Source organism: Hoylesella timonensis S9-PR14 (assembly GCF_000762405.1).
GTDB lineage: Bacteria > Bacteroidota > Bacteroidia > Bacteroidales > Bacteroidaceae > Prevotella > Prevotella timonensis_A.
The window spans coordinates 1-57,671 of the sequence record NZ_JRPQ01000072.1 but is presented as its reverse complement, the minus strand read 5'-3'; the positions used below and the strand labels follow the sequence as shown (position 1 = coordinate 57,671).

Here is a 57,671-nt window from a genome sequence, read left to right as displayed (position 1 = left end):
AGCCAACAGTGCCACCAGTTCGTGTGGCTTGCGTGGGCAATAGCATTACATACGGTACGGGTATTGCCAATCGTGATAATGACTCTTATCCCGCACAGCTTCAGGCGATGTTGGGTAATAAATATCTCGTTGGGAATTTTGGAAAACCCGGAGCTACCTTACTTCGACATGGTCATCGTCCTTATTTCAAGCAGCAAGAGTTCTGCGACGCCATGGCATTTCACGCCGATATTGCCGTTATTCATTTAGGCATCAATGACACCGACCCACGAAACTGGCCCAATTATCGTGACGAATTTGTGACCGATTATTTGGCTCTTATCGACTCACTTCGTCAAGTCAACCCAAAGGTGCGCATCATTTTGGCAAGATTGTCACCTATAGCGCACAGGCATCCGCGTTTTATCTCAGGAACGCAACAATGGCACGAGCAGATACAGGCAAGCATTGAAACAGTGGCAGAGATCAGTGGAAGTGAGCTTATTGATTTTCATGCGCCTTTATATCCTTATCCTTTTTTGTTGCCCGATGCCTTACATCCCAACGTAGAAGGTGCTGGTGTTATGGCAAAAGTGGTTTATGGCAGCATTACGGGTAATTACGGTGGCTTGCACCTGCCAGCCATTTATACCGACAATATGGTATTGCAGCGAGGTGTACCCATAACGATTCATGGTATAGCCAATGCAGGAGAGACAGTCAAAGTAAAATTGGGAAGTCTGTACCAAACAACTCGTGCCAACCAGTTGGGCAACTGGCAGGTTACCTTTGCGCCTCAGAAAGCCGAGCGAAGCACGACACTCACAGTAAGTGCGGGTAAGCAAAAGCGTATCTTCCGCCATGTGGCGATAGGCGAAGTGTGGCTTTGTTCTGGACAGTCGAACATGGCTTTCATGATGCGCCAAGCCGCTACAGCCCAGCGGGATATTCCCCTTTCTGGTGATGAGGATTTGCGTCTCTACGACATGAAACCCAACTGGGAGGCGGTTGATGTGGAGTGGAACAAGTCGGTACTTGATTCATTGAACCATTTGCAGTATTATCGTCCCTCGTCATGGACAGTTGCGTCACCCGATGCGGTGCGAAATTTTTCGGCTGTGGCTTATTATTTCGGTCGTATGTTGCGCGACAGTTTGCAAGTACCTGTGGGGATTATCTGCAATGCTGTGGGTGGTTCGCCTACAGAGTCTTGGATTGATCGGCATACATTGGAGTCACGTTTCCCTGCTATTCTCAACAACTGGCTGCACAACGACTTCATTCAGCCGTGGGTGCGACAACGGGCTGCCAAGAACATCGCACAAGCAAAGGGAGCAGGCGTAAGGCATCCGTACGAGCCTTGTTACTTGTTCGAGAGCGGTATCTTGCCCTTGGAGCGATATACTGTCAAGGGGGTGACTTGGTATCAAGGCGAGTCGAACGCCCATAACATCGAGGCACACGAAACGCTGTTCAAGCTGTTGGTCGATTCTTGGCGGCAGTATTGGAACAATGTCAGCATGCCGTTTTATTTTGTGCAGCTATCAAGTCTGAACCGACCGTCGTGGACTTGGTTCCGTGACAGTCAGCGAAGGTTGATGCAGCAAATTCCCAACACGGGCATGGCAGTATCTTCCGACCTTGGTGATTCGCTCAATGTGCATCCAATCCATAAACAGGCGATAGGCGAGCGACTGGCTCGGTGGGCATTGGCAGACACCTATCATCGTCCACTCATGCCGTGTGGTCCGCTGTTTAAGTGTGCTTGGCGTGAGGCGGGGAGCAAGGTCGCTGTGTCGTTTAATGATGCTAACAAGCTTTCTACTTCTGACGGTAAGCCTGTTGATGGTTTTGAGATAGCCCAATACGATGGTTTGTTTTATCCTGCCCATGCAGAGATCAAAGGTCAGTTAGTGATTCTTCAATCCGACAAGGTCAGGGAACCTCGCTTTGTGCGTTACGGTTGGCAACCGTACACTCGCGCCAATCTTGTCAATGGTGACGGACTTCCTGCCTCTACTTTCCGAGGTGAGGTAACTACACAGCCTTGCATATCTCGCAGGGAATAACGCCAACAGTTTCAGCAAGCGTGCCTATGAAAGTAAAAAGTTTTACCTTTCTTGGTAAGAAGATTCGTTGTTTTTGTCCTATCATTTTACCAAAAAACGACCATTGAAAATCTTCAAAATAGAAAATTTCAATAGGCAAGCAATAGACAAAATTACGCTGATTTTACCAAATCTGACACCTGTTTACGCTGGAACATTGAGTTGATGTCCTTGGAAACATGTATCAAGGGCATTATTCACATGCAATAGTAGCATTAAAGCATGCAAATAACAAACTTAGAACAATGCTTTAACCGCCAAGCAACGGTAAAAATACGAAAGAAAAGAGACGACATAAGTATAACACATTCAATAACAATAAGTTAAGAACGTTGCTCATAATTAGCGTATTTGCGACCAACTTTAGTGTTGGTTGTTTACACGCGAGTTTTGAGAGGCACTTTGTAAAGAAAATTCGGCATTTAATTTCCTTCCATGCAGCGTACCTGAAAGTTTACATGCGTTGTATGGTTGGTGTCTTTCGTTGTAAAAATATCATTCATTTTTTTGCTTGTTTCCTTCTAATTATCAAATAAATACAGCAGCTCAATATGTGCTTCAAGTAAAATTATTGCTGTCTTCTGTTGGCCATACATTGAATGATAAAACTTTATAATTTTAGATATATAACGTATATTTATGAAATTTTATGGGAATTTGAAAAAATATTTTCAAAATATATGAAATAAATCTTGGAAATTAAAAGAAATAACATATATTTGCAAATATAAGCATTTAAGTGACGAAAACCTACTAATCTGTTGTATTTTTCTGAACTGATGAAGCATAGCTTCTTTAGCCTTGTTTAGTTCCTTATTATGATACGCATTACTGCTCATATAAATTAAATAGATAAATTATAAACTAAATATTAAATTTTATAAATACTATAAATAAGATGATTCGAAGTGGATAAGGACGGTAAGCATAAGCAGCTTAGTCTATACATACACGATGTTGTTAGAGGTAAGTCTCTAATGTTGTTGATTTGCTATTTTTTAACCCAAACCCTTATAGGTTCATGAGAAATAAAATATTTTTAATTACGGCATTGATAGCCTTGACTTGTGTCAATGGTATGCAAGTGGCTAATGCGCATTCACGTAACGAAGCCAACAAATCTGTGCTTCAGAAAGGTGAGGACAACCGGATAATCTCCTCTGTAAAAGGTTTAATAATATCTGCAGAGGACGGATTGCCAGTCATAGGTGCAAGTGTACAAGTTGAGGGAACCAAGAACGGTACTGCTACCGATGAGCAGGGACGCTTCGAATTGAAAAACGTACGTTCTGATACCAAGTTGAAAATTAGTTATATTGGCATGGCAACGATTCTGATAACGCCGTCTGCTTCTGTAAAAGTTGTGATGCACACGGACAGTCGCCGATTAGACGATGTAGTGGTAACGGGTATGTTTAATCGCAAGAAAGAGGGCTTTACAGGATCGGCAGTGACTATCAAGGGTGAGGAACTTAAGAAGTTTAGTACCAATAATGTGGCCAAGTCTATCGCTGCAATGACCCCCGGTCTGAATATCATGGACAACATTATGGCTGGTTCCAATCCTAATAGTCTGCCCGATATGCGTATGCGTGGTGGAGCCAACATGGATCTTAGCTCAAAGACCAACGTGCTTACAGTGCAAGGTGAATATGAGACTTATGCCAACCAACCATTACTTATTATGGATGGTTTTGAAATTAGTGTTCAAACACTGAATGACCTTGATCCCGATCGCGTACGTTCTATTGTTATTCTGAAGGATGCCGCAGCCACCGCCATCTATGGTTCACGTGCTGCTAACGGTGTGATAGTGATTGAAAGCAAGACACCTAAACCAGGACGTATATGGGTGACCTATGGCGGAGAGTTACGTATGGAGGCTCCAGATTTAACAGGCTACGATTTGATGAATGCACAAGAGAAACTTGATATCGAGCTGAAAGCTGGCGTATATACTGAGGGTGGTCAGACACTGGAGAAGTGGCGTCTCTATCAGTCTAAGCTACGCAATGTACTTTCAGGTGTAGATACTTACTGGTTGAGCAAACCTCTGCGTACAGCTCTGCAGCAACGACATACAGTTACGCTTGAAGGGGGCGATGATGCGCTACGATATCGCATGTATGTGGGGTACAATAGTTCACATGGGGTGATGAAAAATAGTGGTCGTGACGTACTTACGGGTATGCTTGATTTTCAATATCAATTCAAAAAGGTGTTGCTGAAGAACAGTATCACGATTGATAATTCTAAGGCCGATGAGTCAAATTATGGCAGTTTCAGTCAATATACCAAACTCAATCCTTATCTCAGTCCATACGATGAAAATGGTAATATGAAGAAAAATATGGACGATTTCAATGGTACTAACATGGGGATAGCCACTTATGCTAACCCATTGTTTAACACCACTTTCAATAGCAAGAACCGTGCCACCAACTTCACCGTACGCGAACTCTTTAAGGTGGAGTACAGACCCACCAACGACTGGCGCATGGAAGGAGCTTTTTCACTGTCTAAGAGTGTAGGGCATCATGATATATTTCGCCCAGCCCAGCACACTGCATTTGATAATATCAGTGACCCCACGCTCAAGGGAGATTATCGGCGCATCCAGAATGAAGGAATCAATTGGGGACTTGATTTCACTGCAAGTTGGAACAAACAGTTCAGAGATCATTACATCACATCTAACGCACGCATGAGTTTTCAGGAACACAACATTAATTCATATGGTACCTATGTGACAGGGTTTCCTAATGATAATATGGACGATTTACTCTTTGGTAAGAAATATAATGAAAAGGTTACAGGTGGCGAGCGCACGAGTCGATCAGTGGGATGTGTACTCAGTGGAGGTTATTCATACAAGTACAAATATTCTGTAGACTTTAACGCACGTGTTGATGGGTCGTCAGAGTTTGGCAAGAACAATCGTTGGGCACCATTTTGGTCTACGGGATTGCGCTATGATATGAAGAAAGAAAATTTCATGCAGAACGTGTCATTCATCTCAGGCTTAGTGTGGCGTGCAACTTATGGTACTACTGGATCACAGGGCTTTTCACCTTATCAAGCGCATAGTTACTACAATTATTCCTTGTTGCTACCTTATCTGTCGTCTGATGGAACGGGAGCGTCTATCTTAGCTATGCATAACGAGAATCTGAAGTGGCAGACTACCCGCAACACAAACTTTGCGCTCGAATTAGGATTGTTTGATCATCGGTTCACCGCTCGTATAGAACACTACCGAAAGGTGACCGATAATCTCATCACTAACATTACATTGGCTCCTTCAATCGGTTTCACTTCTTATCCAGAAAATCTTGGCAAGATAGAGAATAAGGGATGGGAGATAAGCCTTTCCGCTATTCCCTATCGTAACACGGACAAACAAGCCTATTGGACTGTGACGTTAAATGGTTCACATAACAAAGACAAACTGGTGGAAATATCTGAGGCCATGCGACACATCAATGAGGTAAGCACAAACCAACTTAAAGACAGTCCGTTGCCCCGTTATGAAGAAGGCTATTCTATGTCGAGCATATGGGTGGTACCATCGTTGGGAATAGATCCAGCCACTGGTGACGAAATATTAGTGAAAAGAAATGGTGAGCTTACCAATCAGACAGGTTATACAGGAGCAGACGCTATTCCTTTTGGTAATACCGAGCCTACATGGCAAGGATATATCAATTCCTCGTTTACTTATATGGGTTGGGGTGTGGATGTGAGTTTTCGCTACAGGTTTGGCGGACAGGTATACAATCAAACTTTGGTTGACAAAGTTGAGAACGCCAATCTTGCCTACAACGCTGACCGACGAGTGATGCAGATGCGCTGGCAGAGTCCTGGCAATCATGCCATGTATCGCTCTCTCAATGCTCATGGGGCTGGTACTATGGCCACATCTCGCTTTGTAATGGATGAGAATGTATTTCAAGGCAGCACTCTATCTATGTTCTATCGCATGGATACAACAAATACTAAATTTATCAAGCATTGGGGAGTGAGTTCAGCCAAGCTCGGATTTACCATGGAAGACTTGTTCTACCTATCGTCCGTAAAGCGTGAGCGTGGTTTGGACTACCCTTTCTCTCGCCAATTCACATTCTCACTTAACGTAGCATTCTAAAAACAAGACAATATGAAAATCAAGATATCTTTATATATAGTGGTATGGGTCGTTCTTGCAGGAGGATTCACCTCGTGCAATGATTGGTTGGATGTATCTCCCAAAACCTATATACCCAATGACAAGATGTTCGATACAGAAGCAGGTTTCAAAGATGCCCTCACTGGTGTATATCTCATGATGGGTTCCACAAGTTTATATGCTGGTGATTTATCATACGCCTATCTGGATGAGCTGGCAGGTCTGTATTGCGATTATCCCATTCGCAACAACATGAACGTATTTGACCAATCCATGGTGTTCGATTATAATAATCAGTTTTTAGACAAACGTAATGGTATATATGAGAAGCAGTATAATCTTATCGCCAACTTGAACAATTTATTGTATGAAGTGGATCAACGAGGTAACGAGCTTACTTCGCCTGGCTATCGTGAGGTGATCAAAGGTGAGGCTTTGGGCTTGCGAGCATTCCTATACTTTGACTTGTTGCGTCTTTATGGACCAATATACAGTGAACGTCCCAAAGATTTGGCTATACCATATAAGACCACATTTGATAATGAGCCCACTCCAGTGCTACCCGCTAATGAGGTAGTGGCGAAAATTTTGGAAGACCTTAAGGTTGCAGAGAAGTTATTAGAAGAGAAAGACTCGCGCGACTTTTTTACCCCTGAAGATCAGCGTACAGCTTTTTTGAGCAACCGGGAGTTTAGGATGAATGTGTATGCGGTGAAGGCTATGATGGCTCGTGTGTATTGCTACGCAGGGCAAAAAGAAAACGCTGTAACAAAGGCTCGTGAGGTGATAGCGGCATCAGATGCATTTAAACTCTACAAAACACAAACCTTATCCAACTACAATTCCATACGCTACGGCGAGCAAATCTTTGGAATTAGTGTAGACAAGCTGTTCACGGTACTCGACAATAACCACATGATGATGGATCTCAATGGTAACAATGCTACAACCAAAGATAGATTTGGAACCACTGGTGATATGATGGTTAAGGTGTACGAGGGTATTACATCAGACTGGCGGCAAAATGCCGTAGCATTCGGATGGGATGAGAGTCACGTCTTCGCTTTTTGCAAAAAGTATAATCAAGAGCCGTTGCTCAATGTTTATGGTTACCAAGGAGCTAACGCCATACCACTTATCCGCTTACCCGAAATGTATTATATTTTGGCTGAATGTGCTTCTAATGCTCAGGAAAGTGTGGATGCACTCAATGCAGTGCGCATGGCCAGAGGCATACCTTACAGCGAAGAAATACATGTAACAGGATATGATGACATAGATGTAAGTTCTCTTGAGGATAACTCAAAAACACGCCGTATCAATGAGATAATGAAAGAATACCGCAAGGAATATTTTGCAGAGGGGCAGTTGTTCTTCTTCCTTAAAAGTCATGCCTATAGTACATATTATGGATGTGGTGTGAAAAAAATGACTACCAAGCAGTATCAAATTCCTTTGCCTGATAACGAAATAATATTCGGTAATAACACCAACAAGTAATATCCATTATGAAACACATATTTATATTTATAACTGTTATAGTTTCGTTATGCTTTTTTGTAAGCTGCGAGGAAGAGAAAATAGAGTTGTATAGACAGGAACCACGCATCAATTTTGACTACAAAGTAGTTTATGGTGAACTGGTAGATACTGATTACGTCATGTTAAAAAGCCAGCCTTATCGCACAGACAGTTTCCGTGTGCGAATACAAGGCGACTTGCTCACAGTGAACAGGAATTTCTGTGTTAAGCAGACGGTTAATAAAGAATACGAAAATACGATGGAAATACAGATTGAGCCCATGTACACTTTCAGCAAACTTGATGGAACTACGCAGAGTTTCTGCATTAAAGTGAAGCGACCACCATACAAGTCGGGCAATAAGGCTTATGGCTGTAATTTGGTGTTTGACAACCAAAATTCCAGTCATCAGTTTCTTAAGGGTATTGTCAATGACAGCCAGACTATAGTGAATTATGTGTGGCGCATCACCCAGCCCGACAATTGGTGGGACTTCTCATGGCAAGGTTGGGGCGATTTTAGCGTGCCAAAGTATTGTTACATCATGGATGTTTTGGGCTGTACTTTTGATAAAATAAGATCAGACGATGACAGTAATAGTGCCTTGCAAAAAGTTATTGCTGCCTATAAAGAATACAAGAAAACTCACGCCCCCATAGTTGATGACAAGGGTAATGATATTTTCCCAGAAGAGGCGCAAGATAAATAATAATTATAATTGAAATAAAACCAATGAAAAAAATATATAATGTTATCGTAGGGTTCGTGATAGTGGTATTTGCCAATGGTTGTTATGACGACAAGGGAAACTACGATTATCGTAGTGTTAATGACCTTGAAATAGAGATACCCGAAGCAAAGGTACGTATGCCTAAAACGGACACTTTGGTAGTCACACTTACGCCTAAGCTGACACAAACATTGGTACAAAGTGAGACCAATCTTGCATTTGAGTGGCTTAAGCTCAAAAGAGATGCGAAAATCGGTTCAGAGCGAATTATCGATTATGAACCGTATGCCACCAGTAAGGCGTGCGATGTGAAGGTGGAACCTAACAATCCCGAGAGTATTGGCATGATGCTTATAGTGACGGATGCTAAAACTGGTCAGAAATGGTATAAGCTTGGTAAAGTAGCTGTCATCAAACCACTTAATCCTGCGTGGCTCGTGTTGCAAGAATCTGCTACTCAACAAGCCATGGTGGGGGCTGTTGAAGGTGATGCAGATGGATTTTTCGCCTATACCGATGTATTCAAATCTGAGACTGGAAAACCGCTCACACTCACTGGTAAGCCCGTTGCAATAGCAGCGAGAGGACAGTATGGCTACAGACAGCCACCGTTTACGACCACTTTCGCAAATCTTACAATTGCCACTAATAGAGAAATAACTACTTTTGATCCGAGTACGTTGAAGATAAAGTACGGAACCAACAAGATATTGTTCGAGAACGCACTCAAAAGCATTCCTGTAAATTTGTCCTATTACAGAATGGAAAAGAAAGGTGAGATATTTGTGACCGACAAAAAAGCTTACTTTGCATACGATGATGGATATTGTGTTCCTTATTCGATTTTCGACACACGTGTTGAGGGCGAGAATACCAAACGTGAGGTATTTAGACCTTCTTGTTTGGTGACGTTTGGTAGCTATGCGCTGGTTTACAATCCCGAAACAAAAAGTTTCCGTATTGGAAATATTTTCTCGACCATGAACGATTATGTCATGACCTCATTTTATAAGTCTAAGTTTATTAGATCGGGTAGTCAGTGGAAAGACAATAAACCATTGGTCTTAAGAGCACTGAATGAGGATACCGAGGGTAACTATGCGTTCGATCCTCATCATATTGACGAAGCAAATAGGTTGCTTGATATCGTGAATGGGGGAAGCGGCAGCAAGTATGCATATGCTATGATGACTACCGATGGCTCCTCTATGTTGACGGTTTATATGTTTAGTGCCGATTATAACGAGCCTATGTGTAAAGGAAAATATTCAGTTTCCCTCCCTCCAACGATTGATTTGGGAACGGCTCGCTTTGCTGCTTCAAGCGCATTCTCTGCTCACTTTGTATTCATGGCTGCAGGTAACAGTGTGTATCGCATAGATATGGAACGACAAAAAGTGGAGGTTATCTATACTTACGAGATGAGTACCAGCGCCAAAATAGCCTGTTTGAAATTTCGTGAAGCTAATGATTCCGATAATGGATTGGGTATGATATTGGGCTTTGGCATTAATACAGATAATGGCAAGGGCTATATAGGTGAACTCAGGCTCAATGTAGCTGGTGATGTGGAACGTGCTGAAAAGAGTAGCTTTATATTTGACGATCCAGCCAATAGCTTTGGTAAAATTATTGATATCACTTATAATCACGAATAAAAGAAGGTAAAATTTTGTCTGTTCTGACACCTTACTTTTTATGTTAGAGTTGTGTTGTCAAAGCGAGCAAAGGAATTAGGGCGAATGGATAGATGCTTGTCCCTCTTTATAAATAATCATATGAAACGATTAGTGTTTTTGACCGTCATATTAGTGTTTGTTCGCTTGCTTCCAGTGAGTGGGCAACATCAATATACTGGTTTTTTCTCATCGCAATCGCATGTTATACATGGTATGTTTGATACCTATGAAGTAGGTGGCAAGATGTATTGGGCTATCCCTGACACGTTGTTCGATCGCGAATATAGTATCACTACTACTATTCTTCAAGCCCCTGAACGCCCTAATCGGTCTACTGAACTTAAATATGGTTATGCGGGTGACCTCATAGGACCACTGTTTATAAAGCTACATAAGCATAATAGCTATGTTTGTATGACAGACCCTCAGCACGCCATGATAATTACTAATCCTACTGATGACATTAGTAAGATAGCGTTGCAAACACCCCGCGAGCGATTGTATAAAAAACTACCCATTGTCGCCGAGCAAGATGGCATGACTCTTATTGAGATAGGAGAGACGCTGAAAAGTTTTACACTTTTTGCCCTTGAACCAGCCTACTATGACATGAAAGTGAGCCAGCGTGACACGGCTAAGGACAGTGTGGAGCAGGTACAAGGTAGAAACGACTGCCTATTGCTACGTATTGCTCGTACGTATACCAGCTTGAACATGGCTGGTCAAGGCAAAAATCCCATATACAAAGGCAACTGGAAGACAGGTGTGTGCATAAGATTAATGCCGAAAACTCCAATGATAGTTCGACGGGGTGACAATAAAACCTTTTTTGAAATAAACAAGCGCATGATGCTTGATAGTGGAAAGGTGGAACGAGTGCCCATTATTAAGAGATGGAGATTGGAAATAAAGCCAGAAGACCACGAGCGCTATTTTAGCGGCGAGTTGGTTGAACCAGTCAAGCCCATTGTTTTTTATGTGGATCGGCATTTCCCTCGAATGTATCAGCAGAGTATTATTGAGGCTGTGCGTGAGTGGCGCGTGGCATTTGAGCAGGCTGGATTCAAAAATGCCATTGATGCGCGCTTGGCTCCCACGGCAGAGGAAGATCCTAACTTTTGTATATACGATAGCCGATATCCTTTCATCTCGTGGAAAATAGCAGGTGTGAACAACGCTTACGGACCTACACCCTGCGAGGGACGAGCTGGCGAGATTATGGCTTGCCATGTGGGCGTGTTCAGCAGTGTTATAAATTTGGTGCAAAATTGGTATTTTGCCCAGTGCGGTGCAGTTGATGTTGAGGCTCGCAAGCCCATTCTTCCAGAGCGCTTGCAACGAGAGTTGGTCAAACTTGTTATCACCCATGAGATAGGACACTCGTTGGGATTGGAACACAACTACAGTGGCAGTAGTCACGCTTCTATAGACAGTTTACGTAGCAATAGTTATTTGTCTCAACACGGCATGGGCAGTTCTATTATGGATTATGCACGCTTTAACTATGCGCTCAGACCAGGTGACAAGGTGGATTTTAAGAACCGACGTATCCAAATTGGTTCCTATGACCGCTGGGCAATAGAATGGGGTTATCGTATTTTTAGAGGTGATACCCCTGAAGAACAAGAGCTAAATCGTCAACGCTGGTATGACAGGTGTAAGCAGCAATGTCCCGAATTGGCTTTTTATGACATGCGCGATGTGCGGTCACAGCAAGAAGATCTCGGTAATGACCATGTGGCTGTCAACTCACAAGGCATTGATAATCTCAGATATTTATGCTCTCTGCACCACATCTGGCAGCCTAAAACACTTCTTGAGCGGCAGATAATGCACGGTCGGTATATCTCTATGGTGGAACATTATTGCCAGTGGGTGGAACATGTCATAGCTCACTTCGGTGGCAATCGATATGTGAACGGTTTGTCTGTGCCAGAGACAAGAGATTATTGTCAGAAAGCACTGCGTTTTTTGCAACGCTACGTGTTTACTCCACCAACGTGGCTATTCAGTCATAGCCTCACCGAAAGTATACGAGCAGATCGCCAAGCAGCTATGGACAAACTATACGATGGTTGTATGCAGGCTCTTCAGCATGCCTTTGAGCGCATGCAAAAGCAATTAACGAACTCTAAGGATGTAATGACTCAAGATGAATTAATGCATGAAGTAGAACAGACACTCTCGTCATTGGACGACAATGCAAACCAAATTGAGTTAAATAACTACGTGCGCTCACGTTACAATAAACTTATTGAAAATATGAAAAATCACAAGCAATGAGATACTTTTATATATGTATCACTTTCTTATATTCGGTAACAGTGTTGGGACAAGAGACGATAAAATCTTTCTCTGATTTTTTTCCCGATAACACATCCAAGATAAATGGTGTATTACCTATCTATCAAAACCGAGGGCGTTTGTACATGGAGTTCAATCGGAAGTTTGACGGACGAGAAATGGTTCTGCAAGGTCAGATTGATCGAGGATTTAATATGATAGCTAGACCCATTAAATCGTTGGGCGTAGTCAAATTATCAATACCCGACAGTAGTACAGTTGTATTTCTTCAGCCATTCTATGCAGAGCGTATCATAGACCCAACGAGTGCATATGTCAATGCGTTCCAGCTGTCCAATGGTCCAATCGTGGGACAAACATACCATGCTGTGGCGGTTTCGGCCATGGGCAATCCTATTATCGATATTACTGATGTCGTAACTTATGGCATGGGGTGGTTCGATCTTTCGCTATATCAAAACATACGCTCGGTACTACCGTCCATGAGCCGTCTTACCTCAGTGAGTGAATCAGCGGAAGGTGTAGCACTAACAGTAGAGCGGCATTACGAGGTAGAATCAGAACAATATGTTTATAACAGCATGGCCATATTGTTACCATCGGGTAGTCAGCCCTTGTGGCTTAGCTATGCGTTCAGACTTTTACCATCTCATGATCAACCTATTCGTTTGGCTGTTCCTGATATAGAAGTGCAGACTATCAGTTTCTTAGACTATACCCAAAATCCTTATACCATGGTTTCTGACTCACTAGTAATGCGTTGGAACACGGACAGAATGTGTGTGTTCTACATCGACTCAATGATGCCTCGTCAATATCAACAGGCTGTTAGCAGTGGTATTATCGACTGGAATGCTTCGCTAAAAAAGATAGGAGTGAGTGTTCGTCTTATAGTCAAGCCAATTGTCACAGGTTTTGTAGCGGCAGAACTTCCTATTGTCGTTGCCTACGACTTGGGAGCTGTTGGAGTGTCGTCACAAAAGATAGTACATCCTCGCACGGGAGAAATACTATGGTGTCGGATCAATATAGGACACAATCCTAAACATCCCATTTCCTCTTCTCAATTGGCCAAGGATATCAAATGCGAGGTTGCGAGTATCTTGGGTGTTGATCCCAAAGCTACCGATCAACAGTGTATCCCTGCTTTGAAATATCTCTATTATCGACCCATGCACACCACTAATGTGTATAAAGACCGTGAAAGGCTGTATCGTTTGATAAACCAAAGAAAATAAAAAGGAGTTTATCTGTTAGTGTATAATATCCAATCCAAGCAGATAGAATTACTATACTCTCTATTTTGGTATCACGTTAGGTGTGTTTCGTAAGCATATATTATTTACCATGTTGATAGAAGAGGTTACCTCTGTGGGGTAGGAGGCTCAGGGCGTTGTCGTAGCTGTATTTTTGTGGAGGCTTCGCCTTGTCATTGGCAGGGCTTATTAGTAATCAATATCATTTTAGCCGTTAAGTTTTTTGAGTCTTTTCAGGGCTTGGGGATGAGTGGGATAAAGTTTAAGGGCTTTCTGATAATTTCGGATAGCAGCCTCGGTCATGCCCTCCTTTTCACAATCTTTTCCCATGATGACATATTCTGTAGACAACTCTTTTAGAAAAGCTTCTGCATCTTGCTTTTCCTTCTGCAATTGTTTGTTTTGTTCACGCAGAAGGTTGATGATGTTTAGCTTTCTACGGATGAGTCGTTTTACTTCAGGCTTTTCAATGTCGTATCGGCTGTGAATGGCTTTATAGAAGTAGTCGAGTGCCGTCTGCATGTCCCCTCGGTCAAAAGCCTTGGTGGCATCATGGTACTGTTTGTCTGCTTTGCTCTGTTGTATAGCCGTGTTGAGTGCACTTGGGTCGTTGTAGGTTTTTGAAAACCTCACTACTTCTTGGTTTACATAGATATCTTCTTTCTTGACAGGTTCTTGTAGTTCGATACCTTTTAGCGAGCGACAGCGAGATAAGGCGACATAGGTTTGTCCACCTGCGAAAACACCTCCAGAGAGGTCTATCTTCACTTGGTTGAACGTGAGCCCCTGACTCTTATGAATGGTGATCGCCCATGCCAGACGTAATGGGAATTGCTGGAAGGAACCTAAAATCTCTTCCTCTACCTTTTGCTCTTTCTGATTATAGGTGTATCGCACATTGTTCCATACTTCCTGTTCCACATCGACATCTTCGCCCTGCTCTGTGCGAACGTAAATCTTTCCATCCTCTTCATCACCAATGCCGATAATCGTTCCTAAGGTGCCATTGACCCATCTCTTTTCACGGTCGTTCTTGATGAATAGAATCTGTGCGCCAGTTTTTACTTCAAGCTCAATGGGAGTGGGCAAATTGTTTTCAGGGTATTCACCGTCAATACTTCCATGGAGGATTGTGGCATCGCCTGGCAACTTAGATAAATGCAAGCTATTGATATAATCAACCGTATCACGTCGAGTGGATAAGGTAATGGATAGCTGATGCGCATCCATCGGTTGGTGTTGCCCCACCTGTTGGTTCAATAAGGAGAGGTCGGTATTCGTGACGGTGGAGGTTCGGATATGGTCAAGGATGCTGATAAATTTGTCGTCACGCTGTCGATACACCTTTTGCAGTTCAATACAAACTAATTGGAAAGATCTAAACACGTGTGCATCAAAAAAGAACTTGGAGGGATAGTAAGGCTGCAGCAACTGCCAGTCTTCTTCTTTGAGGACAGGCTCTAACTGATAGACATCGCCCACCAACAGTAGTTGCTTCCCACCGAAAGGGATGCGCATATTGTGCGAGTAAACCCTTAATATCTTGTCAATGAAATCAATGATGTCGGCACGAACCATAGAAATCTCATCAATGATGATAAGTTCAAGTTCACGGATGAGTTTGATTTTCTCGCTGTTATATTTGAACGTATTTCTAAGTTGTTGCGTGCTGTACCGTCGGTCGTTAGGAAGTAGGGGATGAAAGGGAAGTTTGAAAAAGCTATGTAGTGTAACCCCACCGACATTGATTGCTGCAATGCCAGTAGGGGCGAGGATAACATATTTCTTTTTTGTAGTTTGGGCAATGTAATGCAGGAAAGTAGACTTACCTGTTCCTGCCTTTCCCGTGAGGAACAAGGAACGGTGGGTGAACTGAACCAGTTGCAGCGCATTTTGCAGCTCTTGGTTGTTCAGGTCTATCTTTTCAATATCAATGCCATGTGCCATTACAAGTTATCCAGCTTGATGACCTCTTCTGTGGGTTCCTTCTTCTTTTGTGGCACAGCAAGTCGTTCAGAAGGTTTGAGCTTTTCTTCAGATTTGTGAATGGGGTTGCCAAACTCGTCAAAGAGTACCTCTTCCATATCGTCGTTTAAGGTGTCTTGTGCCGTGGTGTCTACTTTCGCCTTTTCATAATAGCTGTCACAAGTGTACATGCTGCGTGTGATGTCATCATCTTTTGGCTTGCTAAATTTGGCATGGTAAGCTTTGAATGCAGGGTCGTTGAGTACCTCTTGTAAGAAGTATCCACAGATAGGCAAGGCAGTTCGCGAGCCTTGTCCGAGTGCTCCTGTCCGGAAGTGTATGCTTCGATATTCGCCTCCAACCCATGCGCCAACGACAAGTTTGGGACTTACCCCCATGAACCACGCATCAGAATGGTTGTTGGAAGTTCCTGTCTTACCTCCCCAATCGGTATCTCTGTATTTGCCCACATATCCTCCAAGACTCATGGACGTGCCACCGGGTTCACGTAAGCCACCCAAGAGCAGTTGTTGCATAAAGAAAGCACTCTTGTATGGAATGACTTGTTCGGACTTGGTGGGAGCGATGTACACTTGGCGTCCTTCGCTGTCCTCTATTCTTGTTACCAAAACTGGCTCATGGTGTTTGCCATCGTTGGCAACGGTGCAATAAGCATTTGCCATTTCCAAGAGGTTTACATCCGACGACCCCAATGCCAAGGCTGGTGCATCATCGAGTGGACTCTTGATGCCCATCTTGTGAGCAGTCTCAATGATGCGCTTGATACCCATTTCTTGTCCAAGTCGAACAGCAATGGAGTTGATGCTTCGAGCAAAAGCTCCTTTCAGTGGGATAGAGTCACCAGAGAAGCGTCCGTTGGCATTGCCTGGTGTCCAGGTAACCTCTTGTTGCTTCTTCTTGTCATATACTTGCATGGAGATATATTCATCGCGCCGTTTGTCACACGGTGTCAGTCCTTGATTCATAGCTTCGGTGTAGACAAACAGCTTGAACGTAGAACCAGGCTGTCGCATCGCTGTCACCTTGTCATACTTCCATGAGTTGAAATCGATGTCACCCACCCAAGCCCTTACAGCTCCTGTTTGCGGTTCCATGGCTACCATGGAGCAGTGCATGAAACGTACCATGTAGCGAATAGAGTCCATGGTAGACATTTGTTTTTCTATCGTGCCATGTTCATAGTCAAAGAGTTTTACCGTATGGGGCTGGTTCAAATAATAAGAGATAGAGTCAGGCTGATGGGGGAACTTGGCACTCAAATACTTATATACAGGCTGTCGCTGTGCAATCTGTTCGATGAAGCCTGGGATGACCTGTCCGTTTTCATCAATCCATGGATCGTTCTTCCCCCAGTGATTGTTGAAATTGCGCTGAATCTGTTTCATCTGTTTGCGAGCCGCTTCTTCAGCATAACGTTGCATTCGTGTGTCCAACGTGGTGTAAATCTTCAACCCGCTTGTATAGAGATCATATCCATTCTCTTCGCACCAATCCTTTAGATAGTTGGCTATGGCTTCCCTGAAGTAGAGTGCTTGTCCGTCATAATTGGTTTCGACATTATAATGTAGCTTGATAGGAATTGTACTCAAACTGTCGTATTGCGCTTTAGACAAGTCGCCTTTCGCTTCCATCAGCTTCATGACAACGTTCCTACGGCGCAGACTGTTCTCGGGATTAGAAATGGGGTTGTAATGAGTGGTGGCTTTCAGCATTCCTACTAATACCGCACTCTCTTCGACCGTCAACTGCGAAGGTGTCGTGTTGAAATATGTCTTGCTTGCTGTTTTTATGCCGTATGAGTTAGACCCAAAATCAACGGTGTTGGCATACATGGTGAGAATTTCGTTCTTGTCGTAAAGCATCTCCAGCTTAAGAGCGATAATCCATTCTTTGCTTTTCATGACCAGCATCTTGATACCAGGTATCTTTCCCAGTATTCCCGTGGAATATTGCGTACGCACGCGGAACATATTCTTTGCCAACTGCTGTGTAATAGTTGAAGCTCCTCGTGCGTCATTCCCTACAACTGCATCTTTTGCAGCTGCGAAAATACCTTGAAAATCGATGCCAATGTGGTGATAGAACCGTTCATCTTCTGTATCAATCAAGGCTTTCCAGAAGAGTGGGTTCACCTCGTTGAAGGTAACAGGGGTTCGGTTTTCGTTAAAAAACTTACCGATGAGTTTGCCATCACTGCTGTAAATCTCAGATGCCGAGGCTGTGGTGGGGTTCTTGATTTGGGCAAAGCCTGGTGACTTGCCAAACAACCAAAGGAAATTGATGTCTACTGCACCCAAATAAATAAAGAGTGCTATCACTCCAGAGAGTAGTGCTATTCCTGTTTTTGCGTACCATGGACGTCCAATGTATAGCTGTTTATACCATGGCCAAAATCCACGTATTTTATTCCAATACCAGTTGAGGAATGTTTTGATTCGGTTCGATTTCATGATGATTTATTTGTTTGCAAAAGTAGCAAATAAGTTGGTATCTATAGCTGATTGTCGATATAATTTAGTATTTCTTCAATGTTGTCGGGATTGAACCATTGAATATCTTGGTCTTTTTTGAACCATGTGTGTTGTTTTCGCATGTATTCGCGCGAATTAGATTGAATCCTCCGGACGGCTTCTTCGAGCGGTATGTGTCCATCGAAATAGGCGAACAGCTCTTTGTAACCCACTGTATTGAGGGCATTTAATCCTTTAAGTGGATAAACCGACTTTGCCTCCTCGAGCAATCCTTGTCGCATCATTTCGAGAACACGAAGGTTGATACGGTTGTACATCTCCTCACGAGTCCTGTTTACCCCAACCTTCACAATGTTGAAAGGTCTTTTCTTCTTGGTGTTAGTTCTGAAAGAGGAGTAGGGCTTACCCGTCATGTGACAGATTTCGAGTGCATGAACCACTCGTCTGGGATTGTTTTTATCTACTATATTATAATGTTCGGAATCCAACAATCTGAGCTCTTCCACGAGAGGGGCTAACCCCTCCTGCTCTAATCGCTCTTTCATCCATTGGCGGGTGGTGTCGTCAACAGTGGGAATGTCATCAATGCCCTGACATACGGCACTGATATACATCATACTTCCACCAGAAAGCAAAGCCACATGGTGTGGAGAAGTCGAAAAGAGTTTGGGTAGAAGTTGTAACACTTCTTCTTCGTATTTAGCTGCACTGTAATAATCTTGCAAATGCAACGAGCCAACGAAGTAATGTTTTACTCGTTGTAATTGTGAAGAAGTAGGTGCAGCCGTTCCAATAGGAATCTCTGTGAACAGTTGTCGCGAGTCGGCGTTAATGATAGGAGTGTTGAGGTGTTCGGCAATTTTCAGAGAGAGTTCTGTTTTGCCTACACCCGTAGGACCAAGAAGAACAATCAGTGTATTCATTTATCGAATGATGCCTCGCTGCGAAGATTCTACGAAATCGATAATATATTGTATTTCGGGAGTGATGTTGATGTTTTTCTTTATCTCTTCAATGCCTTCACTCAAAACGCCCTTACTGTACAGCAACCTGTAAGCTTCGTGTATCAAGTCTATCAGTTCGTTGCTAAAGCCTCTGCGTCGAAGTCCTACAATGTTAATTCCAGCATAACGAATCGGCTCTCGTCCTGCGATGATGTATGGTGGAATGTCTTTCGGAGAGCGGCTCCCTCCTTGTACCATCACATATCCTCCTATGTGACAGAACTGGTGACACAGGAATGTGGCACTGATAATGGCACGGTCGTCAACTGTTACCTCGCCTGCTAATTTGGTGGAGTTTCCTATGATAATCTCATTGCCGATGATGCAATCGTGGGCGATGTGCATGTTCTCCATCAGCAGGTTGTTGTCGCCTACAATTGTGGTACCCTTAGAAGCTGTGCCTCGTGAGATGGTGACGTTTTCTCGGATGCTGTTATGATTTCCTATTTGGCAGGTGGTCTCTTCGCCCTTAAATTTCAAATCTTGCGGTTTCGTGCTAATGCTCGCACCAGGGAAAAGTTCGTTGTTGTTTCCAATCCTTGCACCAACGTGAATCGTGACACTGTTCTGTAATACGTTGCCATCACCCAAAACAGTGTTTTTGTCGATGTAGCAAAATGGACCAATGATGTTGTTGTCTCCTAATTTCGCTTCAGGATGAACATAAGCTAATGGACTGATTTGATTCATATTCTATTTAGAAATCTTTATGAATAGGGCAGAGACGTGGGTTTGAAGACCTTGCTCCATACTATTTGGTTTTGACAATCTGTGCAGTGAAAGTGGCTTCGGAAACTACCGTATCGCCCACAAAGGCGTAGCCTCTCATGGTACTGATGCCATGCCTGACGGGTTGAATCATCTCTACACGGAATATCAAGGTGTCACCGGGAACTACCTTTTGGCGGAATTTCACATTATCTATTTTAAGAAAGTAAGTAGACCATCGTTCTGGTTCTTCCACTTGATTTAATACCAAAATACCACCACACTGCGCCATGGCTTCAATTTGCAGAACGCCTGGCATTACTGGCTCTTTGGGAAAATGTCCCACGAAGAACGGTTCGTTGCTCGTAATGTTTTTCACACCTACGATACTGTACGATCCCATGGCAATGATTTTGTCAACAAGCTGCATGGGGTAGCGATGAGGCAACAGTTGACGAATGCGAATATTGTCCAACAATGGCTCTTCGTTGGGATCGTAAATCGGAGCTTGTATCTCGTGTTTACGAATCTCCTTGCGCATGAGTCGGGCAAACTTGTTATTAATGGTATGTCCTGGGCGAGTGGCAACGATGCGTCCCTTGATAGGTTTCCCTATGAGTGCCATGTCTCCGATGATGTCCAGAAGTTTGTGACGAGTACATTCGTTCTCCCACATCAACGGTTTGTGCTGAATGTAGCCAATCTTGGTGGCATCCATGTGGGGAACTTTCAATATGTCTGCAAGTTGATCCAGCTTGTCCTGCGACACTTCACGTTCGTAGATAATGATAGCGTTGTCCATGTCTCCGCCTTTAATGAGATTGGCTTCCAGTAAAGGAACAATGTCGCGAACGAAGACAAAGGTACGGGCAGGAGCTATTTCGTCTCCAAAGTTTTCGATGTTGTCTAAGGTAGCAAACTGGCTGTTGATGAACTTTGACTCAAACGAACACATGGCTGTGATGCTAAACTGCTCGTCAGGTAAGATAGTAATGCACGACCCCGTCTCCTCGTCTTTTACCTCTATCTTCTTGCGAATGATGTAAAAGTCTTTGGGCGCATTCTGCTCTACGATTCCTACCTGTCTGATTTTGTCAACATACATGGCAGCCGAACCGTCAAGAATAGGAAATTCTGGTCCGTTTACCTGAATGAGACAGTTGTCAATGCCCATGGCATACAAGGCAGACAAACCATGTTCTACTGTAGATACTCGTACCTCTCCATTAGCCAAAACCGTACCGCGTTGCGTGTCTACCACTTTTTCAGCAACAGCGTCTATGATGGGTTGGTTTTCTAAGTCTATGCGTTGTATCTTGTATCCAGTATTCTCTGCAGCAGGGTTAAAGGTAACTGTCAAACTAAGACCAGTGTGTAAGCCTTTGCCACACAATGAAAAGCTACCGTTAAGAGTTCTCTGTTTGATTGTATCCATTTTATTCTTGATTGTTGGAAACCAATTTGTCCGTGGTTTTCTTTAGTAATTCTATTTCCCTTTGCAACTCGTTGAGTTGTTTGTACATTTCGGGTAATTTGCGGGCTACGGCATGGGAGCGAAAGAAACGTATTTGTTCCATAGGAGGAGTACCCATGAGTTGTTGGTTGTCCTTCAAACTTCCTGGTACACCCGACTGTGCACCGAGGTACACTTTGTTGCCAATGGTAATGTGACCTGCTATACCTACCTGTCCGCCAAACATGCACCATTGTCCTATTTTTGTAGAGCCAGCTACACCCACTTGCGCACTCATCACTGTATGCTCGCCAATCTCGGTGTTGTGGGCAATCTGTACAAGGTTGTCTAACTTAACACCTTTTCTAATATAAGTGCTGCCCATGGTCGATCGGTCTACACAGGTATTGGCACCAATCTCTACATGGTCTTCAATGGTGACAATTCCTATCTGAGGGATTTTATCATATCCATCGCTTGTTGGAGCAAACCCAAATCCGTCGGCTCCAATGACACACCCCGCATGCAAAATGACATGGTTGCCTATTTTGCAATCATGATAGACCGTTACTTGAGGATAGAAGAGACAGTCGTCTCCCACGCTAACGTTGTCACATAGCACCACATGCGGATAAATCTGTGTGTTGTCACCCACGACAACGCCCTCGCCAATAGAGGCAAAGGCACCAATATAGACATTCTTGCCAATCTTGGCTGTTGGTGCTATGGATGCCAAAGGGTCGATACCTGTCTTATGCGTCCGCATCGATTCATACAGTTGCAGCAGCTTGGCTATTGCATCGTAGGCATTCTGAACCCAAATCAGGGTGGTTGGGACGGGACGGTCTATTGTAATTTTGTCATCTATCAAGACGATAGACGACTGGGTATTGTAAAGATATTGTGTATATTTCGGATTTGAGAGAAATGAAATAGTACCTGTCTTGCCCTCTTCAATTTTAGAAAAGTTATGAACGCTTACGTTTTCATCTCCTTCTATTCTGCCATTAATATATTGTGCTATTTGCTGAGCAGTAAATTCCATGTTAGATAATCCCAATTTTAATTATTTTGCAAATATAGTTATTTTTCTGCAGACTGTAGTTGTAGAATTGTAATATTTTAGTTTTTTCGATGAAACATCCCATACATGCGCACGTCTATTAAAATTGTTTTTGTAAAAAAAGATGACAATAAAACGGCACTTGAAAAGTTGTGAAATAGAAAAAGATAAGCAGTAAAAAGCAGGTATATTTGACATTTTTCGACAAAGAAAGTGCTAATTTTCAATTAGAGCATTGAGTTAATACGACTATTACATGTGAATAGTCGCACTATTGAGCCTATTTTGAGACACAAACTCATTGTTACAACACGATTTTTTATTGCTTTTTGGAGCCAAATAGAGATAAAAAGTGACCTTTATTTATTCTCTTTTATGATAACATGCTGATAGTCATAATATTATAAAACTTTCTCATAATTCGCATATTTGCGACCAGCCGACAGTTTGCTTCAAAATATGCGAATTATACAAGCATGTTTGTTAAATAAATTGACAGTTATTTTTTTGTTTGTCAGGTGTTCTTGAAAGACAAACGAAGTTAAGAAATGAGGCATGATAATCTACATTGACCTGCCCTCTGTTTTCTCTGTTTCCTCTGCAAGTGTATTTTCATCGGAACTCTCGTAGGCGGTGAGGTCTCGCTAATATTGCAGATACCGCAAAAAAGAGGAGTGCCTTTTTTGACACATCCTCTTCGACTGATTTGTAAAAACTATTATATTTTGGATAGCGCAAGTAGTTATTTCCACCCATGCCTATCGCTTAGACTTTATTTAGCGAATGCTAAATCGATAAGCCACATGACTGAAATATTTCTCACCGGGTTTGAGATATGGTGAAGGCCAATTCTTCTTATTAGGCGAATTGGGATATTTCTGTGGTGCTAAGCATACGGCTGCACGCTGTGGATAGGCGATGCCTTTTTTGCCCAATACACTCCCTGAGAGGAGATTTCCAGAGTAAAACTGTAAACCAGGCTGGTTGGTAAACAACTCCATATAGATGCCCGATTCGGGTGAGTACAGACTGGCTGCCACCTTTGTGTCGTCACCCTTGCCTTTGGTATAGGTGTTGAGTACATAGTTGTGGTCATAGCCATTGGCATATTTGATTTGTGTAAAGGTTGTGTCACCAATAGTTTCAAAGAGCGGATGGCGTTTGCGGAAATCCATAGGCGTGCCATAAACGGACTTTATCTCTCCCGTTGTCATCAATGTGCTGTCGCAAGGAGTGTAGTTGTCTGCATTGATATACAAAATCATGTTGGTGCCAGCCTTTGACGGATCACCCGAGAGATTGAAGTACGAGTTATTGGTCATATTGATTACCGTCTCTGCATCGGTTGTTGCCTCAAACTGTATGTCCAGCGTGTTGTCATTCTTCACATTGTAAGTAACTGTAGCAGTTACATTGCCAGGGAAGTTATTGTCGCCATTGGGGGAGTGGAGACTCAGTTGTAAGGTGGAATCGTTTAATTGTTGACCTTCATAAATTGCGTATTGCCATCCCGAGGGTCCTCCATGCAGACAATGTCTTAAACTGTTTTGTGGCAATTGTATCTTTTTACCTGCAACGGTGATTTGTCCTTTGTTGATACGGTTAGCATATCGACCAATGACGGCTCCAAAGTCGCTGGCGTTGTGAACGGTATCGGCATATTGTGCGATGTTGTCAAAACCCAGCACCACATCGGTAGCGATGTCGGCTTTATTGGGTACACAAATAGAGACAATGCGTGCGCCGAAGTTAGTTACACACACCTCCATGTCATGACTATTTTTTATCACAAATAGTTTCATGGGTTTTTCATGAATGATGGTATCGAATTTGGCAGGATTGAGTCCCGAAACGGTGAGGTTCTTATCATTGCCACTTGAACATGCTGCAAACAATGTGGCAACAAAAGTGATGGTTAAAAATATCTTACTTTTTAGCTTCATGCTTGATAGTTTTGAATCATTTTGTTTTTGTGGGTGAATCAAAAAAAATATCTGTTGGCGACAAATGAGCCAACAGATATTTTTTCCATAAAAGTAAATTAGCAAACTTTGTGTGAGCCTTGACTAATTACAACATCATAGATTTCAGGCTTCTTTCCAAATTTGGCAGCATATTTCTCTGTTACATCTGCTACAAATTTGTCATGAATCTCGTCTTTTACAAGGTTGATGGTGCATCCTCCGAAGCCGCCACCCATAATGCGACTACCTGTGACATTGTTTTCTTTTGCTACTTCGTTGAGGAAGTCAAGCTCTTCACAAGATACTTCGTAGTCTTTGCTTAAGCCCTCGTGTGTTTCGTACATCTTCTTGCCAACAGTCTCATAGTCGCCAGCTTGCAGTGCATCGCAAACAGCCAAGACGCGGTCTTTCTCTCCCAAAACAAAGCGAGCACGGCTGTAGTCTTCTGCTCCTACTTCATCTTTTACTTCTTCTAACTGCTCCCAAGTGCAATCACGCAGCGTTTCAAACTTGCCTTCAGGATGCTTGGCGGCAATGTGCTTCACTACATTTTCACAAGATTTGCGACGGTCGTTATAAGGCGAACCAACCAACTCGTGCTTAACACAAGAGTTGACCAACATCAATCTGTATCCTTTAGGATTAAAGGGGAAGTACTCAAACTCGCGACTACGGCAGTCTAAGCGCATCAGTTTTCCTTCTTGTCCAAAGACACTGGCAAACTGATCCATGATGCCACAGTTCACACCTACGTAGTTATGCTCGGTAGCTTGACCTGCCAAGACCATATCCCACTTGGATACCTTGTTGTCGCCAAACAAGTCGTTTAGTCCAAAAGCGTAACAACTCTCGAGTGCAGCAGATGAAGACATGCCTGCGCCCAATGGAACATCTCCAGAGAAAGCAGTGTTAAAGCCTTTCACCTCTACGCCTAATTTCTTCATTTCCTGCACGATGCCATAGATGTAGCGTGCCCAACTGGTCCGTGGTCCTTGTGGATCGTCCACCTTAAACTCAACGCGATCTTTCAAATCAATGGCATAACACATAATCGTGTTGCTGCCATTGGGTCTAATCTCTGCCATGATGCCCTTGTCTACAGCACCAGGAAAGACAAACCCACCATTGTAGTCGGTGTGCTCGCCAATAAGGTTAATACGTCCGGGAGAGAAATAAATATTTCCAGTTTTGCCATCAAAGTGTTTGATAAAACGACTTCTAACGTGATCTATATCCATATTATATATGTTTAAGGGGTTAATAAATTTCAGTATGTCAATCTTCAAAAAAAGCTGAACGCATGCGTTTGCATGCACTCAGCTTATCGCTTATTCTTATTTAATCTACAGGAATGTCTTTATTCACATTCTTGCTTCCTACAAGTCCATAGTAGAGCAGATAACCTAACATAGCTACAATCAACCAATAACTTGAAATGTAATCATTCAAAGAGGTTGCTATTTGGTCTTGGATGAATGGCATTACACCACCACCAACGACCATTGTCATGAAAATTCCTGATGCAGGAGCAGTGTATTTGCCTAAGCCTTCTGTTGCTAAGTTGAAGATGCAGCCCCACATAATAGAGGTACAAATACCACAAGCGATGATAAAGAAGCATTTAACAGGAACATTCACACCATGGAATGTAACAGACGAGCTTTCAGGAAGTAATATGGCAATGACTAATAGGATGATGCCTAAGGCAGAGGTGGAGATGAGTTGTGCTCGAGAAGAAATTTTGCCACTCACGAAACTACTGATAAATCGACCCACCAACATCAAAAGCCAATAGATGGCAACGATACCACCGGCGATGGCAGCAGCTCCAGGGAATCCTAATTTCGTGATGTAGAAATTGAGTTCGGCTGGTACACCCACTTCAATACCGACATAGAAGAAAATAGCGATTACACCCAAAACGAAGTGTCGGAAGTTCCAAGGACTATGCTCGAACGTTACACCCGAAGCTGTTGACTGTGGTTCTGGTATGGTGACAAAGGCGATGATAAAGAATGTAACAGCAAACACAGCCATGGCAACCCACAGTAGTGGAGTGACATCGTTCATACTGGTTTTGTCGGTAACTTCTCCAATCAGCACGCCTACAAAAAACGGAGTCAATGTAGCGGTGAGTGAGTTAAGTGTACCACCCGTCTGGATGAGTTGGTTTCCGCGGTTGCCGCCACCACCCAACAGGTTTAACATGGGGTTCACAACAGTGTTTAACATACAAACACAGAAACCACAAATGAAAGCTCCTATCAAATAGATGATGAAGTTGAGCATCACAGGATTATCTTGGATAGTGAACATTTCACTGCTTCCACCAAAGATGCTTGATAGATATTGGATAAAAAGTCCAATGAAACCCACAGCCATAGCAATGAGTGCTGTCTTTTTATAACCGTACTTCACCAACATCTTACCTGCCGGAATACCCATGAAGAGATAAGCTAAGAAGTTCATGAGGTTTCCCACCATGCCTGCCCAAGAGTAGGTCTTACCCCAAATATTACCAAACGGGGCGGCAAGATTTGTTACAAATGAGATCATCGCAAAGAGGAACATCATTGAAATAATCGCAACAATGACGCCATTTTTGTTTGTCTGTTTTTCCATTTTTACTGTTAAGAGATTTTAATTATTTATTTTTAGTTATTTCAGATAGGGGAGGGAACTGTCAACACATGTCCTTTTGTAACGGGTATTTTAGGTTCGTTCTCTCGGTACATCAATGTCAACTATTGTTTAGTCCATTCGATAAACCGTTGTGTTTCTTTCTTTATTTGGTCGAAAGTCCAATTTCTTGGCACGGTCTCAAGCGATTTGTGGTAGGGCTAAAATACGAATAGGGTGATTGATGATTATGATTTGACAGAAAACTTATAAACTGTTTTTTGCTTATACTCTTGTCCTGGTTCTAAGACAACCGAAGGGAAGTATGGATGATTGGGTGAGTCGGGGAAGTGCTGAGCTTCGAAACAAACTGCACTTCGTCTTGGGAATGTAGCACCATGTTGCCCTTGATAACCGTCTGCCCAATTGTCAGTATAGAGCTGAACGCCTGGTTCTGTGGTATAAACTTCCATGACACGACCGCTCTTAGGATCGGTAAGTCTGGCAGCAAAACTCAATTCGCCTTCTTCTTTTTTATTCAATACAAAACAGTGATCGTAGCCAGCACCATTCCTTATCTGCTCGTTTTCTGCTTCTATGTCTTTTCCAATGGCTTTAGGCTGACGGAAATCGAATGGTGTATCCTTTACGAAGCGAATCTCGCCCGTAGGAATAGAGGTCTCATCGATGGGGATGTAATAATCGGCGTTGATTTCACAAATCTGCTCTTCTACCGTTGGAGTTGGATTTGCGATGCCTGATAATGAGAAGAAGCCGTGATGCGTTAAGTTGATAATGGTCTTCTTATTGGTAAAAGCTAAATATTCAATAACGAGTTCGTTGTCGTCTGTGAAGGTATATTCTACAATGGTTCTCACTTCTCCCGTGAATCCTTCTTCACCATAGGGACTTACATATTTCAAGACAAGCGTTTGCTCGTTCATTTGTTGTGCCTCCCAAACTTTGGCATTAAATCCCTTTTTGCCGCCATGCAAACTGTTGGGACCATTGTTGATGGGTAGATTATATTCCTTACCGTTGAGCTGAAAACGTCCCTTGGCAATTCGATTGCCATACCGTCCAATTAACGTAGAAAGGTAAGGCTCTGGCGAATCAATAACCGCTTGGATGTTGTCGTGTCCTTGGATGATATTTGCCAGTTTTCCTTGTTGGTCTGGAACCATGATAGCAACAACGGCGCCACCATAATTCGTAATGGCAACTTCATTTCCATTTTGATTCTTCAGAACGTACAAATCTGTCTTTTTGCCATCAATTGTTGTCTGAAAATCTTCACGTTTCAGCCCACAGCAATTATTTGCGTCACTTGTGTTAGTCATATTTATAAGCTTTTAGTCATTATATTGTACTTGCAAAGTAACTGAAAAAAAATGAATATGACAAACGAAAGTCTTAAAAAAGCTGGACAATCAGATGTTAAATACCCTTAAATCACTTCCTTTCTAAAAAGGTTAGCAAATCGGCAACAATATAACTGCTACCTCCGACAAACACAAAATCTTTTGGATTGGCTTGCTTTAAGCAGGTGGAATACGCTTCTCGGACAGTTCGATACTGCTGTCCTCGAAGCTGATTGGCAGCCCCCGCCTTGGCAATTTCCTCCACAGGAAAAGCTCTCTCTGTCGAGGGTTGTGTCCAATAGTACACCGCATCTGCGGGCAACATCTTCATAATGGTCTGGAGATCTTTGTCATCAACCATCCCAAAGACGATTCTGAGCGTCTCGTATTTCTGTTGTTGCAGCTGTTGGCTCAGATAGTTCCAGCCTGCCACGTTGTGTCCAGTGTCGCAATAGATGGCTGGTTGGGTAGAAGTTTGCTTTTGCAGACACTGCCATCTTCCCATAAGTCCTGTGGTCTGCATCACATTTTTCAAGCCTTGTGCTAAACTTTCGGGATGTTTAAGAATGTGCATTTGTCGCAAAACTTTAACGGCAGCGAGTACGGTGTTGGTATTCTTGTCTTGATAACAGCCTGTTAAATCTCCTCGCAGTTCCCCGAAAGACAGGGTCTTGTAAATGCGTTGTTGCGAAGAAACATCATAGGTTGAGTGCAAAACCTCTGGTGCATCCTCTGCAAAGATAATGGGTGCATGCTCTTGTTGCGCTTTTTTCTCGAATACAGGTCTTGTCTCGGGGAGGGCTTCTCCTACAACAACAGGAACGTGGGACTTGATGATACCTGCTTTCTCACCTGCAATCTTAGCCAAGGTGTTGCCCAAAAATTGCGTATGATCAAAGCTTATATTTGTAATTATGGAGAGTTCTGGGGTGATGATGTTAGTGCAATCCAATCGTCCACCAAGTCCCACTTCAATGACGGCAATATCTACTTGCTGGTCGGCAAAGTACTTAAACGCCAATGCGGTGGTCAGTTCAAAGAAAGAAGGGTGGAGGGGTTCGAAGAAATCCTTTTCTTCTTCTACAAATTTAATAACAGTCTCTTCGTCTATGCACACGCCATTGATGCGAATGCGCTCTCTAAAATCAACCAAATGCGGTGAGGTGTACAAGCCCACTCGATAGCCTTCGGCTTGCAAGATAGCAGCCAAGGTGTGCGAACATGAGCCTTTTCCGTTGGTTCCTGCTACATGAATGGTGCGATACTGGCGATGCGGATGCCCAAAGTGTTCATCTAAAGCAATCGTGTTAGATAACCCTTCTTTATAGGCAGACGCCCCAACCTTTTCAAAGACTGGGGCTGCGTGAAACAGATAATCAATAGTTTCTTGGTAATTCATAAGGCAATCAATGAATTAAGTCATTCTTGTGCATGAAGAGTTTCATGTACCTTATTCATTAAAATAGTTTCTAAACTTCTTAAAGATAGACTGCTTTGTGGCGTAGTCACCCTTAAAATTGTCACTGGTGCGCAGGCGTTCTATCGTTTCCTTTTCATCTCGGCTCAAGGTCTTGGGCACATAGATGCTGATATTCACTACCAAGTCACCTCTTCCAGAGCCATATCCCTGCACTGCAGGAAGTCCCTTGCCTCTCAAACGGAGTGTTTTTCCGGGTTGAGTGCCAGCTTCTATTTTTATTCTTACACGTGTATTCTCCAACGTAGGTATCTCTACTTCGCCTCCCAAGGCAGCAGTCGGGAAGTCAAGCAACAAGTTGTAAATAATGTCTTGACCGTCTCGGATAAACGTGTCGTTGGGTTGTTCTTCTATCAATACCTGAATATTTCCCGTGATTCCGTTTCTTGGACCAGCATTGCCCTTACCTGGAACATTCACTACCATTCCTTCTGCCACGCCAGCTGGTATCTTAATTTCAACGATTTCCTCGCCTTTCACCACACCTGTGCCATGACAGTGTTGGCATTTGTTTTTGATAACAGTGCCCGCACCATGACACGTAGGACATTCTGACTGAGTCTGCATCATGCCCAACATGGTTCTCACGGTCTTTATTACAACCCCTTGTCCGTGACAAGTAGGACAAGTTTGTGTACCACTTCCTTTCTCTGCACCGCTACCATTACAGTGAGTGCAGGCAATATCTTTCTTTACTTTGAACTTTTTGGTAACACCTGTGCTAATCTCTTGTAACGTGAGCTTTACCTTCAAGCGCAGGTCGGCACCTCGATATTGTGGTTGTTGCCGCTCGCCAGCTGTGCCACCGCCGAAGCCACCAAAGCCACTAAAGCCGCTGTGTCCACCGAATACGTCGCCAAACATTGAGAAGATGTCATCCATGGAGAAGCCTCCACCGCTGAATCCTTCAAATCCTCCTCCGCCTGGTGCATTGAAGCCAAACTGGTCGTATTGTTGTCTTTTTTTCGGATCGTGAAGTACATCATAAGCTTCCGCAGCCTCCTTAAACTTCTCTTCCGCCTCTTTACTTCCCGGGTTTTTATCGGGATGATATTTTATAGCTAACTTTCGGTAGGCTTTTTTAATTTCATCTTCTGAAGCATCCTTGTTCACACCAAGCACTTCATAATAATCGCGTTTTGCCATTCCTTCAATGTTTTGTTTTTTAGATTTTATATCGTTATCTTATATTACTGTCCTACAGCAACTTTCGCATGTCTGATAACTTTTTCATTGAGTGTATATCCCGTTTGTACACAGTCTATCACTTTGCCCTTCTTGTCGTCTTCAACATTGGGAACCATCGCCACTGCCTCATGAAAATCTACGTCGAAGGGTTTGTCTTGTGTTTCAATTTTTTTCACACCCAATCCCTCCAATGTTTTCAATAGCTTCTTAAAGATGAGTTCCCAACCCTCTTCAAGTGCGTGAATGTCATCTGTCTTATTCGCATTAGCAGCCGCTCTTTCCATGTCGTCCAAGATAGGAAGAATGGCAGAGACAGTTTTCTCACTGCCGTTGAAGATGAGTTCAGCCTTTTCTTTCTGTGTTCTACGCTTAAAGTTTTCAAACTCTGCCACTGTACGGAGATACCGATCTTTGAGTTCTTCGATTTGTGCTTGTGCCTCAGCTAATGGGTCTGTGGTGGGTGCTTCGCCTTGCGTCTCGGGTTGGTTATCCGTGGCAGCAGCTTGCTCTTCCACCTTCTTTTCGTCCATTACTGTGCCAGTGTCCATCTCTTCGTGCTGTGTATCAAGCTTCTTTTCTGTTTCTTGCTCTTTGTGTTTATTTCTTTTGCTCATAATCAATATTTATTATTACCTGTCTTAAATATCAGCAAAAAGCTTGCCAAGTTTTTCTTTACTTGTCAAGCCTTGCTTTTATTGTTCAAACCATTAAAATGTTGTACTGCTTACTGGTACATCTTCTCCTTGAGTTCTTTGATTTGATCATCATAGATGTATTCATCGTAATTCATCAACTTGTCAATGGTGCCCTTTGGTGTCAGTTCGATGATACGGTTTGCCACGGTTTGGATAAACTCGTGGTCATGACTCGAAAAGAGGATGTTGCCTTTGAACGTCACCAAATTGTTGTTAAATGCCTGAATACTCTCCAAGTCCAAATGGTTCGTGGGGGTGTCTAAGATGAGGCAGTTGGCATTTTTCAGTTGCATACGAGCAATCATACAGCGCATTTTCTCGCCACCCGAGAGTACGTTCACCTTTTTTAATACCTCTTCACCCGAGAACAACATACGTCCTAAATATCCTTTCATCACTACTTCGTTGCCTGTACCAAACTGACTGAGCCAATCGACTAAGTTCATGTCCGATTCAAAGAACTCGGCATTGTCGAGTGGGAGATAGGCGGTAGTAATTGTTACTCCCCAGTTATAGGTCCCCGCATCGGGCTCACGATGACCATTGATAATTTCGAATAGAGCGGTCATGGCTTTGGGATTGTGACTCAAGAAGACCACCTTCTCATCCTTTTCAACAGTAAAGCTCACGTTGTCGAACAATACGCTCCCGTCGGTATCAAGGGCTTTCAATCCCTCAACTTGCAGGATTTGGTTGCCTGGTTCACGATCCATTTGGAAGATAATGCCAGGGTATTTACGACTGGAGGGGCGAATTTCCTCCACGTTCAACCGCTCCAACATCTTTTTGCGCGAGGTCGTTTGCTTACTCTTTGCCACATTGGCAGAGAATCTTCGGATAAATTCTTCCAACTGCTTGCGCTTCTCTTCGGCTTTCATCTTCTGGTTCTGTGCTTGACGTAATGCCAATTGTGAACTCTCATACCAGAACGAATAGTTGCCCGAGAACACGGTCACCTTACCAAAGTCGATGTCTACGGTCTGTGTACTCACGGCATCTAAGAAGTGACGGTCGTGACTAACCACTAACACCGTCTGCTCTATGTTGCTCAGGTATTCTTCTAGCCATTGTACCGAATCTAAGTCAAGGTCATTGGTAGGCTCATCAAGTAGCAGATTTTCGGGATTACCAAACAGTGCCTTTGCCAACATCACACGCACCTTTTCGTTGTTTGACAATTCGCTCATCGTTTTGGTGTGTAATGCCTCGCCAATGCCTAAGTGTTGTAACAGTTGGGCAGCATCGCTTTCTGCCTCCCAGCCATTCATCTCTGCAAACTTCAATTCCAAGTCAGCAGCACGTGTACCGTCTTCTTCCGACATCTCTGGTTTGCTGTACAAGGCTTCACGCTCCTTCATATTCTTCCACAAGGGTTCGTGCCCCATCAAAACCGTGTCCATGACTAAATATTCGTCATACTTAAAGTGGTCTTGCTCAAGTACCGACAGTCGTTCACCCGGTCCTAATTCTACGCTGCCTTTTGTGGGCTCTAATTCACCACTGATGGCTTTGAGTAGGGTGGATTTGCCTGCACCATTGGCACCGATAATGCCATAGATGTTGCCGTGAGTGAATTTGATATTTACATCTTTATAAAGGACTCTCTTGCCAAACTGAATTGCAAGATTTGAAACTGTTATCATGTTCTTTTACCTTATTTTATATAATTTGAGTGCAAAGGTAAACATTTTTATTGATAATTGTTAAACAAGCGTTTATAAATTCACGAAAAATGGTATCTTTGTATCAACTTTCAAAATGGATGATGAATGAATTCAAACTTCTCCAACAAGGATTACCAATGCTATGTCGTTGAAAAGACAGACACGCTCCTGAATTGGTTGCTCAATCATGTGACGCATCTCAGTAAGTCAAAGCTCAAAGCAACATTGGCTGGACGTGGCATTATTGTCAATGGTAAGCAAATCACCCAGTTCGATTATCCCGTGACGCCAGGCACCAAAATCGCTATCAGTAAGTCGAAAAAGAACACACTCTTTAAAAGTAAGTATGTCAAGATAGTTTACGAAGACCGCTACTTGGTGGTGATAGAAAAGCAAGCTGGCATCCTTTCCATGGCGGCAGGACATGCCTCGCTGAATGTTAAAAAAGTGCTCGACAGTTATTTCAAACAGAGCAAACAGAAATGTACTGCGCATGTGGTGCATCGACTTGACAGGGATACCAGTGGACTCATGATATATGCTAAGGACATCCAAACCGCCCAACTGCTGGAACATGACTGGCATCACAACGTGTACGATAGGCGATATGTGGCAGTGGTGTCGGGCGAAATGGAACAAGATGAGGGCACCATTGCCAACTGGCTCAAAGACAACAGGGCGTACATCACTTATTCGAGTCCAGAGGACAATGGGGGAAAGTTTGCTGTCACGCATTTTCACACCTTGAATCGAACGACGGAACATTCATTGGTGGAGTATCGATTAGAGACGGGACGCAAGAATCAGATACGTGTACATTCGGCAGATATGGGGCATCCCGTATGTGGAGACCATAAATATGGCAATGGCGACAATCCCATCGGGCGCCTTTGTCTACATGCTTACGTGCTGTGTTTTTATCACCCCGTTACGCACCGTCCCATGGAGTTTGAAACCCCCATACCGCCAGCGTTCGCACATTTGTTCAAGGTTGGCCATAAGAATCCGCCTTACTCTGGGCGGACAGCGCATGAGTTCAATGAAGTAGAATGAAATAGTTAAAATCATGTTTTCAAATATTAGTTTTTATATCTACCTACTGATAGCCATTATTGTGGGTGCTTTTATGTTGAAGAAAATAACGAGTTGTTTATTAAAGATAGTACTCTTTCTCGTGTTTGTGGCTTTGGCAGTATGGCTATATTATGCGTTTTTCGCATAAATCGTCTTCAGCTGATGCCCCTCCTTTTGGACTTTCAGAGCGCAAGATAGAAGGTCTATAGTACCCATGGCATTGCTTTGGGCTGTTAGGTTTTTTGCTTTCAGCCCATGTTTGTCGTGTTTTTTTCTTTTAGATAACCTTGGGATAGGTAATATACCATTAGATTTTTAGCTCATTTTTGAAAAAATAGCCGTGATTAATACCTTGATTTATATCAAGATTTTATTTTTGTTGCACAGTTTTTTGGAAAAAATAATTACTTTTGCAGCCGATTTGAATAATTATATCAATTAACAACAACATTTTTTTTATTTATGAACACAAAATTACAATTATTTTGCGCAATCATTCTATGTTTTACAATCAAAGGGAATGCTGTATTTGCAGCTGGTCATGACATCGGCATGCAAGAAGCAACAACCAAAGAGATAAAGTCTGATCCTGTAAATGTCGTTTACGATGCAGTGACTACCCGTTCGACAGAAAGTGGTAACGAGATACAACCAACAGATTTGGCAATAGTGAAATTATTACTGAGTTATAAAGGTGTGGGATATCCAAAAGCAAATGCTAACAGTAGAATTGCCCTAACAAACATCTACAACGCACCTCAGAATCACTCTAAGGAAGAATTGGAAAAAGCCAGACAGGCATACCTTGATGATACTGATGTAGAAATGCTTGAAGATGGTAAGCGCTACACCATTAAGTTTTTCGACTATAACCAAAAAACTTTTTTGCTTGACTATTTGAACGGTAAGTTGTCAACACATGAGGTCAAACCAAAACACCTGCCTGATGAGTCGGCATGTTTCACGGCTCATGTCTTGCAGAATGGAAAAATTGCTTTCAAGACTATCGATAACAAGTGGTTGAGTTACCCAGTCATGACACCCGCTCCCACTTGGCTTACCAACTTCTCCGTGAACGGTGTAACTGATGAATTGGATGAGTATGTCAACGGACTTGAGTTGCAAAAGGCACGCACTGGTGCAAATGCCCAAACCAAGAATTTTCTTAATTTTTTCGGTAAGTTCTTTATAAAATCCAAAAGAGGAACGCATGCCAACTCTTATGCTGAGGTACTGGGCTATTGGTTGCTGAATACAAAGAACAATACCTTTGATGGGGCAGGCGATCCTTACTATAACAAGGAACTCTCATCTTTAATTGTTATTGAACCTGTAACAAAAACAACTGACATACGGCAAAGTGAGAGAACATTAGAGCGCACCAGCGAGAATAAAATCTATACGCTATCTGGACAGCGCATCTTTGTTAAAAAACTCTCCGACCTGCCACGTGGCATTTACATTGTAAACGGTAAAAAACTATTGGTACAATAGTTCTTCATTCCTCCTCAAATTGCATCGTTGCACTTTCTACAGATTGTTGATGCAGTTTGAGGAGGAGTTATGTCATTTGCAGTCCGTCCTTAAAACGTTCTTTTAATTGCCTACGGATGACATTTATTTTCAATCGCTTTTCAATAAGGTTACGATTACTCTTATATATGTAAAATTTTTTGCTTGTTTTCAAGTGTGTTTTCCCCCTGTTAAAGCATTGAGATAAGCCTAAGAAAATTGCTTGAGTTTTCTTTGTTTTAGAATTTTGAATGCGTCAAAACAGTGACTTGTTTTCTTATCTTATTGCTTCAACCTGCTTGTCTCCATGCTTTAGTCGTGCTAAATGATTACAATAGCGACCTTATTGCATGATTTCAAGACGCCAATCTCACCCTTTTTGATGCCTAAAGCATGGAGATAACCTCTGCGCTTTTTACTTGAAATTTCGTAAGCGTCTTTATATCAATAGTTTGCAAAATTCGCGTATTTGCAGTCAACAATAAGGTCGGTTGAAAATATCGTCAGGATTTTGCCCTTAAATCCGTGAGTTTTCTAATGCTTATTGTTAAGATTTTTCCGATTTTTGTATGCCATCGGATACCACCTTTCTTTTGCTTTTGTTTGAGTTAACTTTTGGTAGTGGCATGAGGGTTGTGTTGTCCCGATGATAGAATATTCACTTGGAATTCATGTTTTGCAATCTGAAGTTAGCAATTTAACCTATTTTTTTTGTTCATATCTTGTAAAAATCTCAAAATAATGATTAACTTTGCATCGCATTTGTAAAAATGTATGTGTTTCGACAGAAAGCGAGAACAATTATAATTATAATAATTTTTATGAATTTTACTTTATTCGTTACCGTTTTGTTGACGGCCGTAACCTTGGTAGTGGCAGCTTATGTCATCGCAAAGTTAATTGGTCCGCGCTCGTATAATGCGGTAAAAGGCGAACCCTATGAGAGTGGTATCCCAACGAGAGGTTCTTCGTGGCTTCCCATGCACGTTGGTTATTACCTCTTCGCTATCCTTTTCCTCATGTTCGATATCGAGACTGTACTACTCTATCCATGGGCGGTAGTTGTGCGAGATTTTGGATCGATGGCTTTGGTTAGCATCGGTTTCTTCCTTATGGTACTTGTCTTAGGCTTGGCGTATGCTTGGCGGAAAGGAGCTTTGGAATGGAAATAAAGAAACCGTATATCAAGAGTATTCCTTACGGGGAGTTTAAGGACAACGAATCGTTGGAACGCATTGTTGACGAACTCCATGAAGGAGGCGTGAACGTTGTCACAGGGTCGCTGGACCAACTGATTAACTGGGGGCGTGCCAACTCGCTCTGGAGCTTGACATTCGCTACCAGCTGTTGCGGTATTGAGTTTATGGCAGTGGGATGCGCCCGTTACGATTTCGCTCGTTTCGGATTTGAGGTCACACGTAACTCTCCACGACAAGCCGACCTGATTATGTGTGCTGGAACCATTACCAACAAAATGGCACCTGCTTTTAGGCGTTTGTATGATGAAATGGCAGAACCCAAATACGTTATTGCGGTGGGTGGATGTGCCATTTCTGGCGGTCCGTTCAAGAGCAGTTATCACGTGGTAAGAGGAATTGATGAGATTGTTCCTGTCGATGTCTTCATACCGGGATGTCCCCCACGTCCAGAGGCTATCATGTATGGCATGATGCAGTTGCAACGCAAAATCAAAGTAGAAAAATTCTTCGGAGGTGTCAACCATAAGCAAAAGGCTCACCACCACGGATTGAGTAACGCAGAGGTGTACCAACAAAAACTGAAGGAAAACAAGCCTATCGTAGTGACTCACGTTCCCGAGGACTTTCATCCTCAAGAAGAGTTAGAACAACAACATTAAATAAGGTATATCGGATATGAAATTAGAAAATATAGAAATTGCATTCAGTAACTTGGCACAAGAGATGTCGAAACTGAAGAACGACAAGCATTTCGATTACCTTGTTACCATTGTTGGCGAAGACTTTGGCGAAGAAGGGTTAGGATGTATTTATATTTTAGAAAACACACAAACTCACGAGCGTACATCGGTCAAGGCAATAGCGCAGCAAATAGGGGAGGAGTATGTACTCGATACCGTTTCTAACCTATGGAAAGCTGCCGATATCTTAGAGCGTGAAGTGTACGACTTCTTAGGTATTAAGTTCTTGGGGCATAAGGATATGCGCCGTCTTTATTTGCGCAATGATTTCAAGGGCTATCCACTTCGTAAGAACTTCGATGTCTCGCCCGAGAACAACCAGTACACTTTGGAAGAGGATGTGGAGTTGGATTACACGTTCCAATACTCACTTGATAAGAACGGTAACTTGGTAGAGACCCGCGTTCCGTTGTTCACAGACAACGATTTCGTTATCAACATCGGTCCTCAACACCCCAGTACGCACGGTGTACTTCGTTTGCAAAGTGTATTGGACGGTGAAACCGTGAAGCACATCTATCCGCATTTTGGATATATCCACCGTGGAATGGAGAAGATGTGCGAGGCGTACACCTATCCTCAAACCTTGGCGTTGACCGACCGAATGGACTATCTCAGTGCCATGATGAACCGCCATGCGTTGGTGGGCGTCATTGAAGAGGCAATGGAGATAGAACTGACCGAGCGCATACAGTACATCCGTACCATCATGGACGAGTTGCAGCGTATTGACTCGCACTTGCTATATTTAGGTTGTTGCGCACAGGATTTGGGCGCTTTGACAGCCTTCTTGTACAGCATGCGCGACCGCGAACACGTGCTGAACGTCATGGAGGAAACCACGGGTGGACGACTCATTCAAAACTATTACCGTATTGGCGGTTGCCAAGATGATATCGATCCCAACTTTGTGGAGAACACCAAGAAACTGTGTGCTTATCTCAAACCCATGCTACAAGAGTACATGGATGTGTTTGGAGATAACGTCATCATGCAACAACGCTTCAAGGGAATTGCGCCCATGAGTCTCGACAACATCATTAGTTATGGTGTGACAGGTGCTTCTGGACGTGCTTCTGGCTGGAAGAACGATGTGCGCAAGTATCATCCTTATGCCATGTACGACAAGGTGGAGTTTGAGGAAGTTCTCAACGAGCATTGCGATTCGTTTGGTAGATACCTCAATCGTATTGAGGAAATCAAGCAAAGCATTCGCATCATCGAACAGCTCATTGATAATATTCCAGCAGGCGACTTCTATGTAAAACAGAAGCCAATCATCAAAGTGCCTGAAGGACAATGGTATTTCTCATGCGAAGGCTCACGCGGTGAAATAGGAGTTTACTTGGATTCTAAGGGAGACAAGATGCCTTACCGCTTGAAATTCCGTCCTATGGGCTTGAATCATGTTGCTGCGATGGATGAGATGCTGCGAGGACAGAAGATAGCTGACCTTGTTACTGCAGGTGCGGCGCTCGACTTTGTCATTCCAGATATTGACAGATAGCAGGTATATAAGTTGACAACTTGTAGCAATGCTTTGCTCAATGTTCGCAACTTGTTCAATATAAATAACTTAAATAGATCATGTTTGATTTTAGTATAGTAACCACATGGTTCGACACCCTTCTTCGACAAACCTTAGGTTTGAACGATTTTTGGACGATATTCATTGAATGTGTTGTCGTTGGTGTCGCCATTCTCACTGCCTACGCCTTGTTGGCGATAGTGTTGATATTCATGGAACGTAAGGTGTGTGCTTACTTCCAATGCCGTCTCGGGCCTATGCGTGTGGGCTTTTGGGGAACGCTTCAGGTGTTTGCCGACGTGTTTAAGATGCTCATTAAGGAAATCTTTGCCGTTGACAAAGCCGACAAATTCTTGTATTATATTGCGCCATTCTTTGTGGTGATTGCCTCGGTGGGTACTTTCTCGTTCCTTCCTTGGAATAAGGGAGCGCACATTCTCGATTTTAACGTGGGCATCTTCTTGGTGTCTGCTATATCAAGCATCGGTGTGTTAGGCGTCTTTTTGGCAGGATGGGGATCTAATAACAAATATTCTGTTCTGTCTGCCATGCGTGGAGCGGTGCAGATGATTTCGTATGAAATGACCTTGGGACTGACCCTCATTGCGGCTGTTGCCTTGACGGGAACGATGCAGATGAGTGGAATTGTGGAAGCACAGACAGGACCATGGAACTGGTTAATTATCAAAGGGCACCTTCCTGCTATCATTGCATTCTTGTTGTTCTTGGTAGCTGGCAATGCTGAAGCGAATCGTGGACCGTTTGATTTGGCAGAGGCAGAGAGCGAGTTGACCGCTGGATACCATACAGAGTATTCAGGTATGGGTTTTGGTTTCTACTATTTAGCAGAATACCTTAACCTATTTGTCATCGCAGGATTAGCCACTGCCGTGTTCTTAGGCGGTTGGGCACCTTTCAACATTGGAGTCGAAGGCTTTGATGCTGTGATGAATTATATTCCTGGCATTGTGTGGTTCTTAGGCAAGACCTTTGTTGTAGTTTGGCTTCTGATGTGGATTCGCTGGACGTTCCCACGTTTGAGAATTGACCAAATCTTAACTTTAGAGTGGAAGTATCTCATGCCATTGGCATTGGTAAATCTCATACTGATGACCATTTGTGTGGCTTTTGGTATCCACGGTTAAAACGTTTCATTTCTTGAAGATTCAGTAAGATGGAAAATAAACAATCATATTTTAGCGGAATCTGGGTTGCTATCAAGTCGCTTGTAACGGGGTTGAGGGTTACCTTGAAGGAATACTTCACCCCAAAGAGCACCGAACAATATCCAGAGAATCGCAAGACGGCACTGCATGTGGCTCAACGTCACCGTGGACGCTTAGTGTTTAAGCGTAACGAAGACGGCACTCACAACTGTGTAGCGTGCACTATGTGCGAGAAAGCATGTCCCAATGAGACCATACTCATTAAGAGTGAAATGGTTGTCAACGAAGAGACGGGCAGGAAAAAGAAACAATTGGTGGACTATCAGTACAAATTAGGCGATTGTATGTTCTGCCAACTCTGTGTCAATTCTTGTAACTTCAACGCCATTGAGTTTACCAACGACTTTGAAAACAGTGTGTTCGAGCGAGATTCCTTGACCATGCACCTTGACAAGGAAGTGTATCAAGGCGGAAGTTTGCCAGGCTTGATAGACGGTGGAGCACCGTTGACCATTGGACAATTTAATACCAAAACCAAATAAAAGTAGTAACGTATATGGCTAATTTAATCATGTTTTGCATTTTGGCAGTCGTCATCTTGGGCTCTGCCATCATGTGTGTACTAACAAAAAGGATTATGCGGGCGGCTACCTTTCTGATATTTGTTTTATTTGGTGTTGCAGGTATCTATTTCCTTTTAGGATATACATATTTGGGAGCAGCACAGATTGCTATTTATGCAGGGGGCATCACGATACTCTATATCTTTGCAATACAGTTGGTATCTAAGCGTACGCTCCAAGGATTAGTAGAACATCTCAAAGGTTCACGCGTCATTCAGGGGGCTTTGCTCTCATTGATAGGACTGGCTACCGTGATAGGTGTCTTGGTGAAGAACCAATTTATCCATCGAGCAACGCAGGTTGCTGATGTAGAAGTCCCGATGAATGTCATCGGACAAGCATTGCTTGGTTCTGACAAATTTCAGTATATTTTGCCCTTTGAACTCATTTCCGTGTTCTTGTTGGCATGTATTATTGGCGGTTTGTTAATTGCCAGAAAGGAGGATGATAAATGATACCCGTTGAATGTTTGATAGGTCTGAGTGCGCTGTTGTTCTTTATTGGCGTATTTGGCTTCGTTACCCGTCGTAATTTGTTGGCAATGTTAATCTCCGTAGAGTTGGTTCTTAACTCCGCAGACATCAACTTTGCCGTGTTTAACCGCATCCTGTTCCCCGAACAGTTGGAGGGCTTTTTCTTCACGTTGTTCTCCATTGGCATCAGTGCTGCCGAGACAGCGGTGGCGATTGCCATTATTATAAACGTTTACCGAAACTTTGGTAGTGATCAGGTGAACAGTATTGAAAATATGAAATTATAAGATGATGGATTACAGTTATGTATATTTAATACTTCTTCTACCTGCACTCAGTTTCCTGATACTTGGACTGTTGGGTATGAAGATGAGTCATAAGGTGGCTGGACTCATTGGCACCGTGGTGCTGGGTACGGTATTCTGTCTTTCTTGCTACACCGCTTATGAGTATTTTATAGGCGTAGGGCGTGGCGTTGACGGATTATATCCCACCATTACACCTTTTAATATAACGTGGTTGAAGTTTACCGAACTGCTTACCTTTAACATCGGTTTTAGGTTGACACCTATTTCTGTAATGATGTTAGTGGTTATCTCTACGGTCAGTTTCATGGTGCACATCTATTCCTTTGGCTATATGCACGGAGAGAAAGGTTTTCAGCGTTATTATGCATTCCTTTCGCTCTTCACCATGTCAATGTTGGGCTTGGTAGTGGCAACCAATATTTTCCAGATGTATTTGTTTTGGGAGTTGGTGGGCGTTAGCTCTTACCTGCTCATTGGTTTCTATTACCCCATGCACACAGCTGTGGCGGCTTCTAAGAAAGCCTTCATTGTGACACGCTTTGCCGATTTGTTCTTTTTAATCGGTATCTTGTTTTATAGTTTCTATGTAGGTACATTCAATTACGATTTAACCGCTACCCCAGAATTGGCAACTCATGCTGCTCATGCTGCTTGGGTGATGCCGTTAGCGCTGTTCCTGATGTTTATTGGTGGTGCAGGTAAATCAGCCATGTTCCCTTTACATATTTGGTTGCCCGATGCGATGGAAGGTCCGACGCCTGTTTCGGCATTGATTCACGCTGCTACGATGGTGGTGGCAGGTGTGTATTTGGTGGCAAGTATGTTCCCCTTGTTCGTGGAATATGCGCCCGAGCAGTTGCATTGGATTGCTTATATTGCTGCCTTTACCGCCTTTTATGCGGCTGCCGTGGCATGCGCACAGAGTGACATCAAGCGTGTCTTGGCATTCTCAACCATTTCGCAAATTGGTTTCATGCTCGTTGCTTTGGGCGTTTGCTTGCCCGATCCTACCACAGGTGCGATAGCGATGACTGAAGAATATGCCGACGTACAAGGCTTAGGATATATGGCAAGCATGTTTCATCTGTTTACGCATGCTATGTTCAAGGCTTGTTTGTTCTTGGGTGCAGGATGTGTGATTCATGCCGTACACTCCAACGAGAAATATTATATGGGAGGACTTCGCAAGTACATGCCCATCACGCACATTACGTTCTTGATTTCATGTCTTGCTATTTCGGGTATTCCACCTTTCTCTGGATTCTATTCAAAAGATGAAATATTGGTGGCTTGTTACAGCTTTCACCCCGTCATGGGAATGGTGATGAGCGGTATTGCTATGATGACCGCCTTCTATATGTTCCGTTTGTATTACGTTATCTTCTGGGGAAAGAGCTATTACGAGTCGCATCAGGGCGAACCCAACGTGCATGCGCCTCACGAAGCTCCTGCGGTGATGACCTTTCCGTTGATATTCTTGTCGCTTATCACTTGTACCGTCTTCCTTTGGGGGACACGAGCAGGACAGCTGGTGTCTGCCAACGGCATTGGGTTTAATACGCATACCAACTGGTCGGTAGCGATTACCAGTACCGTATTGGCATTGCTTGCCATCGGTCTCGCCACCTTTATGTATAAAGGAGAGAAAACGCTAGTGGCAGACAAGTTGGCAAGTACTTTCCCAACCTTGCACCGCGCTGCTTACAAACGTTTCTACATGGATGAGGTTTGGCAGTTCGTGACACACAAAATTATCTTCCGTTGTGTCAGCCGCCCCATTGCTTGGTTCGACCGTCATGTTATCGATGGCTTCTTTAACTTCTTGGCATGGGGTACTCAAGAGGCAGGCGAAAGCATCCGACCTTGGCAGAGTGGCGATGTGAGACAATACGCCGTTTGGTTCCTTACAGGTAGTGTAGCATTGACGTTAGCATTGATTTGCTTGTTGTAATGCTTTAGTTAGAAAGATTTAATGAATAAAATACAAAAATGAGTATATTAACATTATTCGTCGTTATTCCCGTCTTGATGTTGTTCGGGCTTTGGTTGGCTCGCAACATCCGTCAAGTACGTGGTGTCATGGTGGCTGGCTCTTCCGCTTTGCTGGCACTCTCTGTTTGGCTTACTATTGCATTTATCCAAATGCGTCAGGCAGGAAATACCGAAGCCATGCTGTTTATGTACAGTGCACCTTGGTTCAAACCGCTCAACATAGCCTACACGGTAGGAGTGGATGGTATCTCGGTTGTCATGTTGCTCTTATCGAGTATCATCGTCTTTACGGGTACCTTTGCCTCTTGGCAGCTCAAACCCATGACTAAAGAGTACTTCCTTTGGTTCACCTTGTTGAGCATTGGTGTCTTTGGCTTCTTTATCTCTATCGATTTATTTACTATGTTCATGTTCTACGAGGTGGCACTTATCCCGATGTATCTGCTTATAGGTGTGTGGGGAAGTGGTCCCAAGGAATATGCCGCTATGAAGTTGACGTTAATGCTCATGGGCGGAAGTGCCTTGCTGATTATCGGTATCTTGGGCATTTACTTCTATAGTGGGGCCACCACGATGAACGTACTTGAGATTGCTGCTCTGCACAACATTCCCGTTGATGTTCAGAAGATATTTTTCCCATTGATATTCATTGGCTTCGGTGTGTTAGGTGCCTTGTTCCCCTTCCACACATGGTCACCCGATGGACATGCTTCAGCGCCCACTGCAGTTTCTATGCTCCATGCTGGCGTGTTGATGAAGTTGGGAGGCTACGGCTGTTTCCGCATCGCCATGTTCTTGTTGCCCGAGGCGGCACAAGAGTTGGCTTGGATCTTCCTTATCCTCACTACTATCTCTGTAGTTTATGGCGCTCTCTCGGCTTGTGTGCAAACCGACTTGAAATATATCAACGCCTATTCTTCGGTAAGTCACTGTGGCTTGGTGTTGTTCGCTCTGTTGATGATGACCAAAACCGCTTGTACGGGTGCCATTCTCCAAATGCTCTCACACGGTTTGATGACCGCTTTGTTCTTTGCGCTCATCGGTATGATTTACGGACGCACGCATACACGTGATGTCCGTCAGTTGGGTGGATTGATGAAAATCATGCCTTTCTTGGGCGTAGGTTATGTAGTGGCAGGTTTGGCTAACTTGGGATTACCCGGTTTCTCGGGCTTCGTAGCAGAGATGACTATCTTTGTAGGCTCGTTTGCCAACAACGATACCTTCCACCGCACCGCTACTATTATCGCTTGTACCTCCATTGTTGTCACCGCAGTTTACATCTTGCGTGTTGTTGGAAAGATACTTTATCAGAAGGTAGCCAATCCTCATTTTGAGCAACTCACTGATGCTACATGGGACGAGCGTGTGGCTGTGATGTGTTTGATATTCTGTGTAGCTGGCTTAGGTATCGCACCTCTGTGGGCAAGCAATGTCATCAATGATGCCGTAGGACCTATCTTACTCAATATAATACACTAAAGTTTAGAAGAAGATGAATTACAGTCAATTCCTATATATGATGCCAGAGGTCACCTTAGTGGTGCTTTTGCTGGTTACGTTTGTTGCCGATTTTGCCACATCGCAGAAGATTAGGACGCTTGCGCCCACCGACAAGCGTCGCTCATGGTTCAATCCCATGATTTGTCTGCTTATGTTTGCGCACATCCTTATCAATCTGTTCCCTATAGAGACACACACTGTTTTTGGGGGAATGTACATCGCTACGCCTGCCATTGGGGTGATAAAGACCATTTTGGCTTTTGGAACGCTCATCGTTCTCATCCAGTCAAAAGAATGGTTGTCACGTCCCGATACCGCTTTTAAGGAGGGAGAGTTCTACTTATTGGTGATAGCAACGCTGTTGGGAATGAATATGATGGTGAGTGCCAACCACTTCTTGCTCTTTTTCTTAGGCTTGGAAATGGCGAGCGTACCTATGGCTTGCTTGGTTGCGTTTGACAAATATCGTCACGACTCAGCCGAAGCAGGAGCCAAGTTCATATTGACAGCCACCTTCTCAAGCGGGGTGATGCTCTACGGTATCAGCTTCATCTATGGTGCGGTAGGCACACTTTACTTTGAAGATATTGCCACACAACTCACCGCCACACCATTTACCATTCTTGGCATGGTGTTCTTTTTCAGCGGATTGGGCTTTAAGATTAGTTTGGTGCCTTTCCATTTCTGGACAGCCGACTCGTACCAAGGTGCGCCAACCACCGTTACGGGCTATCTCTCGGTAGTAAGTAAAGGTGCAGCAGCTTTTGCCCTTTGCACTATCTTGATGAAAGTTTTTGCCCCTATGGTCATCTATTGGCAATATATGTTGTACATTGTCATTGTGTTGTCAATCACGGTAGCTAACTTGTTCGCCATTCGTCAAACCAACCTGAAACGCTTCATGGCGTTCAGTTCTATCTCTCAGGCAGGTTATTTTGTCTTGGCGATTGTTGGTAACTCGGCGTTGAGCGTCACTGCATTGAGCTTCTATGTGTTGATTTACGTGGTAGCCAACATGGCAGTGTTTACCATTATCAGTGCGGTAGAGGAACATAACAACGGTACGGTGATGATGGACAGTTACAATGGCTTTTATCAAACCAATCCCAAGTTGGCGTTCCTCATGACTTTGGCATTGTTCTCGTTGGGCGGTATTCCACCATTTGCGGGAATGTTCTCTAAGTTCTTTATCTTTATGGCAGCTGTGCAAGATGCCGATCTAAGTACTTCGGTAGGGGCATGGGCGTACATCGTGTTGTTCATTGCGTTAATCAATACGGTCATCTCCTTGTATTACTACCTCTTGATTGTGAAGGCGATGTACATCAAGAAAAGTGATAATCCATTGCCCACGTTCAAGAGTCACACCAATACCAAGTTGGCATTGGCTGTATGCACAGCCGGTGTAGTGTTGTTTGGCGTGTGCTACATGGTGTTCGACTGGATACATGCGGCTTCGGTAGCACTCTAAGATATAAAATGATACTAAACATCCTCCGTCTGAATTGTGTTCTTTGCACGTCAGGCGGAGGATGTTTTTGTTGAGGTGTAGCGATATTAAAAACGCAGCGAATAGTTGCCGGCTTTGTTGTAGTAATGGATTGAGGAAATTATAACAACGAGTGAAGGCGGTCATCCACTGTCAATAACCGCCTTCACTCATTGCTTCAAGAAAAGAGTAGGAAAGAGCTTTACTTCTTTTTCCTTGTTTGTTTTAGTTCTTCTGTCAAAAAACGAGGGGTATAGCCATCCTTGCTTTGCGCTACTTCTTCGGGAGTTCCTGTACTTAACACCTTTCCGCCGCCACGTCCTCCCTCTGGTCCCATATCAATAATGTAATCAGCCAGTTTGATGACGTCTAAGTTGTGTTCGATTATCACCACGGTGTTACCACGATCCACTAATTGTTGCAGCACATTCATCAAGATGCGGATGTCCTCGAAGTGCAGTCCAGTGGTTGGCTCATCAAGGATGTATAATGTCTTTCCTGTGTCACGCTTCGAGAGTTCGGTAGCTAACTTCACCCGCTGACTCTCACCGCCCGAAAGGGTTGTGGAGGGCTGTCCTAATTTGATGTAGCCTAAGCCAACATCTTGAATAGTTTTTATTTTGTGAAGAATATTAGGTACGGTGTCGAAGAACTCCACAGCTTGATTGATAGTCATATCCAGCACGTCGGCAATACTTTTGCCCTTATATCTTACTTCGAGTGTCTCTCGGTTGTAGCGTTTGCCATGGCATACCTCGCATGGCACCATGACATCGGGCAGGAAATTCATTTCAATGGTCTTGTAACCATTGCCATTACAAGCCTCACATCGCCCACCTTTTACATTAAACGAGAAGCGCCCAGGCTTGTAACCCCGTATCTTTGCCTCGGGCAGGTTAACGAAGAGTGACCGAATGTCACTGAACACGCCAGTATAAGTGGCTGGATTGCTGCGTGGCGTACGCCCCAATGGACTTTGATCTACATTGACTACCTTGTCAATATTATCAATACCCTCTATTGAATCGTACGGCATCGGCTTCTTCAATGAGCGATAAAAATGTTTCGACAAGATGGGCTGCAAAGTCTCGTTGATGAGGGTAGACTTACCAGAGCCAGACACTCCCGTCACGACAATGAGTTTTCCGAGCGGAAACTCTACCTCTACATCTTTCAAATTGTTGCCCCTTGCCCCTTTCAGCCAAATGCTCCTGCCGTTTCCTTTGCGCCGCTTAAGGGGAAGTTCGATGCTGCGTTTGCCATTGAGGTAGTCGGCTGTAATGGTAGATTGTCGAAGCATTTGTTGTGGAGTGCCTTGAAATACCACCTCACCCCCTTTGCGTCCTGCCTTTGGCCCAATGTCTACGATGTAGTCGGCTGCCAACATCATATCCTTGTCGTGTTCTACCACGATGACCGAGTTGCCGAGATCTCGCAACTCCTTTAACGAATGAATGAGTCGCTCGTTATCTCTTTGGTGCAACCCGATGCTGGGTTCGTCAAGGATGTACAGCACATTGACCAGTTGCGAACCTATCTGCGTAGCCAACCGAATGCGCTGGCTCTCGCCTCCAGACAGCGAAGCAGACTGTCGATTGAGCGATAAATAATTGAGACCCACTTCAAGTAAGAAGCTCACACGAGTTTGTAATTCCTTGATAATCTCGGCAGCAATCACTTTTTGCTGTTCATCCAAATGAGCTTCCGCATGTTCGAGCCAGTCCTTTAGCTCACTCATATCCAAGTTGGCTACCTGTGCTATATTCTCGTTACCAATGCGATAGGAGAGCGACTCACGTTTCAGTCGCATGCCGTTGCATTCGGGACAGGTGGTTGTAGCCAAAAACTGGTCAGCCCACTTTTGCCCTGCACTCGAGTCATCGTTCTCCATGACGGTGCGTAAATATTTGATGATGCCATCGAAGGTCACAAAATAATCGCTGCTGGTGTGTACCAGCTCCTTAGCTATTTTAATGTTCTCCAAACTGCCATACAATATTTCGTCTACCGCCTCCTGCGGAATTTCTCGGAATGGCGTTTTGATATTCAAATCGTATCGGTGTAAGATGGCATCGATTTGCCAAAATATCATTTGTTTTTTGTATTTACCCAAGGGCACAATAGCACCCTCATAAATGCTAAGGTTGTCATTGGGTATGACTTTTTTCAAGTCAATTTCGTTGACAGTCCCCAAGCCTTTACAATGTGGACAAGCTCCTTCTGGTGAGTTAAAAGAGAAGATGTTTGGTGCGGGTTCTCCGTACGAAATGCCACTGACGGGGTCCATGAGCCGTTTGGAAAAATTGCGAATAATTCCCGAGTCTTTCTCCATAATCATGATAACCCCGTCGCCTTGCTTCATGGCTATCTGTATGGTCTTCTTTAGTCGTTCGTCGTCATTTCCTCGCACCTGTAGTTTATCAATCACCACCTCAATGTTGTGGTTCTTGTATCGGTCTACCTTCATGCCTCGCACCACCTCTTTTATCTCTCCGTCCACTCGCATGTAGAGGTAGCCTTTGCGCCTCATACTCTCGAAAAGTTCACGATAATGCCCCTTTCGTTGTTTAACCAAGGGTGATAAGATGAATATTTTTTTGTCGGCATAATCGTGCAAAATCATGTCAATGACTTTCTCCTCAGTGTATTTCACCATTTTTTCGCCCGTCATATAACTATAGGCTGTGCCAGCACGTGCAAAGAGTAGGCGCAGGTAGTCGTATATTTCGGTAGTCGTACCTACCGTAGAGCGTGGGTTTTTGTTGGTGGTTTTCTGCTCGATACTGATGACAGGAGACAGTCCTGTGATTTTATCTACATCGGGTCGTTCCATGTTTCCGAGGAAGTTGCGTGCGTAGGCAGAGAAGGTTTCGATGTATCTTCGTTGACCTTCTGCAAAGATAGTATCGAATGCTAAGGATGATTTGCCCGAGCCCGACAAGCCCGTAATAACAGTAAGGGCATTTCGCGGAATTTCTACATCTATGTTTTTAAGATTGTGCACGCGCGCACCAAATATATTGATTTTATCGTCTTTGCGAGGCATGAGTAGTTTGCTTTCTATTGAGAGGTTGATGGTTCTTCTTTCTTTCTAATTTCATGGTTGGTAGGTGCGCAGCAGGTTGACATCCGTCTTGATGTTGAATACATGCCCGTCGGCACCTTTTGCCTTGACCAAGCAAAAGTAAACGCCTTGCTTCACGTCTTTTCCTTGGTACTTTCCGTCCCACCCCTCGGCAGGATTGTGCCATTCAAAGAGCTTCTGTCCCCACCTATTAAAGATGTAACCCTTAAATTCTATGATGCTTTGCCAGCCCTCTTTGGCTTTGTAAACATCGTTGATGCCATCGCCATTGGGCGAAAAGGCGTTGGGCATCTCCAGCTTGCTTTCCGAGATAGAGACAGTGATAGGCTGTGCATCTGCCCAATACTCTTGGGTATATTTCACCGAGTCCTGACCTTGGGTGAAGATGGCATACAGTACGATGCGATGCGCACCAGCTTTGGTAAAGCGCACCTCTGTATCTTTCTCATAACGAACAAGGTAAGGAGCTTTTTCTCCTTCCAAGGTAATTCTCCACTCGTAGTAAGCTGTCCAGCCTGTTGTATGGTTCTCGTTTGCTGTCAGCAGCACCCGTAATGGAGCTGAACCGCTGATAGAAGTTGTTGGCTCACTGGGCTCACCCTTCTCTGAAAAATAAACAGCATGCGGGTTAATGGTGGGTTGCTCTTGAGCAGAAAGGAGGAGTGGGAATAAAAGCGTTAGTGTAGAAATAATGAATTTTATTTTCATTCCGTTGTTTTGTTTGTCCAATGTGGTGCTATACTGCACCTTACTATACGAAAATTGAAAGCTTGGAGCTTTCTATCTTTGCAAAGATACTAAAAGATTCATGATTAAAGAGGAGCGATTAGAGATTTTTTTGTAAATTTGCAAATGAAACAGAAAAAGACAATTTGTGACATGAAACCAATCTTTAACTATATAGTCTTATTATTAACACTCTTGTTTTGTCTTGACGCCACAGCGCAAGTAAATCAGTGGCGAGACATCTATGAGGCAAAAAAGAAAGATACTGTCTTTGGGATTGCTAGAAAATATGGCATTTCCGTCCCCGATTTAATGGATGCTAACCCAGAGATGAAAGTGGAGGGATACGAGTTAAAGAAAGGTGACACCGTATTTATTCCGTTCGAGAAGGGGAAGAAACCCAATGTAGTCCCCGTTGTACCCAAGACAGACAAGAACCAACCTGTCACCACACAACTGGTCAAGGGAAAAGAGTTAGACATTACCAAGCGTGCCATTCGCATAGGAGTGATGCTGCCTTTGCACAACGTAGACGGTGATGGTCGCAGAATGGTAGAATATTATCGCGGTTTACTGTTGGCGTGTGACGACTTGAAGCGTCAAGGCATCTCCACCGATGTTTATGCCTGGAACGTACCCATTGATGCCGACATTCGACAAACACTCTTAGATGTGAATGCGCAACGGTGCGACATTATTTTTGGTCCCTTGTACACCAAACAGGTTGCCCACTTGGGTGACTTCTGCAAACGCTTCGGCATCAAGCTCGTGATTCCTTTTTCTATTGAGAGTGGGGAAGTGGCAACCAATCCACAGGTCTACCAAGTTTATCAGTCTGCCGACCAATTGAATGAAGATGCCATTCATGCTTTCCTCAACCGTTTCCCTAACTATCATCCTGTGTTCATTGATTGCAACGACCGAGATAGTCAGAAAGGTATCTTTACTTTCACGTTACGGAAACAATTAGAGGATAAGAAAATCGCTTATAACATTACGAACTTGAAATCCAGCGAGGAACAGTTCGCCAAATCGTTTACCTTGTCAAAGCCCAATGTGGTGGTACTGAACACAGGTAAATCGCCCGAGTTAAACGTGGCGTTGGCAAAGATAGACGGACTGAAGGCAGCCAATCCTACACTGTCGGTGTCGTTGTTTGGCTATACAGAGTGGTTGATGTACACCAAAGTATATTTCGAATACTTCTGTAAATACCCCACCTATATACCCACCGTGGCGTATTATAATGCGCTCTCTCCACAAACCAAGCAGTTTGAGCAAAAGTATCGTCTGTGGTTCAAAGAAGAAATGCAATACGCTATTCCACGATTTGCCTTGACAGGTTACGACCATGCACAATTCTTTTGTCGTGGATTGCACCAATATGGGAAATCCTTTTCAGGACTGAAAAAACAAAACTCCTATACCGCCTTACAGACTCCTTTGGACTTTCGACGCATAAAAAAGGCTGGATGGCAGAACTCCACGTTCATGTTGATTCACTTTAAGAGTAACGGAGGGATAGAGAGCATCTCGTATTAAGCCTTTCTACTACAAACTATGTGTTAGCGTAAAAAATGAAACATCCACTTTTTTTTCTCTTTTTGCTGTTTTACCCGCTGCTCCTTACGGCGCAGGTAGGGAGTCATCGCAACGAGTTTGCCGTAGGTGTGAATGGAGGTTATGTGCTGAGCAATGTCGGGTTTGTGCCCAAAGTGACACAAACGTTTCATGGAGGGATGACGGGAGGCGTGTCTTTTCGGTACATCTCTGAGAAATATTTTCAAACCCTTTGTTCTATCCATGCGGAAATTAATTATGTGCAAGCTGGTTGGAAAGAAGACATTGTGAATCTGCAAAACGAGCCAGTGCTTAACAAGAACACTGGTTTGGCGGAGGAATACAGCCGCACCATTAACTATATACAAGTACCCGTCTTTGCACATTTGGCTTGGGGAAAGGAACAACGAGGCTTTCAGTTCTTCTTCCAAGCAGGACCGCAATTTGGCTACATGCTAAATGAAAGCACGCAAATGAACTTTGAACTCAATCAGGCGAACGTGCAAGACAGAGCCAATGCTGAGACTACTCAATACAAGATGCCCGTGGAACACAGGTTTGATTATGGCATTGTGGCAGGTATCGGAGTGGAATATTCGTTGCCCAAGGTGGGGCATCTGCTCTTAGACGCTCGGTATTACTATGGATTAGGGAACCTATATGGGGACACGAAGCGCGATTATTTTGCCAGATCAAATCTATCGAATATTCAGTTAAGACTGTCCTATTTGTTTGATATTACTACAACAACTAAATAATTAATAAACTATGTTTGAAAATCAACCTAAAGGCCTTTTTGCTTTGGCATTGGCCAACACTGGCGAGAGATTCGGTTATTACACCATGATTGCCGTGTTTGTATTGTTTTTAAGAGCCAACTTTGGATTAGATCCTGGTACGGCTGGTATGATTTACAGTGTGTTCCTTGGACTGGTTTACTTCCTCCCATTAGTGGGTGGTGTGCTTGCCGACAAGTTTGGTTTTGGCAAGATGGTCACCATTGGTATCGTGGTGATGTTCTTGGGCTACCTGTTCTTATCCATCCCATTGGGCGGTGAGACGTTTGCGCTCTTGGTAATGTTGCTGGCTTTGCTGTTCATCAGCTTTGGTACAGGCTTGTTCAAGGGCAACTTGCAAGTAATGGTAGGTAACCTTTACGATGATCCGAAGTATGCCGACAAGCGCGATTCAGCTTTCTCCATCTTCTATATGGCTATCAACATTGGTGCTTTGTTTGCACCAACGGCAGCCGTACGCATTAAGGAGTGGGCTGAATCTGTTGGTTATGCCGAAAACGATGCTTACCATTTCTCCTTTGCCGTAGCATGTGTATCCCTGATTATTTCTATGGCTATTTATTACGGTTTCCGTTCTTCGTTCCGTCATGTGGAAGGAAATGGCACGGCAGCCAAGACAGACGATGGTCAAGCCATCGAGACCGAAGAGTTGAGCAAGAAGGATGTAAAGGATAGAGTAGTGGCACTTTTGTTGGTTTTTGCAGTGGTTATTTTCTTCTGGATGTCATTCCACCAGAACGGACTCACCCTGACTTATTTTGCTAACGAGTTTACTCAAAAGACTTCTTCTGGTGTTCAGAGCATGGCTTTCGATGTAGTGAACCTTGTGATGATTATCTTTATTGTCTATGCAGGAATCTCATTATTCCAGTCAAAAACACAGAAAGCTAAGGGAATTTCTTTAGCTGTCATCGTGGCAGCAATCGTTGTGTTGATTTATAAGTACACTCAAGTAGAAGGAGCGATTGATGTGAGTGCACCTATCTTCCAACAGTTCAACCCATTCTATGTGGTAGCGTTGACACCAGTCAGTATGGCGATCTTCGGTTCGTTGGCTGCCAAGGGCAAAGAACCTTCGGCTCCACGCAAGATAGCCTATGGTATGGTGATTGCTGCATTTGCCTATACCATCATGATTGTTGGTTCACAAGGCTTGCTTACTCCTAATGAACAGGCGTTGGCTGCCGAGGCTGGAACCGCCAGTTACGCATCCGCCAACTGGTTGATTAGTACTTATCTCGTGCTGACGTTTGGTGAATTGCTGTTAAGTCCTATGGGAATCAGCTTTGTGAGCAAGGTTGCACCTCCTAAACTCAAGGGAGCTATGATGGGTGGATGGTTTGCTGCTACCGCCATTGGTAACTTGTTGGTGAGCGTAGGTGGATACCTTTGGGGTGATTTACCTGTATGGGCTGTATGGTCTGTATTCATTGGAGTCTGCTTACTCTCTGCTTTGTTCATGTTCTCTGTAATGAAGCGATTAGAGAAAGTTTGCTAAATCCTACGACGGGTGTCCCACTTTTGGGACATCCCTCATCATAAAAGGCGTTTCGAGTATCGTACTCGAAACGCCTTTTATCTATTCTATCAGCTCTGCTACTCAGCGGTGTACATCCAAATGACCGCCATCATGATGAGTGCAGCAACGATACAGAGCGAAAAGAACAATACGTTGCTTGCCATCTTCCTACGTTTCTTCCGCATCGCATGGTTATTTTGGAACTGAGGATGTTTCCTATGATGGTGGTGATGTTCTGCGCTGTGGTGATGATGCTCTGTGCTGTGGTGATGTTCCGTCGCATGTTGGTGATGAGAGGGCTGCTGTTCTGTCATTGTCGTTGTCATTATTTTGGATACAAAATTACATAAAAACTATGATTTATAAGCTAATAGAGTGAAGAAAGTGCTTTTTCTTTGGAACTTGCGCAGCTCCCTTATTGGTTGAAATGAAAATTACCTCAACCTCCAACTGCATTTTTCTTTCATTGCGTATGCAGATTTGGAGGTTGAGGTAATTGCCTCTATCAGTGTTCTAAGTTCGTATTAGATGAGCGCAGCAGTCAGTCCTGCCATGACAATGCTCACCATGGACATGAGCTTAATAAGGATGTTCAGACTTGGTCCGCTGGTGTCTTTGAATGGATCACCTACGGTATCGCCAACCACAGTTGCCTTATGGCATGCCGAACCTTTACCACCGAAGTTGCCTTCTTCCACCATCTTCTTGGCGTTGTCCCATGCACCACCGGCATTTGCCATAAAGATGGCGAGGGTAAATCCTGCTGCCAAGCCACCTACGAGTAGTCCAAGAACGCCTGCAACACCTAAAATGATTCCCACAACAATAGGAATAGCAATGGCTAAGAGTGAAGGTAAAATCATCTCGTGTTGTGCCGATTTGGTACTAATCTCTACACATCGTCCATAATCGGGTGTGGCTTTGCCTTCCAATATGCCTTTGATTTCTCTGAATTGGCGTCTTACTTCATCCACCATTGCGCCAGCTGCTCTACCTACAGCACCCATTGTGAGTCCGCAGAACAAGTAAGCAGCCATGGCACCGATAAAGGCACCTACCAAAACGCGTGGATTCATTACGTTCACTTGGAAGAAATCCATGAAGTCAGACATGGTGGCATTCATAGGATTGAATACGTTTCCTGCCGCATTGACAAACTGATGACCATCTTCTACCATTCTAACCATGGCTATTTTTACCTCTTCTATATAGGATGCCAAAAGTGCTAAGGCGGTTAATGCAGCCGAACCAATGGCAAAACCCTTACCAGTAGCAGCGGTGGTATTGCCCAAGGCATCCAGTGCATCGGTGCGTTCTCTCACTTCTTCGCCGAGGTTACTCATCTCAGCGTTACCGCCAGCGTTATCGGCAATAGGTCCGTAAGCATCGGTAGCGAGGGTGATACCCAGTGTAGAAAGCATACCCACGGCAGCAATGCCAATGCCATAAAGTCCACGACTAATCGAATCGGCACTCATGCTCATATCAAAACCGTTGGCACAGAGGTAGCTCAACATAATGGCTACAGATATGGTTACTACAGGAATGCAAGTACTAATCATTCCCGTGCCAATGCCTTTGATGATGACGGTTGCAGCACCTGTTTGCGAAGAAGCTGCAATATCTTTGGTTGGCTTGTAACTATGTGAGGTGTAATATTCGGTGGCTTGACCGATGATGACACCTGCTGCCAATCCTGTTACTACTGAGAAGCTAACGCCCAACCAGTTGGTGATGCCCAAGAAGTACAAGATGAGGAAGGTAGCAATGGCAATAAGTACCGCAGCAACATTGGTACCAAGGCTCAAAGACTTCAGTAAGTCTTTCATCGTTGCTTCTTCTTTGGTACGTACCAAGAAAATACCAATCAGGCTCAAGAAAATACCTACTGCCGCAATAATCATAGGAGCTACCACGGCTTTGAGTTGCATGTCACCGCTTGCCACAAAGGCTGTGGCACCTAATGCAGCCGTAGACAAGATACTTCCACAATAACTTTCATAGAGGTCAGCACCCATACCAGCAACGTCGCCCACGTTATCACCCACATTGTCGGCAATAGTAGCGGGATTTCGAGGGTCGTCTTCAGGAATATCTTGTTCTACCTTGCCCACCAAGTCAGCCCCTACATCGGCTGCTTTGGTGTAGATACCTCCTCCCACACGTGCAAACAGTGCTTGTGTAGAGGCACCCATGCCGAAGGTCAGCATTGTTGTAGTGACGGTAACCAGTGCCATGTTGCTGCCATGATAAAGATAGGTGAGGAGTATAAACCACATGGCGATGTCCAACAGACCTAAACCAACCACAACGAGTCCCATGACAGCACCCGACCGGAAGGCTATCTGTAGACCTTGATTTAAGCTCTTGCGAGCTGCGTTGGCGGTTCTACCCGATGCATAAGTGGCGGTTTTCATGCCAAAGAAACCACAGAGTCCGCTAAATAAACCTCCAGTGAGGAACGCAACCGGTACCCATGGATTTTGAATTTTGAGCACGTAAGCCATAAAAGCAAACAGGATAGCTAATGCGATAAATACATACAGCACCACAGTGTACTGTTGTTTGAGGTACGCCATGGCGCCTCTGCGCACATGTTGCGCAATTTCTCGCATACGAGGTGTGCCTTCATCATACTTCATCATGCTTTGAAAGAAGTACCATGCCATGGATAGTGCAACCACGGAGGCCACTGGCACAAGCCAAAAAATAAATGGAATGTTCATAGTGTTATGTTTAAAGTTTTTATTAAGATTGTTTGCAAATATAATGAATTTAATGACAGGTTGTATCATTTAGAGGGCTTTTTTACTGAAATCTCATAGATTTTTCATGCATGAAGGTTGGTTGACGAAGAAAAACTATCATTTTTCTTTTTTCAACAACAAATTTATTTTTGACAAAGACGTTTCTTGTTTTTGTCCTGTTATTTTACCAAAAAACGACCATCTAAAATCTTCAAAATAGAAAAAATCAATAGG

The 57,671-nt window shown here is 43.6% G+C and carries 40 protein-coding genes (1 of these 40 running past the window's edge); 22 read left to right on the top strand and 18 right to left on the bottom strand.

Going from position 1 to position 57,671, the window contains the following annotated elements; all coding sequences use genetic code 11:
• The 7 genes from HMPREF9304_RS04560 to HMPREF9304_RS04530 all read left to right on the top strand — a co-directional run.
• Positions 1-2,048, top strand: partial view of a GDSL-type esterase/lipase family protein gene (locus tag HMPREF9304_RS04560; RefSeq protein ID WP_081953648.1) — the 3' portion only. Its footprint begins 85 nt before the window's first position; 2,048 of the gene's 2,133 nt are visible here — the last part of the coding sequence; its start codon lies beyond the left edge, outside the window; it ends in the stop codon at positions 2,046-2,048.
• 1,117 nt (positions 2,049-3,165) lie between these two features.
• Positions 3,166-6,231: a SusC/RagA family TonB-linked outer membrane protein gene (locus HMPREF9304_RS04555; protein WP_231564467.1), complete on the top strand. Its 3,066-nt coding sequence runs from the start codon at positions 3,166-3,168 to the stop codon at positions 6,229-6,231.
• 12 nt (positions 6,232-6,243) lie between these two features.
• Complete coding sequence (locus tag HMPREF9304_RS04550) at positions 6,244-7,752, top strand: RagB/SusD family nutrient uptake outer membrane protein (RefSeq protein WP_231564465.1); 1,509 nt, start codon at positions 6,244-6,246, stop codon at positions 7,750-7,752.
• 8 nt (positions 7,753-7,760) lie between these two features.
• A complete protein-coding gene (locus HMPREF9304_RS04545; RefSeq protein ID WP_036926849.1) occupies positions 7,761-8,483 on the top strand; it encodes a DUF4843 domain-containing protein in 723 nt (240 codons plus the stop codon).
• Between the two features lie 23 nt (positions 8,484-8,506).
• Positions 8,507-10,162, top strand: coding sequence for a PKD-like family lipoprotein (locus HMPREF9304_RS04540; RefSeq protein ID WP_036926848.1), 1,656 nt, complete (start codon positions 8,507-8,509; stop codon positions 10,160-10,162).
• 120 nt (positions 10,163-10,282) lie between these two features.
• The gene (locus HMPREF9304_RS04535; protein WP_052045896.1) at positions 10,283-12,466 is read left to right on the top strand and encodes a zinc-dependent metalloprotease; all 2,184 of its coding nucleotides are present in this window, start codon (positions 10,283-10,285) and stop codon (positions 12,464-12,466) included.
• Positions 12,463-13,725, top strand: a complete 1,263-nt coding sequence (locus HMPREF9304_RS04530) for a hypothetical protein (protein WP_052045894.1) — start codon at positions 12,463-12,465, stop codon at positions 13,723-13,725. The genes HMPREF9304_RS04535 and HMPREF9304_RS04530 overlap by 4 nt, the downstream gene beginning before the upstream one ends.
• Positions 13,726-13,950: 225 nt before the next feature.
• Here HMPREF9304_RS04530 and HMPREF9304_RS04525 read toward each other — a convergent pair whose 3' ends face one another.
• From HMPREF9304_RS04525 to HMPREF9304_RS04460, 14 genes are all read right to left on the bottom strand, one after another.
• Positions 13,951-15,690, bottom strand: a complete 1,740-nt coding sequence (locus HMPREF9304_RS04525) for an AAA family ATPase (protein ID WP_036926845.1) — start codon at positions 15,688-15,690, stop codon at positions 13,951-13,953.
• Complete coding sequence (locus tag HMPREF9304_RS04520; protein WP_036926843.1) at positions 15,690-18,179, bottom strand: transglycosylase domain-containing protein; 2,490 nt, start codon at positions 18,177-18,179, stop codon at positions 15,690-15,692. The genes HMPREF9304_RS04525 and HMPREF9304_RS04520 overlap by 1 nt, the downstream gene beginning before the upstream one ends.
• Positions 18,180-18,220: 41 nt before the next feature.
• Positions 18,221-19,123 (bottom strand): tRNA (adenosine(37)-N6)-dimethylallyltransferase MiaA, encoded by a 903-nt coding sequence (gene miaA, locus HMPREF9304_RS04515; RefSeq protein WP_036926841.1) that lies wholly within the window; start codon positions 19,121-19,123, stop codon positions 18,221-18,223.
• Positions 19,124-19,894 (bottom strand): acyl-ACP--UDP-N-acetylglucosamine O-acyltransferase, encoded by a 771-nt coding sequence (gene lpxA, locus HMPREF9304_RS04510; protein ID WP_008125764.1) that lies wholly within the window; start codon positions 19,892-19,894, stop codon positions 19,124-19,126.
• Between the two features lie 61 nt (positions 19,895-19,955).
• Positions 19,956-21,347 carry a bifunctional UDP-3-O-[3-hydroxymyristoyl] N-acetylglucosamine deacetylase/3-hydroxyacyl-ACP dehydratase gene (locus tag HMPREF9304_RS04505; protein WP_036926840.1) on the bottom strand — a complete coding sequence of 464 codons (1,392 nt, stop codon included), beginning with the start codon at positions 21,345-21,347 and terminating at the stop codon, positions 19,956-19,958.
• Position 21,348: 1 nt separating this feature from the next.
• The gene (gene lpxD, locus HMPREF9304_RS04500; protein WP_036926837.1) at positions 21,349-22,410 is read right to left on the bottom strand and encodes a UDP-3-O-(3-hydroxymyristoyl)glucosamine N-acyltransferase; all 1,062 of its coding nucleotides are present in this window, start codon (positions 22,408-22,410) and stop codon (positions 21,349-21,351) included.
• Positions 22,411-23,204: 794 nt separating this feature from the next.
• Positions 23,205-24,371 (bottom strand): aldose epimerase family protein, encoded by a 1,167-nt coding sequence (locus HMPREF9304_RS04495; RefSeq protein ID WP_036926917.1) that lies wholly within the window; start codon positions 24,369-24,371, stop codon positions 23,205-23,207.
• 98 nt (positions 24,372-24,469) lie between these two features.
• Positions 24,470-25,630 carry a galactokinase gene (gene galK, locus HMPREF9304_RS04490; protein WP_036926835.1) on the bottom strand — a complete coding sequence of 387 codons (1,161 nt, stop codon included), beginning with the start codon at positions 25,628-25,630 and terminating at the stop codon, positions 24,470-24,472.
• A gap of 100 nt (positions 25,631-25,730) precedes the next feature.
• Entirely contained in the window at positions 25,731-27,014 is a 1,284-nt protein-coding gene (locus HMPREF9304_RS04485; protein WP_036926834.1) for an MFS transporter, read from the bottom strand.
• Between the two features lie 245 nt (positions 27,015-27,259).
• A complete protein-coding gene (locus HMPREF9304_RS04480; RefSeq protein ID WP_036926832.1) occupies positions 27,260-28,351 on the bottom strand; it encodes an aldose epimerase family protein in 1,092 nt (363 codons plus the stop codon).
• Positions 28,352-28,463: 112 nt separating this feature from the next.
• Positions 28,464-29,771, bottom strand: a complete 1,308-nt coding sequence (locus HMPREF9304_RS04475; RefSeq protein WP_036926830.1) for a bifunctional folylpolyglutamate synthase/dihydrofolate synthase — start codon at positions 29,769-29,771, stop codon at positions 28,464-28,466.
• Between the two features lie 51 nt (positions 29,772-29,822).
• A complete protein-coding gene (gene dnaJ / locus HMPREF9304_RS04470; RefSeq protein ID WP_036926827.1) occupies positions 29,823-30,995 on the bottom strand; it encodes a molecular chaperone DnaJ in 1,173 nt (390 codons plus the stop codon).
• Positions 30,996-31,039: 44 nt separating this feature from the next.
• Positions 31,040-31,651, bottom strand: a complete 612-nt coding sequence (locus tag HMPREF9304_RS04465) for a nucleotide exchange factor GrpE (RefSeq protein WP_036926826.1) — start codon at positions 31,649-31,651, stop codon at positions 31,040-31,042.
• A 110-nt stretch (positions 31,652-31,761) separates the two neighbouring features.
• Positions 31,762-33,375, bottom strand: a complete 1,614-nt coding sequence (locus HMPREF9304_RS04460; protein ID WP_036926824.1) for an ABC-F family ATP-binding cassette domain-containing protein — start codon at positions 33,373-33,375, stop codon at positions 31,762-31,764.
• Between the two features lie 126 nt (positions 33,376-33,501).
• Between HMPREF9304_RS04460 and HMPREF9304_RS04455 the strand changes: the two genes are divergently transcribed.
• From HMPREF9304_RS04455 to HMPREF9304_RS04400, 12 genes are all read left to right on the top strand, one after another.
• Entirely contained in the window at positions 33,502-34,449 is a 948-nt protein-coding gene (locus HMPREF9304_RS04455; protein ID WP_036926822.1) for an RluA family pseudouridine synthase, read from the top strand.
• Between the two features lie 483 nt (positions 34,450-34,932).
• Positions 34,933-35,964 carry a hypothetical protein gene (locus tag HMPREF9304_RS04450; RefSeq protein WP_036926819.1) on the top strand — a complete coding sequence of 344 codons (1,032 nt, stop codon included), beginning with the start codon at positions 34,933-34,935 and terminating at the stop codon, positions 35,962-35,964.
• Between the two features lie 839 nt (positions 35,965-36,803).
• Positions 36,804-37,154: an NADH-quinone oxidoreductase subunit A gene (locus HMPREF9304_RS04445; RefSeq protein WP_036926916.1), complete on the top strand. Its 351-nt coding sequence runs from the start codon at positions 36,804-36,806 to the stop codon at positions 37,152-37,154.
• Positions 37,145-37,840, top strand: a complete 696-nt coding sequence (locus HMPREF9304_RS04440) for an NADH-quinone oxidoreductase subunit B (protein WP_036926817.1) — start codon at positions 37,145-37,147, stop codon at positions 37,838-37,840. The genes HMPREF9304_RS04445 and HMPREF9304_RS04440 overlap by 10 nt, the downstream gene beginning before the upstream one ends.
• Positions 37,841-37,856: 16 nt before the next feature.
• A complete protein-coding gene (locus HMPREF9304_RS04435; protein ID WP_036926815.1) occupies positions 37,857-39,428 on the top strand; it encodes an NADH-quinone oxidoreductase subunit D-related protein in 1,572 nt (523 codons plus the stop codon).
• 80 nt (positions 39,429-39,508) lie between these two features.
• Positions 39,509-40,594 carry an NADH-quinone oxidoreductase subunit NuoH gene (gene nuoH / locus HMPREF9304_RS04430; RefSeq protein ID WP_008125571.1) on the top strand — a complete coding sequence of 362 codons (1,086 nt, stop codon included), beginning with the start codon at positions 39,509-39,511 and terminating at the stop codon, positions 40,592-40,594.
• 29 nt (positions 40,595-40,623) lie between these two features.
• Positions 40,624-41,157 carry a 4Fe-4S dicluster domain-containing protein gene (locus HMPREF9304_RS04425; protein ID WP_036926812.1) on the top strand — a complete coding sequence of 178 codons (534 nt, stop codon included), beginning with the start codon at positions 40,624-40,626 and terminating at the stop codon, positions 41,155-41,157.
• 14 nt (positions 41,158-41,171) lie between these two features.
• Positions 41,172-41,693: an NADH-quinone oxidoreductase subunit J family protein gene (locus HMPREF9304_RS04420; protein WP_036926811.1), complete on the top strand. Its 522-nt coding sequence runs from the start codon at positions 41,172-41,174 to the stop codon at positions 41,691-41,693.
• Positions 41,690-41,998, top strand: coding sequence for an NADH-quinone oxidoreductase subunit NuoK (nuoK, locus tag HMPREF9304_RS04415; protein WP_004348632.1), 309 nt, complete (start codon positions 41,690-41,692; stop codon positions 41,996-41,998). Before HMPREF9304_RS04420 ends, nuoK begins: the two co-directional genes overlap by 4 nt.
• A gap of 4 nt (positions 41,999-42,002) precedes the next feature.
• Positions 42,003-43,970 carry an NADH-quinone oxidoreductase subunit 5 family protein gene (locus HMPREF9304_RS04410; protein ID WP_036926915.1) on the top strand — a complete coding sequence of 656 codons (1,968 nt, stop codon included), beginning with the start codon at positions 42,003-42,005 and terminating at the stop codon, positions 43,968-43,970.
• A 38-nt stretch (positions 43,971-44,008) separates the two neighbouring features.
• Entirely contained in the window at positions 44,009-45,493 is a 1,485-nt protein-coding gene (locus HMPREF9304_RS04405; RefSeq protein WP_036926808.1) for a complex I subunit 4 family protein, read from the top strand.
• A 13-nt stretch (positions 45,494-45,506) separates the two neighbouring features.
• Positions 45,507-46,985 carry an NADH-quinone oxidoreductase subunit N gene (locus HMPREF9304_RS04400; protein WP_036926805.1) on the top strand — a complete coding sequence of 493 codons (1,479 nt, stop codon included), beginning with the start codon at positions 45,507-45,509 and terminating at the stop codon, positions 46,983-46,985.
• Positions 46,986-47,205: 220 nt separating this feature from the next.
• On the opposite strand, the gene uvrA is transcribed toward HMPREF9304_RS04400, so the two are convergent.
• Together uvrA and HMPREF9304_RS04390 are read right to left on the bottom strand one after the other, a co-directional pair.
• On the bottom strand, positions 47,206-50,049 hold the full coding sequence (gene uvrA, locus HMPREF9304_RS04395) for an excinuclease ABC subunit UvrA (RefSeq protein WP_036926803.1): 2,844 nt from the start codon (positions 50,047-50,049) through the stop codon (positions 47,206-47,208).
• A gap of 51 nt (positions 50,050-50,100) precedes the next feature.
• Complete coding sequence (locus HMPREF9304_RS04390; protein ID WP_036926914.1) at positions 50,101-50,796, bottom strand: T9SS type B sorting domain-containing protein; 696 nt, start codon at positions 50,794-50,796, stop codon at positions 50,101-50,103.
• 171 nt (positions 50,797-50,967) lie between these two features.
• Here HMPREF9304_RS04390 and HMPREF9304_RS04385 point away from each other — a divergent pair, with 171 nt between their 5' ends.
• Genes HMPREF9304_RS04385 through HMPREF9304_RS04375 form a run of 3 tightly spaced genes read left to right on the top strand, consistent with a single transcriptional unit; the run spans position 50,968 to position 54,669 of the window.
• Positions 50,968-52,356 carry a LysM peptidoglycan-binding domain-containing protein gene (locus tag HMPREF9304_RS04385; protein ID WP_036926913.1) on the top strand — a complete coding sequence of 463 codons (1,389 nt, stop codon included), beginning with the start codon at positions 50,968-50,970 and terminating at the stop codon, positions 52,354-52,356.
• Between the two features lie 35 nt (positions 52,357-52,391).
• Complete coding sequence (locus HMPREF9304_RS04380; protein WP_036926802.1) at positions 52,392-53,132, top strand: porin family protein; 741 nt, start codon at positions 52,392-52,394, stop codon at positions 53,130-53,132.
• A 10-nt stretch (positions 53,133-53,142) separates the two neighbouring features.
• Entirely contained in the window at positions 53,143-54,669 is a 1,527-nt protein-coding gene (locus tag HMPREF9304_RS04375; RefSeq protein ID WP_036926801.1) for a peptide MFS transporter, read from the top strand.
• Positions 54,670-54,767: 98 nt separating this feature from the next.
• Here the strand turns inward: HMPREF9304_RS04375 and HMPREF9304_RS04370 are convergent, their stop codons facing one another.
• The gene (locus HMPREF9304_RS04370) at positions 54,768-55,004 is read right to left on the bottom strand and encodes a hypothetical protein (RefSeq protein ID WP_036926799.1); all 237 of its coding nucleotides are present in this window, start codon (positions 55,002-55,004) and stop codon (positions 54,768-54,770) included.
• Positions 55,005-55,214: 210 nt separating this feature from the next.
• The gene (locus tag HMPREF9304_RS04365) at positions 55,215-57,416 is read right to left on the bottom strand and encodes a sodium-translocating pyrophosphatase (RefSeq protein WP_036926797.1); all 2,202 of its coding nucleotides are present in this window, start codon (positions 57,414-57,416) and stop codon (positions 55,215-55,217) included.
• Between the last annotated feature and the right edge of the window lie 255 nt (positions 57,417-57,671).

Excerpts from the sequence above, each read along its gene's own strand:
- HMPREF9304_RS04520 (WP_036926843.1), bottom strand. The coding sequence starts at position 18,179 with ATGAAATCGAACCGAATCAAAACATTCCTCAACTGGTATTGGAATAAA.
- HMPREF9304_RS04465 (WP_036926826.1), bottom strand. The coding sequence starts at position 31,651 with ATGAGCAAAAGAAATAAACACAAAGAGCAAGAAACAGAAAAGAAGCTT.
- HMPREF9304_RS04390 (WP_036926914.1), bottom strand. The coding sequence starts at position 50,796 with ATGAAAATAAAATTCATTATTTCTACACTAACGCTTTTATTCCCACTC.
- HMPREF9304_RS04460 (WP_036926824.1), bottom strand. The coding sequence starts at position 33,375 with ATGATAACAGTTTCAAATCTTGCAATTCAGTTTGGCAAGAGAGTCCTT.
- HMPREF9304_RS04445 (WP_036926916.1), top strand. The coding sequence starts at position 36,804 with ATGAATTTTACTTTATTCGTTACCGTTTTGTTGACGGCCGTAACCTTG.
- nuoK (WP_004348632.1), top strand. The coding sequence starts at position 41,690 with ATGATACCCGTTGAATGTTTGATAGGTCTGAGTGCGCTGTTGTTCTTT.
- HMPREF9304_RS04380 (WP_036926802.1), top strand. The coding sequence starts at position 52,392 with ATGAAACATCCACTTTTTTTTCTCTTTTTGCTGTTTTACCCGCTGCTC.
- HMPREF9304_RS04435 (WP_036926815.1), top strand. The coding sequence starts at position 37,857 with ATGAAATTAGAAAATATAGAAATTGCATTCAGTAACTTGGCACAAGAG.
- HMPREF9304_RS04480 (WP_036926832.1), bottom strand. The coding sequence starts at position 28,351 with ATGACTAACACAAGTGACGCAAATAATTGCTGTGGGCTGAAACGTGAA.
- HMPREF9304_RS04400 (WP_036926805.1), top strand. The coding sequence starts at position 45,507 with ATGAATTACAGTCAATTCCTATATATGATGCCAGAGGTCACCTTAGTG.
- HMPREF9304_RS04505 (WP_036926840.1), bottom strand. The coding sequence starts at position 21,347 with ATGGATACAATCAAACAGAGAACTCTTAACGGTAGCTTTTCATTGTGT.
- HMPREF9304_RS04370 (WP_036926799.1), bottom strand. The coding sequence starts at position 55,004 with ATGACAGAACAGCAGCCCTCTCATCACCAACATGCGACGGAACATCAC.
- lpxA (WP_008125764.1), bottom strand. The coding sequence starts at position 19,894 with ATGAATCAAATCAGTCCATTAGCTTATGTTCATCCTGAAGCGAAATTA.
- miaA (WP_036926841.1), bottom strand. The coding sequence starts at position 19,123 with ATGAATACACTGATTGTTCTTCTTGGTCCTACGGGTGTAGGCAAAACA.
- HMPREF9304_RS04425 (WP_036926812.1), top strand. The coding sequence starts at position 40,624 with ATGGAAAATAAACAATCATATTTTAGCGGAATCTGGGTTGCTATCAAG.
- HMPREF9304_RS04495 (WP_036926917.1), bottom strand. The coding sequence starts at position 24,371 with ATGAAGCTAAAAAGTAAGATATTTTTAACCATCACTTTTGTTGCCACA.
- HMPREF9304_RS04535 (WP_052045896.1), top strand. The coding sequence starts at position 10,283 with ATGAAACGATTAGTGTTTTTGACCGTCATATTAGTGTTTGTTCGCTTG.
- HMPREF9304_RS04420 (WP_036926811.1), top strand. The coding sequence starts at position 41,172 with ATGGCTAATTTAATCATGTTTTGCATTTTGGCAGTCGTCATCTTGGGC.
- HMPREF9304_RS04475 (WP_036926830.1), bottom strand. The coding sequence starts at position 29,771 with ATGAATTACCAAGAAACTATTGATTATCTGTTTCACGCAGCCCCAGTC.
- lpxD (WP_036926837.1), bottom strand. The coding sequence starts at position 22,410 with ATGGAATTTACTGCTCAGCAAATAGCACAATATATTAATGGCAGAATA.
- HMPREF9304_RS04540 (WP_036926848.1), top strand. The coding sequence starts at position 8,507 with ATGAAAAAAATATATAATGTTATCGTAGGGTTCGTGATAGTGGTATTT.
- nuoH (WP_008125571.1), top strand. The coding sequence starts at position 39,509 with ATGTTTGATTTTAGTATAGTAACCACATGGTTCGACACCCTTCTTCGA.
- HMPREF9304_RS04485 (WP_036926834.1), bottom strand. The coding sequence starts at position 27,014 with ATGGAAAAACAGACAAACAAAAATGGCGTCATTGTTGCGATTATTTCA.
- galK (WP_036926835.1), bottom strand. The coding sequence starts at position 25,630 with ATGGATATAGATCACGTTAGAAGTCGTTTTATCAAACACTTTGATGGC.
- HMPREF9304_RS04410 (WP_036926915.1), top strand. The coding sequence starts at position 42,003 with ATGGATTACAGTTATGTATATTTAATACTTCTTCTACCTGCACTCAGT.
- HMPREF9304_RS04365 (WP_036926797.1), bottom strand. The coding sequence starts at position 57,416 with ATGAACATTCCATTTATTTTTTGGCTTGTGCCAGTGGCCTCCGTGGTT.
- HMPREF9304_RS04550 (WP_231564465.1), top strand. The coding sequence starts at position 6,244 with ATGAAAATCAAGATATCTTTATATATAGTGGTATGGGTCGTTCTTGCA.
- HMPREF9304_RS04545 (WP_036926849.1), top strand. The coding sequence starts at position 7,761 with ATGAAACACATATTTATATTTATAACTGTTATAGTTTCGTTATGCTTT.
- HMPREF9304_RS04530 (WP_052045894.1), top strand. The coding sequence starts at position 12,463 with ATGAGATACTTTTATATATGTATCACTTTCTTATATTCGGTAACAGTG.
- HMPREF9304_RS04450 (WP_036926819.1), top strand. The coding sequence starts at position 34,933 with ATGAACACAAAATTACAATTATTTTGCGCAATCATTCTATGTTTTACA.
- HMPREF9304_RS04555 (WP_231564467.1), top strand. The coding sequence starts at position 3,166 with ATGCAAGTGGCTAATGCGCATTCACGTAACGAAGCCAACAAATCTGTG.
- HMPREF9304_RS04440 (WP_036926817.1), top strand. The coding sequence starts at position 37,145 with ATGGAAATAAAGAAACCGTATATCAAGAGTATTCCTTACGGGGAGTTT.
- dnaJ (WP_036926827.1), bottom strand. The coding sequence starts at position 30,995 with ATGGCAAAACGCGATTATTATGAAGTGCTTGGTGTGAACAAGGATGCT.
- uvrA (WP_036926803.1), bottom strand. The coding sequence starts at position 50,049 with ATGCCTCGCAAAGACGATAAAATCAATATATTTGGTGCGCGCGTGCAC.
- HMPREF9304_RS04385 (WP_036926913.1), top strand. The coding sequence starts at position 50,968 with ATGAAACCAATCTTTAACTATATAGTCTTATTATTAACACTCTTGTTT.
- HMPREF9304_RS04455 (WP_036926822.1), top strand. The coding sequence starts at position 33,502 with ATGAATTCAAACTTCTCCAACAAGGATTACCAATGCTATGTCGTTGAA.
- HMPREF9304_RS04405 (WP_036926808.1), top strand. The coding sequence starts at position 44,009 with ATGAGTATATTAACATTATTCGTCGTTATTCCCGTCTTGATGTTGTTC.
- HMPREF9304_RS04375 (WP_036926801.1), top strand. The coding sequence starts at position 53,143 with ATGTTTGAAAATCAACCTAAAGGCCTTTTTGCTTTGGCATTGGCCAAC.
- HMPREF9304_RS04525 (WP_036926845.1), bottom strand. The coding sequence starts at position 15,690 with ATGGCACATGGCATTGATATTGAAAAGATAGACCTGAACAACCAAGAG.